The sequence below is a fragment of the Marinospirillum sp. genome (genome assembly GCF_035271045.1).
Classification (GTDB): Bacteria; Pseudomonadota; Gammaproteobacteria; order Pseudomonadales; family Halomonadaceae; genus Marinospirillum.
Map to the genome: position 1 here is coordinate 115,344 of NZ_DATESC010000001.1, position 57,671 is coordinate 173,014.

Annotated in this window: 52 protein-coding genes and 2 riboswitches (2 of these 54 cut by a window edge); of the genes, 33 read left to right on the forward strand and 19 right to left on the reverse strand. The window is 41.3% G+C overall.

All coding sequences use genetic code 11. The features are described 5' to 3' along the window. The 15 genes from VJY63_RS00515 to VJY63_RS00585 form a co-directional block, all read left to right on the forward strand. A protein-coding gene (locus VJY63_RS00515; RefSeq protein WP_324047578.1) for a YEATS-associated helix-containing protein crosses the window boundary here: on the forward strand, positions 1 to 516 show its 3' portion. It extends 147 nt beyond the left edge of the window; 516 of the gene's 663 nt are visible here — the last part of the coding sequence; its start codon lies beyond the left edge, outside the window; it ends in the stop codon at positions 514 to 516. Between the two features lie 54 nt (positions 517 to 570). Further along, positions 571 to 2,565: a vWA domain-containing protein gene (locus VJY63_RS00520; protein ID WP_324047580.1), complete on the forward strand. Its 1,995-nt coding sequence runs from the start codon at positions 571 to 573 to the stop codon at positions 2,563 to 2,565. A gap of 41 nt (positions 2,566 to 2,606) precedes the next feature. Further along, the gene (locus tag VJY63_RS00525) at positions 2,607 to 3,407 is read left to right on the forward strand and encodes a class II glutamine amidotransferase (protein WP_324047582.1); all 801 of its coding nucleotides are present in this window, start codon (positions 2,607 to 2,609) and stop codon (positions 3,405 to 3,407) included. A 41-nt stretch (positions 3,408 to 3,448) separates the two neighbouring features. Next, positions 3,449 to 4,294, forward strand: coding sequence for a MoxR family ATPase (locus VJY63_RS00530; protein WP_324047584.1), 846 nt, complete (start codon positions 3,449 to 3,451; stop codon positions 4,292 to 4,294). 14 nt (positions 4,295 to 4,308) lie between these two features. Beyond that, on the forward strand, positions 4,309 to 5,484 hold the full coding sequence (locus VJY63_RS00535; RefSeq protein ID WP_324047585.1) for a vWA domain-containing protein: 1,176 nt from the start codon (positions 4,309 to 4,311) through the stop codon (positions 5,482 to 5,484). Continuing rightward, entirely contained in the window at positions 5,484 to 6,176 is a 693-nt protein-coding gene (locus VJY63_RS00540) for a metallophosphoesterase (protein ID WP_324047587.1), read from the forward strand. The genes VJY63_RS00535 and VJY63_RS00540 overlap by 1 nt, the downstream gene beginning before the upstream one ends. Positions 6,177 to 6,209: 33 nt before the next feature. Next, a complete protein-coding gene (gene rfbD, locus VJY63_RS00545; protein ID WP_324047589.1) occupies positions 6,210 to 7,088 on the forward strand; it encodes a dTDP-4-dehydrorhamnose reductase in 879 nt (292 codons plus the stop codon). 83 nt (positions 7,089 to 7,171) lie between these two features. Next, on the forward strand, positions 7,172 to 8,338 hold the full coding sequence (locus VJY63_RS00550) for a nucleotide sugar dehydrogenase (RefSeq protein WP_324047591.1): 1,167 nt from the start codon (positions 7,172 to 7,174) through the stop codon (positions 8,336 to 8,338). Positions 8,339 to 8,371: 33 nt separating this feature from the next. Further along, complete coding sequence (locus tag VJY63_RS00555) at positions 8,372 to 9,649, forward strand: O-antigen ligase family protein (protein WP_324047593.1); 1,278 nt, start codon at positions 8,372 to 8,374, stop codon at positions 9,647 to 9,649. Next, complete coding sequence (locus VJY63_RS00560) at positions 9,650 to 10,663, forward strand: glycosyltransferase family 9 protein (protein WP_324047594.1); 1,014 nt, start codon at positions 9,650 to 9,652, stop codon at positions 10,661 to 10,663. A gap of 15 nt (positions 10,664 to 10,678) precedes the next feature. After that, positions 10,679 to 11,734, forward strand: coding sequence for a glycosyltransferase family 4 protein (locus VJY63_RS00565; protein WP_324047596.1), 1,056 nt, complete (start codon positions 10,679 to 10,681; stop codon positions 11,732 to 11,734). Positions 11,735 to 11,766: 32 nt separating this feature from the next. Beyond that, positions 11,767 to 12,765, forward strand: a complete 999-nt coding sequence (gene waaF, locus VJY63_RS00570; protein WP_324047598.1) for a lipopolysaccharide heptosyltransferase II — start codon at positions 11,767 to 11,769, stop codon at positions 12,763 to 12,765. Positions 12,766 to 12,813: 48 nt separating this feature from the next. Next, positions 12,814 to 14,664: a DUF3413 domain-containing protein gene (locus VJY63_RS00575; RefSeq protein WP_324047599.1), complete on the forward strand. Its 1,851-nt coding sequence runs from the start codon at positions 12,814 to 12,816 to the stop codon at positions 14,662 to 14,664. A 44-nt stretch (positions 14,665 to 14,708) separates the two neighbouring features. Continuing rightward, positions 14,709 to 16,658 (forward strand): LTA synthase family protein, encoded by a 1,950-nt coding sequence (locus VJY63_RS00580; RefSeq protein WP_324047601.1) that lies wholly within the window; start codon positions 14,709 to 14,711, stop codon positions 16,656 to 16,658. Between the two features lie 60 nt (positions 16,659 to 16,718). Next, positions 16,719 to 19,661 carry an insulinase family protein gene (locus tag VJY63_RS00585; RefSeq protein WP_324047603.1) on the forward strand — a complete coding sequence of 981 codons (2,943 nt, stop codon included), beginning with the start codon at positions 16,719 to 16,721 and terminating at the stop codon, positions 19,659 to 19,661. A gap of 110 nt (positions 19,662 to 19,771) precedes the next feature. Here VJY63_RS00585 and VJY63_RS00590 read toward each other — a convergent pair whose 3' ends face one another. Together VJY63_RS00590 and VJY63_RS00595 are read right to left on the reverse strand one after the other, a co-directional pair. After that, positions 19,772 to 20,392, reverse strand: a complete 621-nt coding sequence (locus VJY63_RS00590) for a trimeric intracellular cation channel family protein (RefSeq protein ID WP_324047605.1) — start codon at positions 20,390 to 20,392, stop codon at positions 19,772 to 19,774. A 23-nt stretch (positions 20,393 to 20,415) separates the two neighbouring features. Next, positions 20,416 to 20,515: riboswitch (glycine riboswitch) on the reverse strand. A 2-nt stretch (positions 20,516 to 20,517) separates the two neighbouring features. After that, a riboswitch (glycine riboswitch) is annotated at positions 20,518 to 20,611 on the reverse strand. 74 nt (positions 20,612 to 20,685) lie between these two features. Continuing rightward, positions 20,686 to 21,567: a substrate-binding domain-containing protein gene (locus VJY63_RS00595; RefSeq protein WP_324047606.1), complete on the reverse strand. Its 882-nt coding sequence runs from the start codon at positions 21,565 to 21,567 to the stop codon at positions 20,686 to 20,688. 154 nt (positions 21,568 to 21,721) lie between these two features. Here VJY63_RS00595 and VJY63_RS00600 point away from each other — a divergent pair, with 154 nt between their 5' ends. Then, entirely contained in the window at positions 21,722 to 24,163 is a 2,442-nt protein-coding gene (locus VJY63_RS00600) for an ATP-binding protein (protein ID WP_324047607.1), read from the forward strand. Continuing rightward, the gene (gene serS, locus VJY63_RS00605; RefSeq protein WP_324047609.1) at positions 24,156 to 25,427 is read left to right on the forward strand and encodes a serine--tRNA ligase; all 1,272 of its coding nucleotides are present in this window, start codon (positions 24,156 to 24,158) and stop codon (positions 25,425 to 25,427) included. Before VJY63_RS00600 ends, serS begins: the two co-directional genes overlap by 8 nt. A 98-nt stretch (positions 25,428 to 25,525) precedes the next feature. Here the strand turns inward: serS and rfbC are convergent, their stop codons facing one another. The 4 genes from rfbC to VJY63_RS00625 form a co-directional block, all read right to left on the reverse strand. Next, on the reverse strand, positions 25,526 to 26,047 hold the full coding sequence (rfbC, locus tag VJY63_RS00610; RefSeq protein ID WP_324047611.1) for a dTDP-4-dehydrorhamnose 3,5-epimerase: 522 nt from the start codon (positions 26,045 to 26,047) through the stop codon (positions 25,526 to 25,528). Between the two features lie 32 nt (positions 26,048 to 26,079). Then, a complete protein-coding gene (gene rfbA, locus VJY63_RS00615) occupies positions 26,080 to 26,997 on the reverse strand; it encodes a glucose-1-phosphate thymidylyltransferase RfbA (protein WP_324047613.1) in 918 nt (305 codons plus the stop codon). Next, the gene (gene rfbB, locus VJY63_RS00620) at positions 26,997 to 28,070 is read right to left on the reverse strand and encodes a dTDP-glucose 4,6-dehydratase (protein WP_324047615.1); all 1,074 of its coding nucleotides are present in this window, start codon (positions 28,068 to 28,070) and stop codon (positions 26,997 to 26,999) included. The genes rfbA and rfbB overlap by 1 nt, the downstream gene beginning before the upstream one ends. Before the next feature lie 89 nt (positions 28,071 to 28,159). Then, complete coding sequence (locus VJY63_RS00625) at positions 28,160 to 29,071, reverse strand: 1,4-dihydroxy-2-naphthoate polyprenyltransferase (protein ID WP_324047617.1); 912 nt, start codon at positions 29,069 to 29,071, stop codon at positions 28,160 to 28,162. A gap of 139 nt (positions 29,072 to 29,210) precedes the next feature. Between VJY63_RS00625 and VJY63_RS00630 the strand changes: the two genes are divergently transcribed. Further along, a complete protein-coding gene (locus VJY63_RS00630; RefSeq protein ID WP_324047619.1) occupies positions 29,211 to 29,879 on the forward strand; it encodes a TetR/AcrR family transcriptional regulator in 669 nt (222 codons plus the stop codon). After that, entirely contained in the window at positions 29,879 to 30,358 is a 480-nt protein-coding gene (locus VJY63_RS00635; RefSeq protein ID WP_324047621.1) for a L,D-transpeptidase, read from the forward strand. Before VJY63_RS00630 ends, VJY63_RS00635 begins: the two co-directional genes overlap by 1 nt. Before the next feature lie 6 nt (positions 30,359 to 30,364). Here the strand turns inward: VJY63_RS00635 and VJY63_RS00640 are convergent, their stop codons facing one another. From VJY63_RS00640 to rsxA, 10 genes are all read right to left on the reverse strand, one after another. Further along, complete coding sequence (locus VJY63_RS00640) at positions 30,365 to 32,320, reverse strand: methyl-accepting chemotaxis protein (RefSeq protein ID WP_324047623.1); 1,956 nt, start codon at positions 32,318 to 32,320, stop codon at positions 30,365 to 30,367. Positions 32,321 to 32,427: 107 nt separating this feature from the next. After that, complete coding sequence (locus VJY63_RS00645) at positions 32,428 to 33,426, reverse strand: branched-chain amino acid aminotransferase (RefSeq protein ID WP_324047625.1); 999 nt, start codon at positions 33,424 to 33,426, stop codon at positions 32,428 to 32,430. A 41-nt stretch (positions 33,427 to 33,467) separates the two neighbouring features. After that, positions 33,468 to 34,163: a DUF3334 family protein gene (locus VJY63_RS00650; protein ID WP_324047627.1), complete on the reverse strand. Its 696-nt coding sequence runs from the start codon at positions 34,161 to 34,163 to the stop codon at positions 33,468 to 33,470. A 37-nt stretch (positions 34,164 to 34,200) separates the two neighbouring features. Beyond that, positions 34,201 to 34,833 carry an endonuclease III gene (gene nth, locus VJY63_RS00655; protein ID WP_324047629.1) on the reverse strand — a complete coding sequence of 211 codons (633 nt, stop codon included), beginning with the start codon at positions 34,831 to 34,833 and terminating at the stop codon, positions 34,201 to 34,203. 19 nt (positions 34,834 to 34,852) lie between these two features. Next, on the reverse strand, positions 34,853 to 35,590 hold the full coding sequence (locus tag VJY63_RS00660) for an electron transport complex subunit E (RefSeq protein ID WP_324047631.1): 738 nt from the start codon (positions 35,588 to 35,590) through the stop codon (positions 34,853 to 34,855). After that, the gene (gene rsxG / locus VJY63_RS00665) at positions 35,565 to 36,200 is read right to left on the reverse strand and encodes an electron transport complex subunit RsxG (protein WP_324047633.1); all 636 of its coding nucleotides are present in this window, start codon (positions 36,198 to 36,200) and stop codon (positions 35,565 to 35,567) included. Before rsxG ends, VJY63_RS00660 begins: the two co-directional genes overlap by 26 nt. Beyond that, positions 36,197 to 37,198 carry an RnfABCDGE type electron transport complex subunit D gene (locus VJY63_RS00670; RefSeq protein WP_324047635.1) on the reverse strand — a complete coding sequence of 334 codons (1,002 nt, stop codon included), beginning with the start codon at positions 37,196 to 37,198 and terminating at the stop codon, positions 36,197 to 36,199. Before VJY63_RS00670 ends, rsxG begins: the two co-directional genes overlap by 4 nt. Further along, entirely contained in the window at positions 37,195 to 38,871 is a 1,677-nt protein-coding gene (gene rsxC / locus VJY63_RS00675; protein ID WP_324047637.1) for an electron transport complex subunit RsxC, read from the reverse strand. The genes VJY63_RS00670 and rsxC overlap by 4 nt, the downstream gene beginning before the upstream one ends. 2 nt (positions 38,872 to 38,873) lie before the next feature. After that, on the reverse strand, positions 38,874 to 39,404 hold the full coding sequence (rsxB, locus tag VJY63_RS00680) for an electron transport complex subunit RsxB (protein ID WP_324047639.1): 531 nt from the start codon (positions 39,402 to 39,404) through the stop codon (positions 38,874 to 38,876). A gap of 10 nt (positions 39,405 to 39,414) precedes the next feature. Continuing rightward, positions 39,415 to 39,996 carry an electron transport complex subunit RsxA gene (gene rsxA / locus VJY63_RS00685; protein WP_324047641.1) on the reverse strand — a complete coding sequence of 194 codons (582 nt, stop codon included), beginning with the start codon at positions 39,994 to 39,996 and terminating at the stop codon, positions 39,415 to 39,417. Positions 39,997 to 40,239: 243 nt separating this feature from the next. Here rsxA and VJY63_RS00690 point away from each other — a divergent pair, with 243 nt between their 5' ends. The 12 genes from VJY63_RS00690 (at position 40,240) to cheD (VJY63_RS00745) (ending at position 53,145) form a co-directional block, all read left to right on the forward strand. Beyond that, positions 40,240 to 41,973, forward strand: a complete 1,734-nt coding sequence (locus VJY63_RS00690) for a methyl-accepting chemotaxis protein (protein WP_324047643.1) — start codon at positions 40,240 to 40,242, stop codon at positions 41,971 to 41,973. A 48-nt stretch (positions 41,974 to 42,021) separates the two neighbouring features. Beyond that, complete coding sequence (locus VJY63_RS00695; RefSeq protein WP_324047645.1) at positions 42,022 to 42,387, forward strand: response regulator; 366 nt, start codon at positions 42,022 to 42,024, stop codon at positions 42,385 to 42,387. 36 nt (positions 42,388 to 42,423) lie between these two features. Beyond that, entirely contained in the window at positions 42,424 to 44,538 is a 2,115-nt protein-coding gene (locus VJY63_RS00700) for a chemotaxis protein CheW (RefSeq protein WP_324047647.1), read from the forward strand. A gap of 15 nt (positions 44,539 to 44,553) precedes the next feature. Then, positions 44,554 to 45,051 (forward strand): chemotaxis protein CheW, encoded by a 498-nt coding sequence (locus VJY63_RS00705; RefSeq protein ID WP_324047649.1) that lies wholly within the window; start codon positions 44,554 to 44,556, stop codon positions 45,049 to 45,051. A gap of 15 nt (positions 45,052 to 45,066) precedes the next feature. Continuing rightward, positions 45,067 to 46,797, forward strand: coding sequence for a methyl-accepting chemotaxis protein (locus tag VJY63_RS00710; RefSeq protein WP_324047651.1), 1,731 nt, complete (start codon positions 45,067 to 45,069; stop codon positions 46,795 to 46,797). Between the two features lie 3 nt (positions 46,798 to 46,800). Beyond that, positions 46,801 to 47,649: a CheR family methyltransferase gene (locus VJY63_RS00715; RefSeq protein ID WP_324047653.1), complete on the forward strand. Its 849-nt coding sequence runs from the start codon at positions 46,801 to 46,803 to the stop codon at positions 47,647 to 47,649. Between the two features lie 3 nt (positions 47,650 to 47,652). Beyond that, on the forward strand, positions 47,653 to 48,252 hold the full coding sequence (gene cheD, locus VJY63_RS00720) for a chemoreceptor glutamine deamidase CheD (RefSeq protein ID WP_324047655.1): 600 nt from the start codon (positions 47,653 to 47,655) through the stop codon (positions 48,250 to 48,252). A gap of 3 nt (positions 48,253 to 48,255) precedes the next feature. Continuing rightward, the gene (locus VJY63_RS00725; RefSeq protein WP_324047657.1) at positions 48,256 to 49,338 is read left to right on the forward strand and encodes a chemotaxis response regulator protein-glutamate methylesterase; all 1,083 of its coding nucleotides are present in this window, start codon (positions 48,256 to 48,258) and stop codon (positions 49,336 to 49,338) included. Between the two features lie 534 nt (positions 49,339 to 49,872). Beyond that, positions 49,873 to 50,532, forward strand: a complete 660-nt coding sequence (locus tag VJY63_RS11830) for a methyl-accepting chemotaxis protein (RefSeq protein ID WP_414674795.1) — start codon at positions 49,873 to 49,875, stop codon at positions 50,530 to 50,532. Positions 50,533 to 50,568: 36 nt separating this feature from the next. After that, complete coding sequence (locus tag VJY63_RS00735) at positions 50,569 to 50,853, forward strand: STAS domain-containing protein (RefSeq protein WP_324047661.1); 285 nt, start codon at positions 50,569 to 50,571, stop codon at positions 50,851 to 50,853. Continuing rightward, positions 50,850 to 52,529, forward strand: coding sequence for a SpoIIE family protein phosphatase (locus VJY63_RS00740; RefSeq protein WP_324047662.1), 1,680 nt, complete (start codon positions 50,850 to 50,852; stop codon positions 52,527 to 52,529). Before VJY63_RS00735 ends, VJY63_RS00740 begins: the two co-directional genes overlap by 4 nt. A 4-nt stretch (positions 52,530 to 52,533) precedes the next feature. Further along, positions 52,534 to 53,145, forward strand: coding sequence for a chemoreceptor glutamine deamidase CheD (cheD, locus tag VJY63_RS00745; protein ID WP_324047664.1), 612 nt, complete (start codon positions 52,534 to 52,536; stop codon positions 53,143 to 53,145). Here the strand turns inward: cheD (VJY63_RS00745) and VJY63_RS00750 are convergent. Together VJY63_RS00750 and VJY63_RS00755 are read right to left on the reverse strand one after the other, a co-directional pair. After that, positions 53,142 to 55,382, reverse strand: a complete 2,241-nt coding sequence (locus tag VJY63_RS00750; protein WP_324047666.1) for a PP2C family protein-serine/threonine phosphatase — start codon at positions 55,380 to 55,382, stop codon at positions 53,142 to 53,144. The two genes, cheD (VJY63_RS00745) and VJY63_RS00750, sit on opposite strands and share 4 nt — an antisense overlap. A gap of 165 nt (positions 55,383 to 55,547) precedes the next feature. Next, complete coding sequence (locus VJY63_RS00755; protein ID WP_324047668.1) at positions 55,548 to 55,862, reverse strand: SCP2 sterol-binding domain-containing protein; 315 nt, start codon at positions 55,860 to 55,862, stop codon at positions 55,548 to 55,550. An 87-nt stretch (positions 55,863 to 55,949) separates the two neighbouring features. Here VJY63_RS00755 and sohB point away from each other — a divergent pair, with 87 nt between their 5' ends. Next, positions 55,950 to 56,972, forward strand: a complete 1,023-nt coding sequence (sohB, locus tag VJY63_RS00760) for a protease SohB (RefSeq protein ID WP_324047670.1) — start codon at positions 55,950 to 55,952, stop codon at positions 56,970 to 56,972. Between the two features lie 14 nt (positions 56,973 to 56,986). Here sohB and VJY63_RS00765 read toward each other — a convergent pair whose 3' ends face one another. Then, positions 56,987 to 57,319 carry a metalloregulator ArsR/SmtB family transcription factor gene (locus tag VJY63_RS00765; protein WP_324047672.1) on the reverse strand — a complete coding sequence of 111 codons (333 nt, stop codon included), beginning with the start codon at positions 57,317 to 57,319 and terminating at the stop codon, positions 56,987 to 56,989. 286 nt (positions 57,320 to 57,605) lie between these two features. Between VJY63_RS00765 and VJY63_RS00770 the strand changes: the two genes are divergently transcribed. Then, a protein-coding gene (locus tag VJY63_RS00770; RefSeq protein ID WP_324047674.1) for a propionyl-CoA synthetase crosses the window boundary here: on the forward strand, positions 57,606 to 57,671 show its beginning. 1,824 nt of this gene lie beyond the right edge of the window; the window shows 66 of its 1,890 coding nt (coding positions 1-66); it begins with the start codon at positions 57,606 to 57,608; its stop codon lies beyond the right edge, outside the window.

The following is a 57,671-nucleotide window of genomic DNA, read 5'->3' on the forward strand; positions in this document are numbered from 1 at the left end:
TTAGTACCTGTGCTACTTGATTTAGTAGGTAGTAGCATTGTCGTACAAAGCCAAAATGATCCTAGCCAGCTACTTATTTACACTGGCTTGTGTTTAATTGCTGCGATTGCTTCGCGCGTAGTGGTTACTAATAAGCTAGACCGTACCTTACAAGCCGCCGACATTGCCAAGCTTGAAGTTGAAGATTTACGTATACAAGTTAAGCAGCTACAAATTACTTTATTGCCACTGATTGAAACAGAAACAGAAATGGATGTGGTGCGTGAAGAAGATAATGATTCGCTGGATAGCCTTGACGTAGCTGCAACGCAAGTATTAAAAGCTTTAGGTTCGGGCCGTTATATTTTTCGTACACAAGACAGTTTATTAAAAGACCTAGAATTAGCCGATAATGATGTGATTAAGTCATTAAGTGTCTTGATGAGCAAAGGCTTAACCGGCAAGGTCAATTCAAGTTGGGGTTTGCGTTGGCACCTAACGGAGCGGGGCCGCCGCCTTGCAGAGTCTAGTGTATAGCACCATTCACTAGAACTTTTTAGCAGGGATAAACAATGCGTTGTGGAGAAGATCATGTTTGGACGCAAAACGATACAAAAACTAATGCTGTTAGTGCTAATAACTGGATTGTTGTCTGTTACTAAGGTTTTTGCAGCGCAACCTGACGTACGCCTAGTGGCTGATGTGTCTGGCAGCATGAAAAGGACTGACCCTAACAATTTACGCATTCCTGCCACTAATCTATTGATTGATTTACTACCAGCCGATAGTAAAGCAGGTATTTGGACTTTTGGTGCTTATAGCAACTCACTGGTTCCACACGGAAATGTGAATGAATCTTGGCGCAGCAATGCACGTAATCAAGCCAAAAAAATTAACTCGGTAGGGCTATTTACAGACATTGAAAATGCCATAGAGCGGGCCACTTCAGATGTTAACCAAAGTGATAAAAGCCCCCAAAAACACCTAGTGTTAATTTCTGATGGTTTAATTGATGTTTCTGAAGCGGCTACGGCTACAGAGCGCGAAGCTGAAAATCAACAGTCACGCGACCATCTGCTGCGTGTGCTTGTTCCGAAATTAGCCAAAGCTGGCTACACCATTCATACACTGGCTTTATCAGACGAGGCCGACCATGACTTAATGGCAACCATGGCGCAGCGTACGGGCGGTTTACACGCCATTGCTTATAAAGCCACCGATTTAATGCCTTTATTATTGCAAATTATTAATCGTTTAGCGCCTAGCGAAGAAGTACCTTTACAGGATAACCGCTTTTTAATTGACCCGACGATTGATGAGTTTACGCTGCTCGTTTTTCATGGTCCAGGTGCTGCAGCAATCTTGCATGATCCTAACGGAAAAACATATACGCACACCTCGAATGATCCTCATTTACGCTGGCATAGCAATGACCGCTATACGATGGTAACGGTTGAGTCGCCTTTGGCGGGTAAATGGTACATAGAAACACCGGAGCACCCAGACAACCGTGTGACGGTTATTTCTGATATTCGTCTTCATTCTACCAATTTGCCCCCGACTATTTTTCGTGGTTATCCACAAACGCTTGAAGCTTGGTTTACTGAAGAAGGCAGACCCATTGATCGCCGTGAATTTCTAAACTTATTAGAAACCAAAGCAACGCATCAAAAAGGCGCACAGCAGTTGGGTACTTTTGCCATGCCTTTAATGGCGAATAAACCGCGTTATCAACTGACTTTAAATAGCTTTCCTCAGATTGGTGAGCAAACGCTTAAAGTTGAAGTGGATGGTCGTACTTTTGTACGCCAAGTAACCCACAGTTTTAATGTGCAAGATGTTGTTGCAGCCAGTTTACAACTGCCTGACGATGGCAGTAGCCCAAGGGTTATTTTACGAGCGCAGCACCCCGACCTTCAGCCAGCAGATATTTATTACATTATTAGTGCCAATGACCAGCCTTTAACCGCTGAATACCGTGGTGATGGCGAATGGAAAGTAGACCTAGCAAATTTAGATCGCAGTGTTGCTCAAACCATTCAAGTGTTGGTGCAAATTAATCAAACCAGTCAGCAAGTTAGTATCGAGTTACCCGAATTAATTCTTACCGCTAAAGGTGAAGCCAACCCACCACCAGCACCTGTGTTAATTCCTAATCCTGTGCCACAAGTAATGCCTTTGCCCGTATTGCCTATTGGTATGCCTGTGGCAACGCCTGAATCTGAACCAATGCTTGAAGAAACCTTGCTAGCGTCAGCCGCCCTTGATGAAGATGAAATAGGCTTGTTTGACCCGATTGAAAGTTGGGACGATCCAAGAATGCCTTGGGTCTATGTTTCGGTAGGCTTGGCTAATATCGCATTATTTTTGGTCGCGTTTTTCATGTACCGTGCTTTTATTAATAAGCGTAAAGCGCGTCAAGATTTAGGGGATGACGAAGGTGCTGAGCCACTTTTAGACTTAGATGGTTCGTTAGGTGCTGATTTAGACGGCTTTGAAGAGAATGAAGACGACTTGGATGACTTGGATGATTTTGACGAGTTGAATGATGATGAACTAGACGATGATGATGATGTTAAACGTTAAACTTACGATAAAAAATAGCCACAATGAAGGACTGTTTCTGAATGTGTGAGTTGTTAGGCATGAGTGCTAATGTACCAACGGATATTACTTTCAGTATGGCAGGCTTTTTACAGCGTGGGGGCAGCACGGGCCCTCACCGTGATGGTTGGGGGGTCGCTTTTTATGAACAAGAAGGCTACCGTGAATTTAAAGACCCCTTTCCGTCTATCAACTCCCCCGTAGCAAAAATGCTGCTGAACTACCCTATTAAAAGCCGCATTGTGATTAGCCACATTCGTCAAGCCAATGTGGGTGCAGTAAACCTAGGCAACACCCATCCTTTTTCACGTGAGTTATGGGGACGGCATTGGTGTTATGCCCACAATGGTCAGCTTGCCGGTTTTAAAGACCATTTACCACTAAGCTATTATAAACCAACGGGACAAACAGACAGTGAGTGGGCTTTTTGTTGGCTAATGGGTGAAATTCGTCAAGCGTTTCCACAGCCGCCAGAAGACAAAGAAGCTTTGCAGTATTTGATCCATGATCGCTGTGAAAAACTGCGTGAATTGGGCGTTTTTAATCTGCTTATTTCAGATAGTCAATACCTTTACGCTTACTGCTCGACTAAGCTTGTACACATTACTCGCCGTGCGCCTTTTGGCCCTGCACAATTAAAAGACACTGAACTAAAAATAGACTTTGCCGCCTGCACTACGCCCAAAGATGTGGTGAGCGTTATTGCAACCGCGCCGTTGACCCTAGACGAAACTTGGCGTGTTATGCAGCCAGGCGAGTTAATTATTTTTGAAAGTGGTGAGCTGGTGACAACACGCCTTAGTCACGCCCTGCCTAGCATTTAATTAAAAATCACCCTTATTTATTGGTAAAGAAAGAGAGCGCCATGAAATTTACTGGAACTAAAAACTACGTTGCTACCGCAGAACTTCAGCTAGCGGTCAATGCGGCCATTGCCTTAGAACGTCCCTTATTGATTAAAGGTGAGCCGGGTACGGGTAAAACGCTGTTAGCCGAAGAAGTTGCCGCAGCGTTGGCTATGCCGTTAATTACTTGGCACGTTAAATCCACGACCAAAGCACAGCAAGGCTTGTATGAATACGATGCAGTTTCACGTTTGCGTGATTCGCAGCTAGGTACTGACCGTGTACACGACATAGGTAATTACATAGTGCCGGGTAAGCTGTGGGAAGCCTTTACCAGTGAGCGCCCTTCAGTGCTGCTGATTGATGAAGTGGATAAAGCCGACATTGAATTTCCAAATGATTTGTTGTTAGAGCTTGACCGTATGGAGTTTTATGTTTACGAAACGCAAGAAACTATTAAGGCCCAGCAACGCCCGCTGGTGATTATTACGTCTAACAACGAAAAAGAATTGCCCGATGCTTTTTTGCGTCGCTGTTTCTTTCACTATATTCGCTTCCCTGACCGCGACACCATGCAGCAGATAGTGGATGTGCATTTTCCTAACATTCAGCAAGAACTGGTTCAAAAAGCGTTAGAGGTTTTTTATGATTTACGAAATGTTGCTGGTTTAAAGAAAAAGCCCAGCACTTCAGAATTGGTGGATTGGATTAAGTTATTAATGTCTGATGAACTAGCGCGTGCTGAGCTATTAAATAAAGATGCGACTAACAGTGTACCGCCTTTTAGTGGCGCTTTGGTTAAAAATGAGCAGGATGCTGGTTTGTTAGAGCGCCTAAGTTTTATGCTGCGCCGCCAAAACCGATAAGCGATTGATAACCCATGCTGATTGATTTTTTTGAAGAAGTGAGAGCTGCCGGTGTGCCAGCAACGCCACGTGAGCTATTAGATTTGATTAAGGGGTTACAGGCTGGCTTAGCTTTTGCAGACCTTGATGATTTTTACCTTTTAGCGCGTACTTGTTTGGTAAAAGACGAAAAATACTATGACCGTTTTGACCTTGCCTTTTCAAGCTATTTTAAAGGCATTGGTAGCCTAGATGAGCTACTAGAAAAAGTCATTCCTGATGACTGGTTAAGGCAAACCTTTGAAAAGTTTTTAAGCGAAGAAGACCGCAAAAAAATCACAAGTTTAGGTAGCCTTGAAGCCTTGATGGAACAGTTTAAGCAGCGCCTAGAAGAACAGCAAAAACGCCATGCCGGTGGTAGCAAGTGGATTGGTACGGGCGGCACATCACCTTTTGGTCATGGTGGTTATCACCCAGAAGGCATTCGTGTTGGCGGGCAATCTAAAAACCGCAGCGCTGTTAAGGTTTGGGAAAAGCGCGAATTTAAAAATTTTGATGATTCTTTAAGCCTTGGCAACCGCAATATTCAAGTGGCATTAAAACGCTTACGCCAATTTGCCCGAACGGGTGCGGCTGAAGAACTAGATTTAGACGGCACAATTCGTGCAACGGCACGCAATGCTGGTTATTTAGATTTAAAAATGGTGCGCGAAAAACATAACTCAGTCAAAGTGTTGCTGTTGCTGGATGTGGGCGGTTCGATGGACGATCACATTGAAATGCTGGAAGAGTTATTTACCGCTTGTCGCACGGAATTTAAGCATTTAGAGCATTTTTACTTTCATAATTGTTTGTATGAATCGGTTTGGAAAGACAACAACCGCCGCTTTAACGAGCGCATTCCTACAATGGAGCTGCTGCATAAATACGGTACCGATTATAAAGTCATTTTTGTGGGTGATGCTGCTATGTCGCCCTATGAAATTGCTGTCGCAGGAGGCAGCGTTGAACACATGAATCAAGAAGCGGGGCAAGTGTGGTTAAAGCGCGTGCTGGATAACTGGAATAAAACCGTGTGGCTTAACCCAACGCCTGAAAAATACTGGGGCTATACGCATTCTATTGGCATGATTCATAAGCTGGTTGAGGGGAAAATGTTTCCGTTAACCCTTGAGGGCTTAGATGCAGCCATGAAAGAACTGGTTAAGTAATGCAGGTTTTAAAGCAATTACCCAAGAACCTTTTAGGGCGGGATTTTGTGGTGGGTGATGTGCATGGTTATTATGCCGAGCTAATGCAGGCTTTAGATAAGGTGAAGTTTGATTTTTGCCGTGATCGTTTGGTGGCGGTGGGTGATTTAATTGACCGTGGGCCTGATTCTTACCCGTGTTTACAGCTGGTTAACGAAAGCTGGTTTTTTTCTGTGCAGGGTAATCACGAGCGCTTAATGCAACTGAGTTTAGCGGGCGATGATTCTGCTACCCAAGTTTGGCAAAAGCACGGTGGCGGTTGGGCTTTGCTTTATAGCGAAGCTGAGTTGCACGATATGACCGCGTTGATGGAGGCTAAAATGCCTTTAGCCATTGAGTTAAGCTATGCTGAACAGCGCCTAGGTATTGTTCATGCTGAAGTGCCTGATGATGATTGGGCAGTTTTAAAAAATTGGCAAGGTGACATAACGCAAGCATTATTAGATGCAACTACGCTGATACGCAATCGCCTGCATAAAAAATTAGAGCACCCAGTTGCTAATATTAATGCTGTTGTTTGCGGTCATACCCTTGTTAAATACCCCACCCGTTTAGGCAATGTTCACTATTTAGAAACTGGCATCTGTGCGCCACAAATTCAAGGTTATTTAAGCCTAATGCAAGTAGAACAGTTGCTAAACACTGAAATTTAATTGGTTTACCATACTTGGGAAGTTAAAAATACTATGGTTAAAGTCCTTATTACCGGCGCAAAAGGGCAGGTAGGCACAGAATTAGTTAAGCTTGCACCAGCAGGTTTTACGGTGATTGGGTTGGGTTCAGATCAGCTTAATATTACCAATCAGCAGCAGGTTGCTGCTGCTGTTGCAGAATACCGCCCTAGTTTAATCATTAATGCTGCAGCTTATACAGCAGTGGATAAAGCGGAAAGTAATGCTGCACAAGCTTTTGCTGTGAATGAGCAGGGTGTGGCTTGGTTAGCAGAAGCAGCACAAGCCGCAGATATTCCACTCTTTCATATTTCAACCGATTATGTGTTTGACGGTAACGCAACGATTGCTTATCAAGAAACCGCTGCTGTTAATCCGCAGGGTGTTTATGGTGTCAGTAAGTTAGCAGGTGAACAGGTGTTGGCTAAAACACACAGTAAACACATTATTTTGCGTACTAGTTGGGTGTTTGGTGCTGAGGGTAGTAACTTTGTTAAAACAATGTTGCGATTAGGTAAAGAACGCGATGAATTAACGGTAGTTGCTGACCAGTACGGCTGTCCAACCAGTGCGGCTAGCATTGCCCAAGTGCTTTGGCAGCTAGCCAAAAACTACCAGCAGCAAGGTGATTTACCTTGGGGTATTTATAACTTTAGCAATTCGCCTAGGGGTACTTGGCATGATTTTGCTGTAGAAATTTTTAAGCAGGGCCTTGCGTTAAACCTAATCAGTAAACTTCCTGAAGTAAAAAGCATTACCACAGCCGACTACCCAACACCGGCTAAAAGGCCTGCTTGGTCGGTGCTGGATTGTACTAAAATTGAAACCCTGCTGGGTTATGGCGTACCTTGCTGGAAAAGTGAATTAGTTCAAGTTCTAAAAGACCAACAATAAATAGCGACATTAATAACACACCCATCAAACGTTTCGCTTGTGATAAAGTTGCCGCCTATTCTTATCAGTGTTTGGATGTTTTCATGAAAATAGCTGTTGCCGGTACAGGTTATGTAGGGCTTTCTAACGCGCTGCTGTTGGCTCAGAATAATGCAGTCATTGCGGTAGATATCTTGCCAGAAAAGGTAGCGTTGCTAAATGCTGGGCAATCACCGATTGAAGATGTTGAAATTCAAGCCTTTTTAAGGGGTGGCACATTAAACTTTACAGCCACTTTAGACGCGGCAACGGCCTACACCCATGCGGATTTTGTGATTATTGCTACGCCGACTGATTATGATCCACAAACGAATTTTTTTAATACCCAAAGTGTTGAAACCGTTATTCAGTCGGTAATGGCGGTTAATCCTAATGCAGTGATGGTGATTAAATCGACCGTGCCGGTAGGTTATACAAAAGAAGCAAAACAGCGTTTTAATACCCAAAACCTAATTTTCTCACCTGAATTTTTACGTGAAGGGAAGGCACTTTACGACAACTTATACCCGTCGCGCATTATTGTGGGTGAACGTTCTGCCAGAGCCGAACAGTTTGCCCAATTACTGTTGCAAGGTGCGATTAAAAAAGATGTGCCGCTGCTGTTTACAGAAAGCACCGAAGCCGAAGCGGTTAAGTTGTTTTCTAATACCTATTTAGCGATGCGCGTTGCTTATTTTAATGAATTAGACAGCTATGCCGAAGCCAGTGGTTTAGACAGTCGCCAAATTATTGAGGGCGTAGGGTTAGATCCGCGTATTGGCAATCATTATAACAACCCATCTTTTGGTTACGGTGGTTATTGCCTGCCTAAAGACACCAAACAGTTATTAGCTAATTATCAACAAGTACCTAATAACATTATTGCCGCCATTGTTGATGCTAATCGTACGCGTAAAGATTTTATTGCTAATGCGGTGTTAGAGCGTAACCCCAAGGTGGTAGGTGTTTATCGCTTAATTATGAAAGCAGGTTCAGATAACTTTAGAGCCAGTGCTATGCAGGGGGTAATGAAACGCATTAAAGCCAAAGGCATTGAAGTGATTGTTTATGAACCAGTGCTTGAAGTAACCGAGTTTTTTGGGTCGCGGGTTATTAGTGATTTAGCATTGTTTAAGAAAGAATCAGAAATCATACTGACTAACCGCCTTACTTCAGAATTAGACGATGTTATTGACAAAATTTATACTAGAGATTTATTTGGCGGCGATTAAAAGGTAAGTATTTTAAATTAGGGCAGTATAAAAATGATAATGATTGATTCTAACATTAAAAAACATTTTTTTAGTTTTTTATTTTATTTTATTTTTTTTATTTTTGTATCATTTTTCTTTGTTGGGAGAATTTATAGTTACGCAGGTAGTATTATTTTAGCTTTTTCACTTTTTCACTTTGCCTATTTATTATTATGCAATACTAAACGTAGGGTCATTAAAAACAATATTTTTGATCCGTTTTTTGTTTTTTTGTTTGGTTATGGATTAATAGCTGTATTTTCTGAGTTATATGCTGGTTCAGAACTGTCAGATTTTGAGTTGCATTTCAAGGTTCTATTGGCTTGCTTTATTCCATTAGCCTGTATAAATTTACCAATAAGATTTAATAATGTTTTTTTTATTGCTTCAAGCATAATGATTTTAACTTCCTTATCAATTGCTCTTTGGCAGCATGAAGTAAAAGATATTGATCGTGTCTCAGTTAAAGGTGCTAATGCTTTTGCAGATATAGTTTCCTTTTTTGGAGTAATGTCTTTAGCAGCTATCTGGCTTGTTTTTAATAAAAAATCTAAAATTATTTACAGTAAATCAGTTAAATATTTAATTTTTATTATACCGATAGTGCTTTTTATTTCTTCTATGTATGTTACCGTTCTTGCTGCAAATAGAGGAAGTTGGATATCAATTCCACTTATACTGATAGTTCTTTCTTTAGTGTTTTTTGGTTTTAATATAAAAAAATCTATTTTGTCTTTATTTGCTTTATTTGCCTTGATTTTTTTATCTTATAGTGTTTCCGACACAATAAATTTAAGGGTGAGTCAAGCATTAAATGAAATTAAGTTGTATTCTGTAGGTGAAGGTTCTGGGACTAGTACTGGTCTTCGGTTTGAAATGTGGAAGTTTGGTATTGATTCTGTTGCAGATGATTTAGTATTAGGTTTGGGTGTGAAGGGTGAAAGAGAAGCAAAAAACAATGTATCAGATGAATATAATCCTAATATAAAAACATTTTCACATTTACATAATGAGTTCATAAATATTTTAGTTTTTAATGGTATTTTTGCTCTTTTGTTTTATTTGTTGTGGCTGGGTTATCTTGCTCATTTTTTCATACGATCTTTCTATTTGATTAAAAGCCCACTGGCGCTTGCTGGTTTTTTAGGTGTTATCCATTACTTTTTTGTTTCATTAGTTAATGTTAAGTTGTCCTATAATGTTGGAGTTTATGCTTTTATTATTGTTTTTTCTTTTATTTATGGGATGGTTCGTAATGAGTTGAATGCTTATATTGATAGGAGTTGTTAAATGTCGATAAACAGAAAGAAAACTATTTGTATTTTAAGGAATCGCTGGCATTTTGGTGCGCAGATTTTAACTATACCAGCACTGTTTTATATAAAAAAAAATAGTGCTATCAAAAATCCTATAGAAATTAGCATTATTTCAAAGCAAGATACTAATTGGTTTTATAGTCAATTTAATTGGATTGATAATTTTTTTATCCAAGGTGGCTTTTTTTCTGATTTAAAACTGATTTATAAATCAGAAAAATTAGTTTCTTTTCAACCGTCAAGCTATCGCTACTTATTTTTAAGTTTGCTAGCAAGAATAGATGAAAATTTTGGTTTTTCAAAAAAACGCTTTTTAAACCGTTTGTGGAAGAAATCAATAGAATTCAATCCATCTGTTTATCGTGGGTTACACTATCTACAATTAGCATCAGTTGAGGATGGTATTGATAATACTGAGTTAATGAATCATTTAAGATTACCCTTTATTGAAGTTGCATCAACTTCTGATTTAATAATAAATTTTTGTAATCAAGACGATACATTGAATGTTTGTATAATGCCAGGTGGTGGTGCGGGTGAATTTAAAAAATGGGGTGTAAAAAACTTTTTTGAATCAGCAAAGCTATTAGCCTTTAGTAAGAATAAGTCTGTCGTTTTACATTGGCTTGTTGGACCTGATGAAATTGAAGAGAAAAAAGCCATTGACTTGCTTGTTAATAATTCAACTTTAATTAATGAAAAACTGTCAGTTACTTCATTTCTGTATACTGATTTAAAGATTAAAGACATTGCTGCTTTAGTATCACAGGTTGATATTACAATTGCTAATGACTGTGGCCCTGCTCATATTGCACAATGTATGCAACAGGGTTTTATTGGTATATTCGATCAAACAAAACCAGAATGGTTCTTGGTACATACGGCTTCTAAATGTGTAGTGCCTAATAAAGAAAATTCAGATGAGAAATACCCAATTCTTAGTATTTCACCTACAGAAGTGAATAAAGCTATTTTAAGTATTATTTAATTTAAAAGGTCATTTATGCGTATTGGTCATGTGAATTTAGCTTCTGGTTACAGAGGTGGTGAGCGACAAACGGAACTGCTTATAAAATTACTTGCAGAACAGAATACAAATACTTTAGAGCAATGGGTTTTTTGTCGTAGTGAAAAGCTTAAAAAAAAATTAGCAGGTATTCCGAATATTTATTTAATTCATACGCCTAACCAACTTTTGTGTCATTTCAAAGCACCTAAACTTGATATTGTTCATGCTCATGATGCCAAAGGTGTTCATTGGGCTTTTATACATAAGCTATTACTGTCAACGCCTTACCTTTTGACGCGTCGAGTTCCACAAACCATAAATGCAACGGGTATGAAAAAGCTTTTTTACGGACAGGCCAGTCAAATTGCTTGTATCTCTAATGCTATTAAAAATGGTATTGATAGCGCAGGATTCAAAAATACACAACTTATTCCTAGTTCACGGGCTAACTTTATTGTAAATAAAAAAATAGTAGAGAGTTTAAAGACTAGCCAGCAAGGTAAAATTATTATTGGGCAGGTAGGTGCGCTGGTTGATAAACATAAAGGGCAATCTGTTTTAATTGAGGCTGCTCGTATTATAAACAAAAAATACTCTAATATTGAGTTTCATTTTTTTGGTTCGGGTAGCGATGAACAATATTTAAAAGATTTAGCAAAAGGCATTGATAGTATTAAATTTCAAGGTTTTAAAGAGGATATAGCTAATTATATTGCAAGCTTTGATATTTTTGCTTTTCCTTCATTTAATGAGGGCTTAGGCTCTGTTTTACTTGATGTGATGGATCTTGAGATTCCCATCGTTGCGAGTAACGTTGATGGTATTCCAGACCTTATAAAGCACAAAGAAACAGGTTTGCTTGTAGACGCTGGAAAACCAGACCAGTTAGCTAATGCATTAGAACAGATTATTGATGCCATAGAAGGTGATACAAGGAATATTGACTTACCTAAATTAATTGCTAATGCAAAAGTATTTTCAGATTCTTATGATCCGGCACTCATGGCAAAAGCTTATTTCTCTCTTTATAATAAAATTTTGAACGATTAGTTTTTTATAGACTTTAGTTTAGGTAGTGAATTTTGCAAAAAATCTTAGTGGTAGGCCCTTCTTGGGTGGGCGATATGGTGATGGCACAAAGCTTATTTAAGCTACTGCGCTCTCGTTTTCCTGCCTGTGAAATTCATGTGTTAGCTTCAGGTTGGTCTGAGCCTATCTTGGCACGTATGCCAGAGGTGACTAAAACATTGGTTTTACCTTTTGGTCATGGACAATTTGGTTTGGCGGGGCGCTGGAAGTTAGGCCGCAGTTTGATGAATGAAGGCTTCACCCAAGCCATTATTTTACCGCGTTCGTGGAAGTCTGCCTTAGTCCCTTTTGCTGCAAAAATTCCTTTGCGAACAGGTTTTTTAGGTGAGCAGCGCTACGGCTTATTAAATGATCGGCGCATTTTAGATAAAAAACTGCTAGACCAAACAGTCAAGCGTTATACCGTTTTAGGTTTGGCTACCAATACAGACTTTACACCAGAAACGATTAGCTTTCCTAAGTTAGAGGTTGATCTGGTACACCAAAAAGTATTGTTTAAAAGCTTAGGATTAAGTGATAAACCTGCGATTGCTTTAATGCCCGGTGCAGAATATGGCCCTGCTAAACAATGGCCGTTGGCTTATTTTCGTGAATTGGCAGAAAAATTGGTTGCTGCGGGTAAACAAGTTTGGATTTTGGGTGGGGCAAAAGATGCAGCAGCGGGCGCTGAAATCTCAGCAGCCGGTTTAGCTGAACTGCATAACCTGTGTGGTAAAACTCAGTTAGCAGATGTGGTCGATTTATTAGCCGCAGCAGAAGCTGCTGTTACCAATGATTCCGGTTTAATGCACGTTGCAGCAGCGGTTGGTACAAAAGTTCATGCTATTTATGGCTCTTCTTCACCGGCTTATACCCCACCCTTAACAGCTAATAATAAAATTCATTATTTGCAATTAGACTGCTCACCTTGTTTTAAGCGTACCTGTCCACTAGGTCATACAAACTGTTTACAAAAAATTTCACCGGCTCAGGTTTTAAATTTTTTGCATTGATGCTTAAATTTTAAGGGAAGTTTTTATCTTATTAGGGTTTTTTAATTCATGAAAAGTTTTAGTAATCGTTTCAGTTTTTTAGCTTGGTTGATTTTAATCAATGTTGTGATTTTTAGCCTTATTGGGTTAAGGTACTTTCATTGGATGCCTTGGCCAGAAAGCACTTTAGGTTGGAGCTATTTTTTTACTACTCTGCCATCACATTATTGGCTATTGTCGTTGTTAATTTTTTTACCTTTATTGGTTATTGCTTTATTACCGCTACCTCGGTTGCTTTTAATTGTTTCTGCCATTGTTTTGTCATTATCGTCTACTTTGCTACTTGTTGATACTTTTGTCTTCGATCAATACAGATTTCATATTAGTTATTTTGTTATTGATTTAATGTTAAGTGATACCGATGGCCAAGTTATTTCTTTTTCATGGGATATGTGGGCTTTATTATTAGCTGGTTTACTGATCTGTTTTTTTGTTGCTGTTCTTGTTTGTTTAGCGATTATTCGTTTTCTTGTGGGTCGCAAAAGTAGGTATTTACATCTAGTGTTTCTAACCCTTTTACTGGCAAGTCATTTTTTACATGCCTTGTCGGATGCTAACAGTATTCATGATGTTACAAGCCAAGCACGCTTTTATCCCTTAATGCATGCAACAACGGCTCAGCGTTTTATGCTTAAGTATGATTTGGTCGACAAAGAAAAACTTAAAAACTCTAGGGTTAATTTAACAACTAATACGGGTGATTTAATTTATCCAAAATCCATGTTGCAGTGTGAAAAATTAGAGCAACCTAAAAACATACTGGTTGTTGTGATTGATTCTTGGCGAGCAGATGCAATCTCTAAAGAAATAACACCGAATATTTTTAATCTGGCACAAAAAAATGCTATTACTTTTAATAAACATTTTAGTGGTAGCAATAGTACGCGCGGCGGTATCTTTTCACTTTTTTATGGTGTGCCACCAACCTACTGGCATTCTTTCTTAAATAATGGCATCCCAAGTCCGCTTATTACTGAGTTGCAAAACCAACGTTATGATATGGGTGTATTTGCTAGCGCCCAACTTAGAAAACCAGAATTTGATCGTACTGTTTTTGCAAGTATCAATAATTTAAGGGCTGAATCACAAGGGGGTTCTCCTTCTGAGCGAGATATTAATTTAACCGATGATTGGTTAGCTTGGTTGGCAGAACAGCAAACGAATAATGTTGCAGATCCTTTTTTTGGATTCTTATTTTATGATGCACCGCATGGCTATGATTATCCAGCTAACTACCCAGAGGTTTTTCAACCGGTATGGGAAAAGGTTAATTACTTTCAGTTAAACTCAGATTTTGAACCAACGCCTTTTGTTAATCGCTACCTAAACTCTGTACATTTTGTTGATTCTCAAATTGAGCGGGTGATTAAAGATTTAAAACTAAAAGGGTTGCTGGATAATACTTTGGTGGTTATCACGGGTGATCATGGTCAAGAGTTTAATGATTTGAATATGAATTACTGGGGGCATAATAGTAATTTTTCTACTTGGCAGCTAGGTGTTCCTTTTATCTTGTACGATTCAAATTTTAGTAAAGAAAGTGTGGATGCTACAACAACCCATTATGATGTTATTCCAACGCTTTTTGAAAATTATTTGGGCTGTACTAATTCATTAAGTGATTATAGTGTTGGTAGGGATATTTTGAATTTTGATAAAGAAAGTGAAAAGCCCTGGTTTATTGCTGCTAGTTATTCAGATTATGCCTTTATAAGTGATAATCGTATTGTAACGGTTGATGATTTTGGCCGCTCTATCGTTCGTGATAATAATTATCAACCTTTGGCTAAAGAGGGCTTTCCTTCTTGGGTTTTGCAAGCGATGAAAGCGCTTTCTTTTTATTTTAAAGATGAAGAATAGTGCTAAAAAATGAACTGAAACTAATGATTGTTTCAAGGGGGGATATGGGTAATCTAATACGAATACCTTTACGGATACTGATTTTTTCGATAAGTGTATTTACAGTGCTGCGTTTGATTTTCTGGTGTATTTATCCAGACTATTTTGTTTCGCTTTCTTTGGCTGATGTTGTTACTGCCTTTTTAGTTGGGTTGCGTTTTGATTCAGCCATTACAGTTGTTGCTGTTGGATTATTTTCTTTGTTATTAATTTTGCCTTTTAACTTTAAAATGCGGGCGATTAGTGTACAAGTGCTCTTATGGTTGAGCTTTGCTTTTTTGGTCGTTTTGTGGGCTATTAATTTAGGCGATATGCTTTATTTTGGTGAGGTTTATCGCCATGCCGGTCGAGAGCTATTATTGCTAACCCAAGATTTGGGTATGCTGGTTGATTTAGCATTAACTTCTCGCTTACTGGTTTTTTTGCTGGCATTGCCGAGTATTTTATTGCTGGCTTGGTTGTGGCAAAAGTGGGTGGTTGTGCCCTCTATGACTAAATTAAATGGTGGTTTCCCAATTCGTGCGCTGGGTAGTGTGCTGGCTTTAGTCTTGTTGGTTTTTTCTGCAAGAGGCGGCTTACTTAGCGGTAAACCATTAAGCCTTGTTGATGCTCATGCAGCAGGCAATGAACAGCAGGCGGCACTGGCATTAAATGGTGCTTTTGCGGTGATTCATGGTTTGCGTCGTGCTTTGAATGATGAGCATACATCCTTAGATTTTTTTTCGCCCAATGCATTGGCAGAAAACACCCTAAAATATGCAGCGGCTCAAGATCCTTTTTTGCAGCGCTTTGGTGCTTTGGCTACACCTAGGATAAAAACGGATAAAAATGTTGTGGTTATTTTGTTAGAAAGCTGGAGCACTGAGTATATTGATGGGCTTTCTGGTGGTGATTATGGTGTAACACCGAATATGGATAAGCTGATAAATCAGTCGCGTGTTTGGGAAAATGCTTATGCAGCGGGTCAAAGAAGCATTGAAGGTATTCAAGCCGTGTTAACGTCTGTGCCATTATTAGAAAGTCAGCCTGTTGTAGGTTGGGGTTTAGAGCAGAATCGAATGACTCGCCTTGCGTCGTTATTGGGAGAACGAGGCTACGAGAGTGTAATGATGCAGTCTTCTAACCGACGCTCTTTTCATATGGATGGCATTGCTGCGGCGATGGGGTTTGATGAATATTTTGGTAAAGAAGATCTACCACTTAGGCTTGAGTACCCTGTAAAAGTACCTGCGTTTGGGTGGGATTATGAAGTGTTAATGCATTTAGCTGATTACCTTGACAACACCCCTGAACAAAAACCTTTTTTTGCGTTTCTTTTTACGGGGACAACGCACGAGCCTTTTCCTGATCCGGGTGCAAAATTTCACCGTTATGAGCACGGTAAAGACACTAAGTCAGCCTATTTAAACACTTTATTTTATAGTGACTGGGCTTTAGGCGAATTTATGAATCATGCGTCTAAGCAAGATTGGTATGAAAATACCGTTTTTGTTTTTGTAGCTGACCATGTGCTGCGTGCTTCTGCAACTGAATTAGACACGTCATTTCGTATACCTTTGCTGATTTACACACCCGATCAGTCGTTACCACCTAGCCGAGAGGTGGCTTATGCTTCTCAGTATGATGTGCTGCCAACCTTGGTTGATTTATTAGGTATCACTCAGCCGGTGGCTAGTTTTGGTCGGTCACTACTTAAACCTGATAGCGATAGCAGGGATGGCGTGGTTGTTCAACGTGGTAATATGACCGGTTGGCTATCGCCAAAGGGTTGGTTTAGTTTTAATCGTGATTCTGAGCAAAGCGCGGGTGGTGATTATTTACAAGCCGAGTTACGACAATCAATGACTAACTGGCTAAAGTGGCGTTTACAATTGGCAGATCAACGTTTATTGAAAAATGAATGGCTTCCTAATGCATTGGAAAAGCCATTAGATTTAGTTAATCAGAACAAGTAAGTTAGGTCATTATTTTTTCCTAGGAAGTCTCTAGGTCATTTAGTTTTTTTGAGGTTTTTTATGTCTTTGATACCTAAGTTAGGGTCTGGTTTTCGTTTTTTGCGTAGCGAAAGGGTTGCATCGTTAAATTTAGAAGTGCAAGAGTACGAACACATTCAAACCGGCGCTAAGCATTTTCATTTGGCAGCAGAGCAGGAAGAGAAGGTGTTTTTGGTAGCGTTTCGTACCATGCCGCAAGACTCTAGCGGTGTGGCGCATATTTTAGAGCACACGGCTTTATGTGGTAGCGAGCATTTTCCGGTACGTGACCCGTTTTTTATGATGACGCGTCGTTCGTTAAATACCTTTATGAATGCTTTTACTAGCAGCGATTGGACGGCTTACCCCTTTGCCAGTTTGAACCAAAAAGATTTTGATAACCTGTTGGATGTGTATTTAGATGCAGCGTTTTTCTCACGTTTAGACCCGATGGATTTTGCCCAAGAAGGTCATAGGGTTGAATTTTCTGAGCCGAATAACCCTGAATCTGATTTGGTTTATAAGGGTGTGGTATTTAATGAAATGAAAGGGGCGATGAGTTCGCCTACTTCGACTTTATGGCAAACTTTTACCAAGTATTTATTTCCTGAAACCACTTATCACCATAATTCAGGTGGTGAGCCAGCTTCAATTCCTGACTTAACCTACGAGCAGTTGCGTGAATTTTATGCCAGTCATTATCACCCCAGCAATGCGGTGTTTATGACCTTTGGTGATTTAGACGTTGCCGATTTGCAAACTAAAATCCATGAACAGGCATTAAAGGGTTTTGAGCGCAGCGATCTTGAGTTGAGTGTGCCGGATGAAAAGCGTTATTTTTCGCCCGTGCGTGTGGAAGAAGCTTATGCGTTAGACCAAGAAGACTTGTCTAAACAAACTCATCATGTGGTGGGTTGGTTATTGCCGCGTTCGATAGATATTGATGCGTTAATGAAGGCGCATTTGTTAGAGCGGGTGTTGTTGGATAATTCTAGCTCGCCCTTAATGGCGGCTTTGGAATCCAGCAGTTTAGGCAGTGGCCCGTCGCCCTTGTGTGGTTTAGAAGATTCTAACCGTGAAATGAGTTTTGTGTGTGGTTTGGAAGGCAGTGAGCCAGAAGATGCCGAAGCAGTTGAGCAGTTGATTTTAGATACTTTGCAGAAAGTTGTTGATGAAGGCGTTGACCCGCGTAGCGTAGCGGCGCAGTTGCACCAGTTGGAATTAAACCAGCGTGAAATTACTGGCGATGGTATGCCGTTTGGTTTGCAGTTAATTTTGGCCGGTATGTCAGCAGCGATTCACCGTGGCGACCCAGTTTCGGTATTAAATATAGACCCTGCCTTAGCAAAGTTGCGTGAAGCGGTGAAAGATGCGGACTTTATTCCTAATTTAATTCGTGAATGGTTGTTAGATAACCCACACCGTGTACGACTAACTTTGCGCCCCGATAATACTTTAACGGCTAAAAAAGATGCAGCAGAAGCAGCACGTTTAGCGGTAATGAAAGCCGAGCTAACAGCGGAACAAAAGCAGGCAATTGTTGAGCAGGCCAAAGCTTTAGAAGCCCGTCAGCAGCAGGTCGATGACGATAGTTTGTTACCTAAAGTAACCCTGCAAGATGTGCCGTTAGAAATGAATTTACCTACGGCTGAAACGGTGGCGGTGGGTGATTTAACCGGCCAGTGGTTTACGGCGGGTACTAATGGCTTGGTGTATTTGCAGGCGGTGTTAGATTTACCGCAATTAACTGAAGCGGAACAGCAATTAATGCCTTTGTTTACCCATTGTATGACGGAACTGGGTTGTGCTGAGCGGGATTACCGTGAAAATCAGGCGTTACAAAGTGAAGTGTCGGGTGGTTTAAGTGCGTCTTTTACAGTGCGTGGTGCTAAAGAAGATGAACAGCAGGTTAGCGGCTACTTGGTGTTATCGGGTAAAGCTTTGGCGGTTAATCAGCAAGCGCTGCAAGCTTTAATGGCGGAAACCCTTGAAAAAGCCCGTTTTGATGAATTACCTAGAATTGCAGAAATTGTTGCCCAGCGTAGTGCGCGTTTAGCTAATTCCATTACGGGGCGTGGCCATGCTTTAGCCATGCAAGCTGCTGCTGCAAAATTTAGCCCTGTGGCTAATTTTACTCAGCAAACTTCGGGCTTGGTGGCGATTCAATCCGCTAAAGCGCTTGCTCAGCAGGTTAAAGCTGAAGGCGATAAAACCGAAGCCAGTAAACTGTTAGAAGCGTTATCGGCAAGTTTAGTGGCTTTGCATAACAAAATTAAGCAAGCGCCTAGGCAGTTTTTGTTAGTGGCAGAAGCTGACCATCAGCAAGCTATGTTGGATGCTTTACAAAATAATTGGGCAAGTTTGCCAGTAGCAGCAGAGTGGCAAGGTTTGCAGTTACCTAAAACCCGTGAGCCAGTAAAACAGTTATGGCTAACCAGTACTCAGGTTAACTTTTGTGCCTTAGCTTTCCCCACGGTTCCAGGCGGCCATGCTGATGCAGCAGCTTTAACCGTGTTGGGTGATTATTTGCGTAATGGCTTTTTACACCGTGCGATTCGTGAACAGGGCGGTGCTTATGGCGCAGGTGCTGGGCAGGATAATGGCGATGCAGTGTTTCGTTTCTTTTCTTACCGTGATCCTAGAGTAGAAGGCACGCTTGCTGATTTTTATGCTTCTTTAACTTGGTTGCAAGAACAGCCGGTTGACCAGCAAAAGTTGGAGGAAGCAGTTTTAGGTGTGGTGGCTTCAATCGATAAACCTGGTTCACCGGCAGGTGAGGCAAGGTCTACCTTCTTCTCTAGCTTGTTTGGCCGCACACCCGAAAGCCGCAAAGCCTTCCGAGCCAGTATTTTAGCCGTAACAGGGGAAGATTTACTACGAGTTGCCGCTGCTTACCTAAAGCCAGAGCTAGCCAGTGTGGCCGTGGTAACCAACGCCAAAACAGCAGAAAGCTTAGATGCAAGTTATGAACGGATAGCGGTGTAGTTAGGCGAATATTCTTAGGTAGCATGAGTTTTTCAGATCGCTGCAAGCACCTCTGACCGCCAAGGATGGCGGAATGGTGGAGCCGCTGGATCTACTTTAATTTTTTAGTCTTAGTCGCCCCAGCGACCAGGGGAATAGGAAAACACCGGCAAAGAAAGCTTCCAACGAATAGCCGCAAGACGTAAAGCAAGACCAAAGCTAAAAGAAGCCAAAGTATTAATATCATCCGATATACCGATTGATTTTAAGTACAAATACAAACAAGCCACAACCAAAGACACGCTGGCGTAAAGCTCATGGCGCAGCACTTGCGGTGTACGATTACACATAATATCGCGTAAAATACCACCAAAAATTCCCGTAGTAATTCCAGCCATAATAATCACCGGCGTTTCGTAACCAAGCCTTAAAGCAACATTACAACCAATAATTGTAAACGCCACTAAACCCATCGCATCTAAAATTAAAAAAACCTGATGGAGCTTTTGCATAAAACGCGCAACCAGCATGGTCGCAAGGCCTGAGCCAATGGTTAGGTAAATATAAGGTGGGTGTTGTGTCCAAGTAACAGGGTAATTGCCCAACAACATATCACGCACAGTACCGCCACCTAAGGCAGTAATAAACGCAATTAAGGCAACACCAAAAAGATCCATATTACGTCGCCCAGCGGCTAGCGCACCAGACATGGCTTCGGCAGTAATGGCAATAAGATAGATATAGGTAAGCACGCAGGACTCCTGCTGACAGTAATGCCTCTCCCTCTGTCCTGTGTACCTGAGAGTTTACGCAGCAATTTGCTGCTTGCCCCTTCGGTGGATTGCCTAAAGCAATCGCTCTCCAGTTGGCTAATTTAAGTGAGTTCGCAGTACATGTGCCTGAGCGTTTCTGGGAGTTTGCGCCTTCGGCGGAGCAGAGTGAAACTTTGCCCTCTCTCCTGCGAGCAAGCATTATACGGCGTTAAGTATGGAAGTGACAACTGGATTAAGCATTTTACCTTAATGCATTAAAGTATGTAGTTACGCTAATCAAACCCTGCCGCTTTGAAGATTGCTTTGCCTTTAGAGCCATTAATGTAGCGCCATAAGTCTTTTACGTCGTTTCTATTGCCACCTTGCTTAGTTAAAGCAATGCCGTGAACGATAACGCCGTGGTGGTCGCTGTTAATTTTTAGCACGTCACGGCGTTGTTCGATGCCTGCTTGTACTAGACGATTCCAAGGCAAAAAGCCTAGTGGAATTTCGTTAGTATCAATTAATGCATAAAGGTCTTGAAACACGGTTATGCTTTTTAAACGTTTTTGTACTTGCGTTTTTATATTATTACGCTCTAAGACTTCTAAAGCCGCGCGGTGATAAACGCTATCCTCTGGCATTAAGCCAATTGCGCCAGTTTGAAGTGTTACAACGCTGGTACTACGTACTGTTTCTCTGGGCGCCCATAAGCCTAAACGCCCTAAAGCCAGCACTTGTATTTCGCTAATAGTATTTTTGCGTTGCAGACTTTGTAGGTAATCCATTTCGTTACTAACGATTAAATCAAAGACATAACCATCACTAATTAGGTTGGTGTGGTCTGTGTCCTTACCTTGATGAATTCGAAACGTACTTGCTTGCTGTAATTGATAGCTATCAAGTATTTGCCCCAACACCCAATAAAGGTCTGGGGCAACGTGAATTCGAATGAGGTTAGGGTCGTCCTCTTTTCTACGGCTTTGTTTACTGTCGGGTACATAACCTTGAAAGTTAAACTGACTCATCGGCAAATCTGATTCGTTAGACGCATTTGCCCAAACTAAGGGGGGTAGCAGCAGCGTTACAAATAAAAAGATAACCCAACTATTAATAAACAAACTATTAATAAAAGAGTGGCTCATTTTTTGTGAAGTGATAAATCCATTAATCATTGTATTATTCTAAGGTCTGTTGTGGGTATTGGGTAGGCTAATGCTAGTAATCTTACCGATTGAAGTACGCTTTGCCTATCGCTCTTTTGTTGCTTGGCTGTTAATCTGCTTACCTTTTAACGCACAAATGTAAAACGGATTGTTAAGACACGCGATGATAACTCCTAAGCCACTGCCACTCAGTAAATTGTATAAAGCTTGCCGCGTTAGCGATTTTAGTTTTGAAGACACCCAAGTTATCCCACCCTTAGACACGTTTATCGGCCAAGCGCGTGCAGAAGAAGCATTACGTTTTGGTACAGCAATTAACCATAAAGGTTACAGTATTTTTGCGGTGGGGCATGACGGGTTAGGTAAACGCACGATGGTGCGGCGCTTTTTAGAGCAACGGTCGGCAAAAATGCCAGCACCTTCTGATTGGCTGTATTTACATGATTTTGTAAACCCACGTAAGCCTTGGGCTGTTCGCTTGCCTTGTGGTTTAGGGCAGGTTTTTAAGACCGATTTACAAGCTTTTATTTTAGATTTAAAACAAGCCATTCCAGCGGCTTTTGATAACGAAGGTTTTTTTGAACGCGCTGAAAAAATTAAAGATACGTCAGCTGAATTGCAATCACAGGCATTAAAAGCTTTAGCCGTAGAAGCTGAACCGCTGCATTTAAAACTCGTTTTGCAATCACCAGGCGGTTATATGTTTGTGCCTGCCGATGAAAACGGCCAGCCTATGGATGCCGATGTTTTTGCTAATTTAGATGAGGCGCTGCGCCGTATTTTTCGTGAAGCCATTGAAACGATGGAAAAAAAGCTGCGCTTGGTGTTGCGCCAGTTAGGTCAGCTAGAAAAGCAAAGCCGTTTAGAGCAACAGGCATTAAATGAAGAAGTGACTAATGATGCGATGGGTGATGGCTTAGAAGCATTGCAAGAGAAATACGCTGAGTTCCCTAGAATTGCTGGCTACTTAACCGCTTTACACAAAGATTTATTAGACAACTTAGCCATTTTTTTAGACTTGGATGAAGATGAAGAAGATGCGGTTGCCAGTGTGTCGCCAGATAAACGCATTCCTACCCGTTATCAGGTGAATTTGGTGATTAGCCATACGGCCAGTGACCATGCGCCGGTGATTGAAGAAGCTTTGCCAACGCACAATAATCTGGTTGGACACATTGAAAATGTGACTTATCAAGGTACGGTAGCAACCGATTTTTCGTTAATTCGCCCCGGTGCTTTACACCGTGCTAATGGTGGTTTTTTATTATTAAATGCCGAGCGTATTTTAAGCCAACCCTATGCTTGGGATGGTTTAAAGCTGGCGCTGCGTACTGGTTGTTTACGCATTGATACGCTAGAACGCCAATTGTCGGTGTCGGGTAGTGTTTCCTTAGAACCAGAACCGATCCCGTTAAATTGTACCGTTGCTTTATTGGGCGATTATAATGTTTTAAACGCGCTGCAAGACCAAGATCCTGAATTTATGGAGCTGTTTAAAGTTGTGGCCGAGTTTGAAACAGAAATGCCGCGCAGTGTTCCCAATCAGCGTTTATACACACGCCTTATTGCCAGCATGGTAGCAAGTGAAAACTTATTGCCGGTGAGTAAGCAAGGCGTGATGCGAATCATTGAAGAAGCCTCGCGGATGGCGGAGCATCAAGGCAAAATTTCTTTAAATGCGGCTGAGTTAAGCCATTTATTGCGTGAAGCCGATTACCTTGCCACTTGTGAAATGAAGCAGCGCATTGAAGTAGAAGACGTGCGTAAAGCGTTACAAGCACGCCGCCGCCGTGGGGGTAGTTACCCTGAGCAGATGCTAGAGTCGATTACCCAAGACTTTATTATGATTAGCAGCAGCGGTGAGCGCATTGGTCAGGTGAATGGTTTAACCGTTGTAGGCGGGCATGATTTTTATCACGGTCAGCCATCGCGGATTACTGCCCGTGTACATTATGGCAATGGTGATGTGCTGGACATTGAACGCAGCGTGCATTTAGGCGGTTCACTGCATTCTAAAGGCGTGATGATTTTAACCGGCTTTTTATGCGGCTTATTTGGTGCTGAAGACACTTTACCTTTAGATGCTAGTTTGGTATTTGAGCAATCTTATGCCGGTGTGGACGGTGATTCGGCTTCTTTGGCTGAGTTGGTGTGCTTGCTGTCGGCAATGGCTGAATTGCCAGTTAAGCAAAGCCTTGCCATGACTGGTTCGATTAACCAGTTGGGCGAAGTGCAACCGATTGGCGGCGTTAATGAAAAAATTGAAGGCTTTTTTGAAGTCTGCCAAGCGCGTGGTTTAACCGGCAAGCAAGGTGTGATTATTCCGCAGCAGAATGTGATGCAACTAATGCTGCGCGAAGAAGTCTTGGAAGCCGTTAAGCAAAAGCAGTTTCACATTTGGGCGGTGAGCCAAGTGGAAGAAGCCGTGCAACTGTTGCTGGGTTTGCCGGCTAAAAAAGTTTATGAAAAAATAGCCGAACGCTTAGACCGTCTACGTGATAAAGACGATGACGACGATGATGAAGACGAAGACGATGATTCTAAAGAGCGCCCTAAAAAAAGCCTGAAAAAAGCCATTAAAAGTGAGCCAGTAAAAAATGATTGATACCAAGTTATTACGCACCGAATTAGATAGCGTTGCAGCCAGTCTAGCCAAACGTGGTTTTGTATTAGATAAAGCGGTCTTTATTGCCTTAGAAGAGCAACGTAAAACGTTACAAATACAAACCGAAGCCTTGCAAGCTCAGCGCAACGCCAGCGCCAAAAGCATTGGTAAAGCTAAAGCATCGGGTGCAGATATTCAGCCCTTGTTAGATGAAGTAGCCAGCTTAGGCGATCAATTAGATACTGCTAAAAATCAGCTCAACGAAGTACAAACGCGTTATCAAGACTTGTTGGCTACGTTGCCTAATTTGCCGCATGAATCGGTACCTGTGGGTAAAAGTGAAGAAGACAACCAAGAAGTGCGCCGTTGGAGTGAGCCGCCAAGTTTTGATTTTTCTATAAAAGACCATGTGGATTTAGGTGATAGCAGTGGTTTGTTAGATTTTGAAACCGCAGCGAAATTGACGGGTACAAGGTTTAACCTGATGCGTGGTGGCTTGGCACGTTTACACCGTGCATTGGCGCAATTTATGTTAAATACCCAAGTTGATGACCACGGTTATGAAGAATGCAATGTGCCGTTGATTGTTAATGCCGATAGTTTATACGGCACAGGTCAGTTACCTAAGTTTTCTGAAGACTTGTTTAAGCTAAATGTTGAGCAAGATTATTATTTGATTCCGACGGCTGAAGTGCCGCTAACTAACATTGCACGTGATGATATTCTTGCTGCTGAACAATTGCCGGTAAAACTGACCGCATTAAGCGCGTGTTTCCGTTCTGAAGCGGGCGCGTATGGTAAAGACACGCGTGGCATGATTCGTCAACACCAGTTTGAAAAAGTAGAAATGGTGCAGCTGGTTCATCCTGACACTTCTTACGCTGCGTTAGAAGAAATGGTAGGTCATGCTGAAGCTATTTTACAAAAGCTTGAATTACCTTACCGTGTGCTTACGCTGTGTACGGGCGATATGGGCTTTGGCGCAACCAAAACCTATGACTTAGAAGTTTGGATACCTAGCCAAGACACTTACCGTGAAATCTCTTCCATCTCTAACTGTGAAGATTTTCAAGCCCGTCGTATGCAAGCCCGCTTTCGTAACTCAGAAACAGGCAAGCCAGAATTAGTGCATACCTTAAATGGTTCAGGCTTAGCGGTAGGTCGTTGTTTAGTCGCCGTGATGGAAAACTACCAACAAGTCGATGGCAAAATTAAAGTGCCTGAAGTGCTGAAAGCGTATATGGGTGGTTTGGAATTTGTTTAATCGTTATTGATTTGCTGCTAAAAACTTCGCCGTTGTATTTGCAACTGGCGAAGTTTCAATTTAGGTGTGCTTGATGGCGTTTTAGGCGGGTTTTTTTACTATAGCCCAGAATACTGCTGATCTTTTTCAGACAGTTGCACGTCTTGCAACGGCCATTGAATGTTTAGTAAAGGGCAATCCCAAGCCACGCCGCCTTCATCTGAAGGGTCGTAATAGTCGGTACACTTGTACACAAAATCAACTTCATCACTAATCACACAAAAACCATGTGCATAACCGGGTGGAACCCATAGTTGGCGATGGTTGTCTTCATTTAATTCAACGCCAACGTATTGCCCATAGGTTGGTGATTCTGGGTTGATGTCTGCTACTACATCATAAACAGCACCACGAATAACGCTAACTAATTTGCCCTGTGGCTTGGTTTTTTGAAAGTGTAAACCGCGCAACACACCCTTGCGTGAGCGTGAATGGTTGTCTTGAATAAATGCCAATTCAATACCGACTAATGCTTGGTAGCGTTGGGCGCTGTAAGTTTCTTTAAAAAAGCCACGGTGATCGCCAAAAACTTTTGGCTCAATAATTTTTACACCGGCTAAAATCGTCTCGATTACTTTCATTTTATTTCATTACCTTTATTCTTAACCTTTAATTACTTTTGCTCTTTTGCTAGGCTAAGTAGGTACTGGCCATAACCTGTTTTAGCCAAAAATTCGCCCTGTATTTGCAGTTGTTCGCGGGTTAGCCAGCCGTTGCGATAAGCAATTTCTTCTAAGCAAGCAATTTTAAGCCCTTGACGGTGTTCAACCGTTTGTACAAACATACCTGCATCCAAAAGGCTTTCGTGTGTGCCTGTGTCCAGCCAAGCAAAGCCACGCCCTAATAGTTCGACATTTAAGTCGCCACGGTCTAAATAGGCTTGGTTAACGCTGGTGATTTCTAGTTCGCCACGGTGTGAAGGTTTCACTTGTTTAGCAATGGCTACCACGTCGTTATCGTAAAAATATAAGCCGGTAACAGCATAGTTGGATTTTGGATTGGCTGGTTTCTCTTCAATGCTTAATGCATTACCTTGGGCATCAAACTCAACCACACCAAAGCGTTCTGGGTCACTAACAAGGTAGCCGAACACTGTTGCACCCGTTGCGCGGCTAACGGCCGATTTCAGTTGTTTACCAAAGCTTTGGCCATAAAAAATATTGTCGCCTAGCACTAAGCAAACATTGCTATCACCAATAAATTCTTTACCGATGATAAAGGCTTGGGCTAAGCCATCTGGCGAGGGTTGTTCGGCATAGCTAAGCTCAATACCATAATCTGAGCCATCACCGAGTAATTTTTGAAAATTAGGCAAGTCTTCAGGCGTAGATATAATTAAAATTTCACGAATACCCGCCAACATTAATACCGATAAGGGGTAAAAAATCATTGGCTTGTCGTAAATAGGCAATAACTGTTTAGAAACACCTTTAGTGATGGGGTATAAACGTGTGCCGCTACCACCGGCAAGTACAATGCCTTTAGTGTTATTAGGGTTTTTGCTGGTATCTGTATTGATATGAGGATTCATTAGTATGCGACTCCTAAGCGTTCGCGCTGATAGCTGCCATCTTGTACGCGCTGGCACCATTGTTGGTTGTCTAAATACCACTGGACTGTTTTACCCAGACCGGATTCAAACGTTTCTTGTGGCTTCCAGCCAAGTTCTTGCTCAATTTTGCTGGCATCTATAGCGTAACGGCGGTCGTGGCCAGGACGATCAGCAACGTAGGTTATTTGTTCGGCATAGCTGGTTTTGGTGGGCACTCGTTTATCTAAAATATTGCAGATGGTTTGTACGACTTCTAAGTTTTGCTTTTCGTTATGGCCGCCAATGTTGTAGGTTTCACCAACTTTGCCTTGAGTTGCTACTAGGTAAAGTGCGCGAGCATGGTCTTCAACATATAACCAGTCACGAATCTGGTCGCCTTTACCATAAATAGGCAGCGGTTTGCCTTCCAGCGCATTTAAAATCACTAATGGGATTAATTTTTCTGGAAAATGATAAGGGCCGTAGTTATTAGAACAGTTAGTAATTAGCGTTGGAAAGCCATAGGTGCGTAACCAAGCCCTAACTAAATGGTCGGAGCTAGCTTTGCTAGCCGAATAAGGGCTGCTGGGCTGGTAAGCGGTGGTTTCTGTAAACAGGTGTTCAGTGGCATTGGCTTGGTCGCTAGGGTGGGGTAAGTCGCCATACACTTCATCGGTAGAAATGTGATGAAAGCGAAACGCTGATTTGCGCTCAACATCAAGTGCATTCCAATAAGTCCGTGCGGCTTCTAAGAGGGTATAAGTACCCACTATATTAGTTTGAATGAACTCAGCAGGGCCATCAATTGAGCGGTCGACGTGACTTTCAGCAGCTAGGTGCATTATTGCATCGGGCTGATACTGCTTAAATACGCGATCTAACTCTGTACGATTACAGATATCAACCTGTTCAAAAGCATAACGTGGGTCTTCACCGACGGCTAACAGGTTTTCTAAATTACCTGCGTAAGTGAGTTTATCGAGGTTAATAACGCTATCTTGGGTATTAGTAATAATATGACGGATAACGGCAGAACCGATAAAACCCGCACCACCGGTAACAAGAATTTTCATGAGGTCACTTTAAAGGTAAATTAAATGTAAAAAATAAGTTGTTTGAAAAGGCTAATTAGGTACAAAACGGTGCATAGAATAACATTTCTTTAAATATTTTGTGCTATGACTACACCAACAAACAGTAGGTTGGTAATAAGCGAGCATTTCACAATTACGGGTAACATGGGTGCAATTTGTGCGGGTTGTGAGGTTTGCCAAACCGCACGGCCATGTTGAATAACGACGATCAAGCTAAGTAAAAAAGGCAAGCTGATCCACAAGGGTTTATCTTGACTGAGTAGGTAACTGGTAAATGCAACAATAGCGCCTGCTAGCAATATAAAATGGTATTTTTTAGCTTTTTCTTGCCCTAAACGCACGGCTACCGTGTGCTTTCCACACTCAGCATCGTTTTCTATATCGCGCATATTATTAACATTTAATACAGCAACGGCCATTAAACCACAGCCAATACTGGGTAAGATTAGGCTGAAATCTAAAGTGCCAGTTTGTAAAAAGCTACTACCTAATACGCCCAACAAGCCAAAAAAGATAAAAACAGATAAATCACCTAAACCAACATAACCATAAGGGCGGTTGCCCACGGTGTAAGCAATGGCAGCGGTGATTGCAAATAGACCCAGCAGCATAAAAACGAGCATATTTTCTAGCGAATCTAAGGCGTAGAAAATAAGTGCTAGACCGGCTAGCAAAGTAAGTATGATGTTAATAATAATGGCATTACGCATGGCGGCTAGATTAACCGCACCAGATTGTAGCGCTCGCATTGGTCCTAAACGCTTAGCGTTGTCAGTACCTTTAACGGCATCGCCATAGTCGTTAGCAAGGTTAGACAGTATTTGTAAAAAGGTGGCGGTCAGCAGCGCTAAAAGCGCGATAGACCAAGAAAAATAGCCACTTGAAAAAGCCAATGCGCTGCCCGTTAAAATAGAAACTAGGGCAAGAGGGAGTGTTTTTGGGCGGCTAGCACTAAGCCAAATAGCCAAAGATTTTTTCATACTAAGTCCTTTAAATAGAGGGCGTATTATACACTAGCTTAGATTTGTTTTACCCATCTCTAATCCTTGACTAAGGCGATTGACCTTGAGTGCTAGTCTACGGATAATGTTTGAAACATCCGTTTAACTTGGAGCTAGCATGGCACAGTCTGATACCGTTGTTCGTATTCTTGATACCGCTGAAGCACTTTTTGCTGAAAAAGGGTTTGCTGAAACATCACTGCGTACCATTACCAGTCGCGCTAAGGTGAATTTAGCCGCTGTCAATTACCATTTTGGTTCTAAAAAAGCACTGATTCAGGCGGTTTTTGCACGCTATTTAGACCCTTTTTGTGAAGCCTTTAATACAGAACTGGCCGTGTTAGAAAATAAACAGCAAACCATACCTTTAGAAGAACTCTTGGCAGTGATGGCGCGTACTACGCTAAATGTGCCTGCCACTAAGGGCAGTTTGTCGGTATTTATGCGTTTGTTGGGTTTAGCTTATACCCAAGCGCAAGGGCATATGCGGCGTTATTTGCAAGAAAATTATGGGCAAACTTTTTTACGTTTTACGCATTTACTAAAATTAAGCTCTGCTGATTTACCTGATGCTGAACGCTTTTGGCGGTTGCACTTTATATTAGGTGCGGTAGTTTTTACCATGTCTTCCTTAGATGCGCTGCGTGACATTGCTTTGAATGATTACGATGAAAAAACCCGCATTGCTGATTTAGTAGCACGTTTACTGCCCGTAGTTACCGCTGCTATGCAAGCGCCGGTGCCGGTTCAACCTGAAAAAATTAAATCGTTGGTGGTCAGTTGCTAATGAATTGGTTATTAGTGGATGTGGTTAAACAGCAGCTATTTCTTATGTCGCCTACTCAGCAAGTGTTGCAAGCTTGGCCAATTGCGACGGGTTTGGCAGGTGTTGGTGAGTATGAAGGCAGCGGTTGTACGCCACGTGGTTGGCACAGAGTTCGTGCCGCGATAGGTGGCGATGAAAATGCACGCGCTGTGTTTAGAGGCCGTCGCCCAACGGGTGAAATTTGGTCACCTGAATTAAGTGCAAAGTTTCCTGAGCGTGATTGGATCTTAGGTCGAATTTTGTGGTTGTGTGGTGAGGAATTGGGTTTTAATCGCGGTGGTAAGGTGGACACCCAAAGGCGGTATATTTATTTGCACGGTGTACCAGATACCAAGCCAATGGGTGTACCTGCTTCACACGGTTGCATCAACTTACAGCCAGCGGCGATGCTGGCTGTGTTTGATCGAGTGCCGGTGGGTACTAAGGTTTTTATTGTTTAACCCTTGTTAACATTTGAATAAATTAACATGGTGACGCATTCTGTCTATTTGCTGATTCAGTTCGTGGGTAGCAGAAGTCGCTTGGTCGGCCATAACATTTACTTTTAAACCCTGTTGAGCTAAACCTTGCAGCTTGTGGTGTACATCTTCAACTGCGGTTAACTGTGCTTGTGTGCTTTGGGCAATCGTTGAATTCATGTCAAAGATGAGGGTTAGGCGTTCAGCCATCACACCCAGTTCTTGCTGGGTTTCTTGTAAGCTGTGTAAGCCTTGTTGACTGCTTTTGGAGCTAACTTTCATCTGTTCTGAAACTTGACCGCTAGCGGTGCGTAAATTGTCGATCATGCTTTGGATCTCTGCTGTCGAGCTTTGAGTACGTTGGGCTAGTTGACGCACCTCATCGGCAACCACTGCAAAACCACGACCATGTTCACCGGCTCTGGCTGCTTCTATGGCAGCGTTAAGCGCAAGCAAATTAGTTTGTTCAGAAATACCACGAATGACATCCAATACGTGCAAAATATCATCACTGTGTTTAAGCAAGCCGTCCATCCGTGAACGCGCGGTAGTCATTTGTTCTTCTAACTTGGCAATGGCTTGATAACTCGCGTCTAAACGGTTTTCTGCTTCAACCAAAACGGTACGCCCTTGGTCAGAATGTTGCCCTGCTTCCATCGCTTTATCAGAAATTTGTGACACGCTTTGAGTAATGTTTTGCATGACGTGCTCGATGTCTTCGACTGAGCATTGCTGTTGATGGAATGATTCAGTGGCTAGTTGTGCGCCACCTTCAAGCTGTGCTGCCAGTTGATCGGCTTGTTGTGTGGCCTGTAAAACCTCACGTAACGTATTGCTAATGCGTTCTAAAAACTGATTAAGTTGTGCTGCTAAATCACCAATTTCAGCTTGATCTTTAGTCACAAATTGGGTGGTTAGGTCTAGCGTGCTAGCTGTACTGCGAATTTGGCGGCGTAAATCAGCTAAAGGTGCAATCATTATGCGAGTCATAGGGTAAAGTGTTGCAAGCCCTATCAATACCAAAAGACCACCTAAGCCTAGAGCTACCCACTGATTTTGGCGAATTTGGGCTTGTGTTTCTGTCACAGGTACTTCAGCAATTAAAAAGCGTTGTAGGCTAGGAATCCATAGCGAACCCACAAACTGCTCTTGGCCATTCCAGTTACCACGTAAAATAAGGGTTTTACCACTGGTATTATTCAGTAGTGCTTGAGCGTGTTCGTATTGGTTGATATTAAGCTTGCCAACTTGCTTTGGGTCAGGGTGAATGTCAGTGATACCGCTGGGCAGCACTAGCATAACGTGACCTTGTTCACCAATGCGGTATTGGCTAATGGTATTGGCCATTGTCGTCATATCCATTGCACCACCAGCAACAATAAGGGGCTGGTCTTGATTGTTTTTTACTTTACTGCTGTAGTTAATAAAAATACGCAGTTCGCTGCCACCAAAATCATTGGTATCTAAATTCAGTTCGTAAGGTGAGTGTTTTTTTAAGTAATTAAAAAACCAGCGATCATCGCTATTACTGCTGCTTATTTGTCGCCAATGCAGTTGGTTGTTTTCGTAATGATGGTAACGAATATCTTGATTATTATTACTGACCATAAACACGGCTGAGGCACCAATTGAAGCTTGGACTTGTGCCATTAATGCAGCAATTTGGTCAAGTTCATTAAGGGGTGAACCACGTTTAACCCAGTCTTGCATAGTCGGATTTTGAGCCAGTGCTTCTGAACCGGCTAATGCGGTGTTAAGTTCGGCTTGAATGCCGTTAACCACAGAGTGCAGTGCGGTAGGTAATTCATGCTTTTGCAGGCGTTCGAGTTGATCTTTTTCAGCGAGATAAGATTGTAGGAAGGTAATTAATATGAGCGCAATTAAGAAAATAATGGCTGACCCACTGAAAAGGCGAGTTGGCAGTGAGAGGCGGTTCCAGAGCATATTAACTTTGTCCTTTAAAAAGTAGTTACCCCACCAATAAGCAGGCTAACTACCATTTTAGAACATATAAGGTATTAGTTAAATAACATAAACATGGATTTGGTCAATTAAATACGCTCTAGCCAGCCATGTTTATCTTCTGCTTTACCCCATTGAATTGCATTTAATGCACTGCGTAGTTTTAGCACCGTTTTACCAATGCCGCCATTGCCTACCGGGTAATCTTTGCCGTTATGAATCAGTGTGCCAACGGGTGTTAGAACAGCGGCTGTACCTGACAAAGCCGCTTCACAACCTGGTTTAGCAGCACGTTCTAGTAGCTCTGTTACAGTCAGTTCACGCTCTGAAACGGTCATGCCCAAGTCTTTGGCTAGAGTTAGAATGGAATCACGCGTAACGCCGTGTAAAAAGCTGGTATCTAGGGCTTTAGTAATAATTTCATTGCCATCTATCAGCAAGAAGTTAGCTGCACCGGTTTCTTGTACATCACCATTAGGGCAAAAAAGCACTTGGTCGGCTTTCACTTCTTGTTTGGCTTTTAAAATAGGTTGTAAAGCACTGGCGTAGTTACCGCCACTTTTAATCATGCCCATGTGTGGAGCGCAACGCATTCCGTTTTCTTCTAATAATAAACGCAACGCTTGGTCGCCACCGGCAAAATAGTCACCCACTGGACTAACCAGTACATAAAAACAGGATGTCGTCGAAGGTGCTGCTGCTTTACCCACCGCTGCTTCAGTACCGATATGTGTTGGGCGTATGTACAAAGAACCTGGTGGTGCGGGTACTTCATCAGCAAAACGCGCTACGGTTTGCTTAATCATGGCCGCTGCTGTGGCTAAATCTAATTCTGGCAGGGCAAGTAAACGGCTGCTTTGTGCTAGGCGTGCTAAGTTTTTATCCATACGAAAAATATTGATAGAACCATCTTCATGACGAAAAGCTTTTAGGCCTTCAAAACAGGTGCTTGAATAGTGAAGTACATGAGCGCCCGGGTGAAGTGTAAGGCGATCACTTTGCACCATCTCTACTTGACTCCAGTTTTTACCATCGAACCAAGTAATTGCCATTTCTGGCATAAAAACTGTACCGAATGCACTGGCCATGCTGTGTGTTCCTCAAATTTGGGGGGATAGGTGTTTGCTTATTATATGCCTAGATCATTCATTAGGTCATCGTGTTGATTGCTTGATGGCGCATTTTGGCTAGGTGTATTTTCGTAGCGTGAATTTTCTGCCAAAATATCATCAGGATTTTCCAGTTCGCTTTCATCAAAGTCGTGCAATTTAATGAATTCAGTTTTATCCATCGACAATTCTAAATAAAAAATATTGTTATCATTGGTATTGAAAGTAACACGGCGTGATTGAGGCTGATCGAGTGTGGTATTGACTGAAATTTGCACTTGCTTATTAATTGCCATCATTTTTGGCTGACTTTGGGTGATAGACGTTTTTAGTTGTTGACGAATTTTATTCGTAAAGTCGCCCACGATTTGGTTCATTACTTCACCCATGACATTACCGACTTCGTCGGCAGTGTGAAACTGTGCCAGTTCGTTTTCTGGCATTCCCATGCTCAATAGGTAATTGCGGTAAAGCTCCATAGCGGATTCGGCAGTAAAGTTGATAATGACCAGACCAGAAAAACCACCATCAAACAGCACAAAGCAACCAATATCGGGGCGCAAGCACGTTTTATTGATTTTTTGTACCATTGGTGAGTATTCAACGCCACCATTACCTGCGTTACCCAATACTTGAGTCACTGAATGGCAAAGAATAATTAAAACTTCTTCGGTGGTAATGGTACGAGAGCGTTTGGCAGTAGCAAGTTGGGTCACGGTAAACCTCTATTGTTTAAGTGGATATTGGGGTATCTTACTCAGTTTTTTGTTTGAATTCACACAAGTCTTCGATTATACAGCTAAGGCATCGCGGTTTGCGTGCAATGCAAGTGTAACGTCCGTGTAAAATAAGCCAATGGTGAATGTCTTGTTTGAACTCAGCGGGAACGTGACGTAAAAGCTTTTGTTCAACTTCGTCCACGTTTTTGCCCGTTGCAATGCCTGTGCGGTTGCTGACGCGAAAAATATGCGTATCCACAGCAATCGTCGGTTGCCCAAAAGCGGTATTTAACACTACATTGGCGGTTTTGCGTCCTACACTTGGCAGCGCTTCCAGTGCTTGGCGGGTTTGCGGTACTTGACTGTTGTGTTGTTCGACTAAAATATGGCAAGTTTTTAAAAGGTTGGTGGCTTTGGTATTGAACAGACCAATGGTTTTTATATAACTTTTTAAGCCTTCTAACCCTAAATCTATCATCGCTTGCGGCGTGTTAGCTACTTTATATAATTGGTCGGTTGCCTTATTAACACTAACATCGGTCGCCTGTGCTGAAAGCAGTACCGCTGCTAGCAGTTCAAAGTTAGTGCTCCAGTTTAGCTCGGTCGTAGGATTGGGATTGGCTGCTTTTAGGCGACTAAAAATTTGATAACGTTTGTCTTTATTCATAGCGAGTGGTTCTGCTTTATTAGCTGGTAATACGCACGCGGCGGCTATTTTTTTCGGCGTTGTTTGTAGGCGCTTGGTCGCTGGCAATGATTTGCGGTTGAGCGCCTTCTTTTAGGTAATTATCAATTAAATTTTTACCGGCAATAATCAACCCCATGCCAAAAAAAGCCCCGGGTGGCAGCATTAAAATAAGTACTTGAAAATCAGTAAAAAAAGTAATTTGCCAGTTAGCTGCAATAGGACCAAACAGTAAATCCATACCACTAAACAGCGTACCTTGACCAAGCAGTTCACGCAGCGCCCCCAGCAGTAGCAATACCAGCGTAAAGCCTAGCCCCATCATAAACGCATCAACCAAAGCGGGTAGCGGCGGATGTTTAGCAGCAAAGGCATCGGCACGGCCTAAAATGGCGCAGTTGGTGACGATGAGCGGAATAAAAATGCCTAAAATCTGATACAGCTCATAGGTGAAAGCTTGCATCAGTAGCTCAGCACAGGTAACAAAAGAAGCAATAATCATCACAAAAGCCGGTAAACGTACGCTGCTAGGAATATGGTTACGAATCAAGGATACCGAAAAGCTAGACCCCAGCAGCACTAGCAAAGTGACTAAACCTAATCCTAGTGCATTGACGACAGTACCTGTAACCGCCAGCAGCGGACAAAGCCCCAACAGTTGCACCAAAGCAGGATTATTATGCCACAAGCCATCCAGTGTAATGTTGCGGTAATTAATTGAGGTTGTTGAATTGTTCATTAGTCGTCTTTTGCCAAATCAAGCTGCGTTTAATCACATTAATAACGGCTCTGGGCGTAATGGTTGCGCCGGTAAATTGGTCGAAGTCGCCGCCGTCTTTTTTAACCGCCCAGCCGCGTTTGTCAGGATTGCTTAAACTGCGGTTAATAAACTGTTGCAGCCAGTCAGATTTACGCGCTTCAATGCGGTCGCCTAAACCAGGGGTTTCACGGTGGCTTACTATTCTAACTCCTTTAATTTCACCTTGCAGGCTTAGGGCGATTAATAAGTTAATAGCACCGCTGTAACCGTCTTTTGTTGTTAAGGGCAAAATAATTAGTGCCGGTTGGCCGTTTTTGGTAGCTAGATGCGCTGTAAACGGTTGTAGATGCCCCAGTTGTGGCGCAGCTGCGAGTTGCAGCGGCTGGTTTAAATCTAGGTCGTATTCATTTTTAGGTGCAAGTTGATACAGCAGTTTAGCTTCAGCCTGGGCTAAATTTTTGCTAATGCGTTCGGCGGTTATTAGGCGTGTAAAACTCACGACTCCAGCAGTAATCACCGCAAAAATAACCAGCCCTACCACGCTTTGTTTAATGCTAGCTTTATAGCTAGGCGTATTGTTAGGCGTCATTTTTTATGTCCATACACTCTGGGGCGAGTAACGTAGTCTAAGGCTGGCGCGGCAAAGTTCATCAGCAGCACCGCAAAAGCGATGCCGTCGGGGTAACTGCCCCAAGTGCGAATACTAATAACCAATAAACCAGCGCCTATCGCAAAGTAAATGCGCCCTTTAATGCTGGTCGCACCGCTAGCTGGGTCAGTTAGAATAAAAAATGCGGCAAAAACCGCCGAACCTGCTGCGAAATGTAACCAAGGCGCGGCATAGTGGCTGGTGTCGATGCCCCATAAAAAGGTACTAAAAACCAGCATTGTAGCGAAAAAAGCCAAAGGCAGTTGCCAGTTAATTAAACGTTTTACCACTAGGTAACTGCCGCCTAACAACCAAGCCAGCGCAAGGTGGCTAGCAGTTTGCAGCACAGCAGGGTTAAGGGTCGCTGGGTTAATTACACGGGTCGATTGCCAGAATTCTTGTGCCATAAGCGTACCTTTATTGCGCCAAGCATCTAAAGCCGTTGCGCCGGTGATGGTATCAGCGCCTTGCAAGCTATTAAACCAGCTTAAATCGTCAGCGTTAAAAGGCATTGGCCATAAAGTCATCGGTAGTGGGAAGCTAATCAGTAAAAAAGCATAAGCAGTCATGGCAGGGTTAAAAGGGTTTTGCCCCAAACCACCAAATAAATGCTTACCGATGAGTAAAGCAAATAACGCACCACTAACTGGAATCCACCAAGGGGCGCTGGCAGGCAAACACACGGCTAATAATAAACCTGTTAATAATGCTGAATAATCATGCAAAGCTGCAAAGCTGCGTTTTCTTAATTTAAGCACTAAAGCTTCTGCAACCAGTGCTGTGCTACACGCCAGTAAAATGTTGAACAGCACGCCTAAACCAAAAAAATAGCTAAGTGTTAACACCCCAGGAATACACGCCAGCATAACCTGTTGCATAACCCAACGCGTGCTGCTGTTGCCATGTGCGTGAGAGGCATTGAATTGCATTGAGGTCATTGACTGATTGCCTGTACGTTTTCTGTTGTAATTGCTGCAATGGCTTCTGCTGCTAATCGAGCTTCAGCTTTGGTCAATTGTTCTCTGGCTTTATCAATTTTTACTAATTGCTCGTAAATTTGTTCAGGGGTGGCATCAATATTTACTTCTAAATTACTCAAGGTTTTTTCAGCTTTTTTAACTGAAACACTTGCTGCAGCGATGGCGGTTTTTAGTTGTTTAAGCTTGGTGTTATCTGCGCCTGTGGTTATTGGCGCTTTTCTGACCGCTGCTAGCCGTGCCGTGGCTTCTGCTCTGGCTTGACGTTTGGCTTCTTTTTCTAAGGCTTCTTTTGCTAAACGGGCATTACGCGCTTCAAAGCGTTGTTTAGCGTGCTCGGCTTGTTTCGTTGTCGCTTGTATTTGGCGCAGTTCGGCTTTGGCATGGCGATAATACTGCACCAGCGGAATGGCGCTAGGGCAAACCCACGCGCAAGCACCGCATTCAATGCAGTCAAATAACTGTTGGTAAGCGGCTTGTTGGTAAGCTTGGTGTGCTGAATAAAAATACAGTTGCTGAGGCAATAATTGGGCTGGGCAAACGGTTTCACATTGCCCGCAGCGAATGCAAGGCTGTTCTGCAGCAGGTAACGGTAGTTCTGTTGCTGTGGGTATTAACAAGCAGTTAGTGGTTTTATTAATGGCGTAATCGTTTGAATCTAAAGTGAAGCCCATCATTGGGCCACCAACAATAACACGGCTAGCCTGTCCAGCATTAACGCCTGCTTCGTTTAATAATTGGCTAAGAGGTGTGCCGATTCTTACCCAGTAATTGGCCGGCTTACCAACGGCTAGACCAGTTACGGTAACTAGGCGCTTAATTAATGGTTGCCCTAAAACGATGGCTGAATAAAGGGCGTAAAGTGTGCCAACGTTATGACACAAAATGCCAATAGTTAAAGGTAATTCACCGCTGGGTACTTCGTCGCCAGTTAGCAGTTGAATCAGCTGTTTTTCACCGCCAGAAGGGTAGCGGGTGGGCACAATGCAAATGCTTAGTTGGTCTTGTAAAGGGTGTTCTTTAAGGGCAATTTCTAAGGCTTGAATGGCTTCGGGTTTGTTGTCTTCGATGCCTAGTAAAATTTGTTCAGGTTTAAGTAACTGCTGCAAAATAGCGATGCCTTCCAAAATTTCATGGGCATGGGTTTGCAGCAGTAAATCATCGGCGGTGATGTAAGGTTCGCATTCAGCAGCGTTAATAATTAAGGTGCTGACCTTGTTGTAAGCAGCCTGAATTTTAACGGCGCTAGGAAAGCCAGCGCCGCCTAAGCCCACTAAACCTGCTTGTTGAATAATCGCTAACAACTGTTCATCGCTGGCTTTGCGCCAGTTAGCTAATTTTAGGTGGTTAAAAGGCGTGTCTTGTCCGTCGCTGTTGATAATAATTGACGGCATAAGCGCCACCACTTCGCCACTAATACTGGTATGCAGTTGTGTAAAAGTGCTGCTGGCAATTAATTGCCCAGTTTTTACCTTGTCACCGATAGCAACGATTGCCTCTAAGTCTGCTGTTAGCGGTAAAACCACTTGCTTAGGCAGGTCAGCGGTTTGTATGGGTGATTTGGAAGACAGGTGTTTATGTTCAGGGGGTTGAATACCACCGTGAAAACGGCGCGTAATTTGAATGCGCGTCATGGCTAAGTTTGCTCTCGATTAATGTTGGTGATATTCAAGGTTACAGGTAGCATATCAATGCAATCCACGGGGCAGGGTTCGACGCATAAATCACAGCCAGTACACTCATCAACAATCACAGTGTGCATTAGTTTAGCCGCGCCCAAAATAGCATCGACTGGGCAAGCTTGAATGCATTTGGTGCAACCGATGCACTCGTCTTCTCTTATATAGGCAACACGCTTAACACTGCTGCTGGTGTCTTCGGCATCCAATGGCAGCGGTTCACGGCCTAATAAATCGGCTAAAGCCTGAATGGTACTTTCGCCACCGGGTGGGCAGCGGTTAATGGCTTCGCCTTTCGCTATGGCGGCAGCATAGGGTTTACAGCCAGGGTGTCCGCATTGCCCGCACTGGGTTTGGGGCAGCAGCGCATCAATTTGTTCTACTAAAGGATCGCCTTCAACGTGAAAGCGCACTTGGGCATAGCCTAGCAGTAAGCCGATAACTAATGCCAAGAGGCTTAGTGCAAAAATAGCGGTGATTAAACTCATAAGCTAAAACTCACAACTGCACCATGCCAGTAAAACCCATAAAAGCCAGCGACATTAAGCCAGCAGTAATCATGGCAACGGCAGCACCTTGGAAGGGTTTAGGAATGTCGGCAAAAACTAAGCGTTCACGCATGGCAGCAAAACAAACCAGCACTAAAGCAAAACCCAGCCCCGCACCCAGCCCATAAAGAATGGCTTGTACAAAAGTTTGCTCTTGCTTAATGGATAACAGTGCTACACCCAATACCGCGCAGTTAGTGGTAATCAGCGGCAAAAAAATACCCAACACTTGGTACAGCAGAGGCGAAGTTTTATGCACGACCATTTCGGTAAACTGCACCACGGCTGCAATCATAATAATAAAGCTGATGGTGCGAAGGTATTCTAATTCTAGCGGGGCTAATAGACCGTAATACACTAGATGACTAAGCCCTGAAGAAAGCGTTAGTACAAAAGTGGTTGCCAGTGACATTCCTAATGCAGAATCAAGTTTGTTGGAAACGCCCATAAAGGGGCAAAGCCCAAGAAACTGCACTAGCACAAAGTTATTTACCAGTAGGCTACTGATTAAAATGAGTAAGTATTCGGTCATTTATTCCGCTTTAAATGGCTAAATGGACGAGATTATAACTTGATTGCTACTACCAAGAGTAGGTGTCAGACTGCCGCAGAGCAGTTAGGATGGATTTTACTGGTCATACGCTAGTATTTAAAGCGCATTTTCAATGCAGTATCTTGATAAAAAAGGCATAATTTCAAAATTAGGCTGATTGGACTAAAAATGCTAAGAATTTTACAGGCAAGTAAACACCTTTAATTTGAGGTTATTAGGGTCATGTTATTAAGAAAGCTAAAGATAAATCACCGTATTCGGATCATTAACCTGCTGGCGGTATTGGGAATGCTGGCTATTTTGGTATTAGCGCTTAATCGTCAATACCAAGACATGGAGAATGAAAAGCTACAACAAGTTTCTAACATGATAGATTCTGCAGGCAGTATTATTGCTGGCTATCAAAAATTAGTGCGTGAAGGGCAGCTAAGTGAGGCGGTTGCTAAGCAAGAAGCACTCAAGCGTATCTCAGACATTCTTTATGGACCTGATAAAGATTATGTTTTTGTATTTGACCGTGAAGGCACAACGTTGGCGCACCCAACGGTTGAGTTACGCGGTAAAAATTTAATAAACCTTCAAGATGTGAATGGTGTGCAGTTGGTGCGTGAAATGATTCAAGGCTCGCTGCAAAATGGTTCTGTTGTGGTGCGTTATCATTGGCCGCGAGTAGGTAACGATCAACAGATACCCAAAATTTCTTATGCACGTTTAAATGCTGACTGGCAATGGATTTTAGCAACAGGCATTTACGTTGATGACTTAAATGCCATGTTTATGGAAAGCTTAATCGCTTTGGGTAGCATTGCTTTGGTTCTTTTGGCATTTATGTTAACCATAGGTGTCATGATTGGTCGTTCTATTATTAGTCCCATTAAAGAAACGGCTAATGCGTTGCGTGAAATTAGTAGTGGTGATGGTGATTTAACGGTGCGTTTAGATGCCCAAGGTAACGATGAAATTACGGCACTAACTTCACACTTCAACGTGTTTGTTAGCAAAATCGAATCCTTAGTCTCTGATATTAAATTATCGGTTGGGGCTATTAATATTGCTGCACAAGAAATTGCAGCGGGTAATTCAGATTTGTCGCAGCGTACCGAAGAGCAAGCTGCAAGCCTAGAAGAAACGGCTTCAAGCTTAGAGGAATTGACGTCTACTGTGCGTCAAAATGCAGATAATGCACATCAAGCAAATCAATTGTCACAAGAAGCCAGTAGTATTGCTGCTGAAGGTGGAGAACGCGCCCAGCAAGTTGTTTTAACTATGGGAAGAATCAGTGCTAGCTCGAATAAAATTGCAGAGATTACCAATTTAATTGACAGCATTGCTTTTCAGACCAATATTTTAGCTTTAAATGCGGCTGTAGAAGCGGCGCGTGCGGGTGAACAGGGTCGAGGCTTTGCCGTTGTTGCTGGTGAAGTGCGTACTTTAGCGCAGCGTTCAGCCGCAGCCGCCAAAGAAATTAACGAACTGATTACTGAATCAGTCGAAACGGTTGGTTTGGGCAGTAAATTAGTGCATCAAACGGGTGAAACCATTGAAAAGATTGTTGTTTCTGTACGCCGTGTAACAGACTTGATGGGTGAGATTTCTGCCGCTTCTGACGAGCAAAGTCAAGGCATTGAGCAGGTAAATCAAGCTGTTATTCAAATGGATGATGTGACTCAGCAAAATGCTGCGCTCGTTGAAGAAGCGGCTGCGGCTGCTGAATCATTAGAAGAGCAGTCTGAAGCATTGAGTGATGCCGTTTCTTTATTTAAGGTGAGTGGGCAAAGTCAAGTTTCATCTAAATCGGTGCCACATATAGCTGCTGTTCCCACGAATACACGTAAAACAGCACCTGTTAATCGTGGTTCTGCTAAAAAAATGGCGACCAAGCCTACACCCACCCGTCGTTTAACGCCGCCTATTCCTAAGCGTGCGGATGATGATGATGAATGGGAAGCATTTTAATTTTTTATAAATAATTTTGTTATAAATAAGTTTGGAGATTAAGGTTTTATGGCTAAAACAATTCTGGCTGTTGATGATTCGGCTTCTATTCGTCAAATGGTATCTTTCACGTTGAAAGGTGCAGGTTATACGGTGGTCGAAGCCAATGATGGTGTTCAAGGTTTACAAAAAGCTAAGACGGGTCGTTTTGATTTGGTATTAACCGATCAAAATATGCCTAATATGGATGGTTTAACACTCATTAAAAGTTTGCGTGCTTTACCTGCGTACAGTCGTACACCGATTTTAGTATTAACCACTGAAGCAGGTGATGCTATGAAGCAACAAGGCCGTGCAGCAGGTGCTACAGGTTGGCTGGTTAAGCCTTTTGATCCTCAAAAACTGATTGATGTTGTTAAAAAAGTTATTGGTTAATTTGCTACTTATCAGTTTAAAGAAGAGGTCCGATTTATGAGTGTTGATCTCAGCCAGTTTCACCAAGTTTTTATTGATGAAGCCTATGAACACCTGTCGACAATGGAAAGTCTGTTATTGGCAGTAGACTTGGCTAACCCCAGTTTAGATGATTTAAATGCCATTTTTCGGGCCGCTCACTCTATTAAAGGGGGTGCAGGGACATTTGGTTTTACTGACATTGCTCAATTAACCCATGCGTTAGAAACTTTATTGGATTTATTGCGTAAAGAAGAGTTGTCACCCACCTACGCCATGATTGATGCTTTTTTACGCTGTTGCGATGTGCTTGGTAATATGTTGGATGTGCATCAGCATGGTGGTGAAGTTGATCCTACCTTGATTGCTGATTTGCGTACCGAACTTTTGCAGTTAGCTGAAACGGATGATGCTGTTAATGTGAGCACTTTCAGTAGTGGCAACAATGACTTAACTGCTAATCAGCTTGGTTGGGTTATTCATTTACACCCTAGGGACGATGTTTTTGCTAAGGGTGCTTCTTGGGAAGCCATTAATACTGACCTTAAAGCCTTGGGTACATTGGAGGTGCTGCAACCTGCTACGGATGGACAGGCATCTTGGCGTTTAATGAGTGATGTTGAACTGCCAGAATTGCAAGAAATTTTTGCTTATGTGTGTGCTGTTGATGAAGTGACCTTTACAGCTGAAAATGCGCTTGAAAGCGACGAGGGTTTTGGTTTTTTTGTCGATGAATCTGAATTAGCAGCAGGTAGGGATGAAATTGAAGGCTTTGGCTTTTTTGTCGATGAGTCTGAATTAGCTGCAGGTAAAGAAGATAAAGAGAGCACTGACGGTTTTGGCTTTTTTGTGGATGAACAAAGCCTACCCATTGTTGCTGAAGTTGAAGTGAAAAGCATCAATAAGCCCATTGCTACAGCTCCCACCGCTAAAGCGGTCAGACCAGCAACTGCTGCGGAAGCATCGATTCGTGTAGGTGTCGAGAAAGTTGACCAGTTAATTAACTTGGTGGGTGAATTGGTGATTACCCGTTCAATGCTGGCGCAATCCTTATCGACTTTAGATCCGATGGAGCACGAAGAAATCTACTCGGGCCTAAGCAGCTTAGAGCGTAATTCCCGTGATTTACAAGAAGCGGTTATGTCAATTCGCATGATGCCGATTAACTTTGTCTTCGGGCGTTTTCCGCGTGTGGTACGGGATTTGTCAGCCGCAATGAACAAGAAAGTTGCTTTGAAATTATTGGGTGAAGACACTGAGCTGGATAAAGGCTTAATTGAGAAGCTAGCAGACCCTCTAACGCATTTAGTCAGAAATTCCATCGATCATGGTATTGAAACACCTGAAGAACGCTTGGCGGCAGGTAAGTCAGAACAGGGCACCATTACGTTAAGTGCTGGGCATCAAGGTGGCAGTATTTTGGTTGAAGTGGTTGACGATGGGGCTGGTTTAAACCGTGAAAGGCTAATCGCAGGGGCTTTGAAAAAAGGTATTTTATTGAGTGAAAACCCGTCTGATAAAGAAGTTTGGCAGCTAATTTTTGCTGCTGGTTTTTCTACTGCAGCTAAGGTTACTGATGTTTCTGGCCGTGGTGTGGGTATGGATGTGGTGATGCGTAATATTACTGAAATGAAGGGTCAGATAGATGTGGATTCTGAATCAGGTAAAGGTACACGCATTAGTTTGCGCCTACCATTAACCTTAGCCATTCTTGATGGTATGTCGCTACGGGTGGGAGACGAAGTTTTTATTTTACCTTTGACGCGCATTATTGAATCAATGCAGCCAGATCCAGCACAGCTTAAAACCTTGTCAGGTAAAGGCCGTGTTGTACACATTCGTGGCGAATATTTACCATTATTACCGCTATACAAGATTTTTAACCTTGAGCCACGCTTTAAAAAACCTGAAGAAGGTATTTTAGTAGTGGTAGAAAGTGCTGAAGGTAAGTTGGCCTTATTTGTTGACGAGCTTATTTCTCAAAATCAAGTGGTCATTAAAAGCCTAGAAACCCATTATCGGCGTGTGGAAGGTGTGTCGGGCGCAACCATTATGGGCGATGGTCGTGTGGCGTTAATTATTGACATAGAACAGCTAGCTAAAATGACGCAATTGAGTGCAGCCAACAGTTGATCTGGAGAAAAAATTATGAGTGAGTTAGTGGCAGAGAATGCTCAAGTTCTAAGTGGTAATCAAGAATTTTTGACTTTTACTTTGGGTGATGAAGAATACGCCATTGATATTTTAAAAGTACAAGAAATTCGTGGTTATGATGGTGTAACGCGTATTGCTAATACTCCTGATTACATTAAAGGGGTTATTAATATGCGCGGTGTGATTGTGCCAGTGGTTGATATGCGCTTAAAGCTTCATGTGGGTGAAGCCGTTTACGATCAGTTTACGGTTATGATTATCTTAAATTTAGGTGAGCGTGTTGTGGGTATGGTGGTTGATGGTGTTTCTGATGTTGTTGCTTTAAATGAAGAACAGATACGTCCAGCACCTGAGTTTGGTGCGGCTATGGATACCCAATATATTCAGGGATTGGTGAGCATTGAAAAGCGTATGGCAATTGTTGTTGATATTGAAAAACTGATGTCGAGTAGTGAAATGGGGCTGATGGATAGTGTTGCTGAAGCACTTTAATAAGAGGTTGCAACTATGCTAAAACGCTTAAAAGTTAAATCTAAACTTTTTATAGTTATTAGCTTTATGGCTCTACTGTTGCTCATCATCGGTATGATGGGTTTGGGTGGCATGAAAGACTCCAACACTGCTTTAGGTGATGTTTACCACGACCGTTTAAGACCAACTTTACAGCTAGCCAAAATTCAATATTTGATGCAACAAAATATTATTCAGCTAAACCTAGCCACAATGCACGACACTCGTTTAGATGAACATATTTTACATGATCATCCAATAAAAATGCATACCGACATTATTAGAGAGAATATTAAACAAATCACCCAGCTATGGGCTGAGTTTATGGCTAGCAGCTTAACTGATAGAGAAGCATTACTAGCAGCTGACTATACAAAATTAAGGACAGATTTTGTACAACAAGGCTTGCTGGCAACAATAAAATTGCTTGAGTCGGGTTATTTTGAGCTAGCCAATGTGCACATGATTGAAAAAACCAACCCACTGTTTCTTAGCAGTGTAGCGGTTGCAGAACAACTTCTGGAATTACAAAGGCAGATTTCTTCCGATCTTTTTGAAAGCCAGCAAGAATCTTATGCATCTACACGTTTGCTAGCAGTCATTATGATAGTGGCTGGTATTATAATTGCCGCTTTTTCAGGCTGGTTGCTGATTAGCGTTATTGTTAACCCCTTAAATAGAGCAGTGGGCTACTTTAATGAAATTTCTAAAGGGAATTTAAATAACACCATTGTTATTGAGCACCAAGATGAAATTGGTGAAGTGCTAACGGCTTTACAGGCAATGCAAGACCATCTGCGTGGTTTAGTGACCGATATTAAAGCTTCGGTTGATTCCATTAATACCGCTTCGCAAGAAATAGCTTCGGGTAATATTGACTTATCACAGCGTACAGAAGAACAAGCCTCTAGCCTAGAAGAAACAGCAGCTAGCCTAGAAGAATTAACGTCAACGGTTAAGCAAAATGCTGATAATGCACGTCAAGCTAATCAGTTGGCACAAAATGCTAGCAGCACAGCCGTTGAAGGTGGTGAAAAATCACGCCAAGTGGTTGAGACTATGGAAGCCATTAGTGACAGTTCTAATAAGATTGCTAATATTATTAAGCTGATTGATGACATAGCTTTTCAAACCAATATTTTAGCTTTGAATGCAGCTGTAGAAGCAGCTAGAGCCGGTGACCAAGGTCGAGGTTTTGCTGTAGTTGCTGAAGAAGTGCGCTCTTTGGCACAGCGTTCAGCTGCTGCGGCTAAAGAAATTAGCGGCTTAATTACCAGTTCTGCAGTTACTGTTAGTAAAGGCGCTGAGCTAGTAAAAGAAACAGGCCTTACTATTGAAGCCATTGTTGATTCAGTACAAAAAGTAACCGATATTATTGGTGAAATATCAGCCGCTTCAGATGAACAAAGTCAAGGCATTGAGCAAGTTAATCAAGCTGTTACTCAAATGGATGATGTTACTCAGCAAAATGCGGCTTTGGTTGAAGAAGCTGCGGCTGCCGCTGAGTCTTTGCAAGAACAAGCACAGTCTTTAAGTAGTTCAGTCGCTATTTTTCAGGTTGATACTGGAAATAAAAAACCGGCTCAAGTAAGAGCTGCAGCTAAGGCGCTAGTTAAACCTATTGCCAAGCGTGCTACCAAGCCTTTAATTAAACCTACTAAAAAGTTAACGGCTAAGCCTTTGTCTAAGGCTAAACAGTCGAATAATGATGAGTGGGAGGAGTTTTAATCTGTGAGCGACAAAGCGCGCGAATTTGAATTTATGGATAAAGATTTTCAGAAGATTCGTAATCTGGCGCATGCCCGTGCAGGAATCTTTTTAAGTCCAAAAAAGCGAGATATGGTTTATAGCCGCATTGCGCGGCGTTTGCGTACGTTAGGGTTGTCAACTTTTGAGCAGTATTTAGAGCATTTAGAAGAGCACGAAGATGAAGCTCAAGATTTTATTAATGCGCTAACAACCAATCTGACGTCATTCTTTCGTGAAGCGCATCACTTTGATTTATTATCAGAGCAAATGTTGCGGTTGGCGGATAGTCGCCGAGGGCCGATTAAAATTTGGTCGAGCGCCTGCTCTACGGGTGAAGAAGCGTATTCTTTGGCGATTACCGCGATCGAAACGTTTGGTACCTGGACACCACCAGTCCGGATTTTGGCAACGGATGTTGATACTAATGTATTAAGTCAGGCAAAGCGTGGTGTTTATGCATCTGAGCGAGTAAGTAAGTTAGATGAAGAGCGTGTGAAAAACTTTTTTGTTAAAGGTAAAGGTAGCCATGTCGGTATGGTGAAAGTTCGTTCTCAGCTAAAAGACTTAATTCATTTTAATTCATTGAATCTTTTAGCCCCCAGTTGGCCTGTTAAAGGGCCTTTTGATGCGATTTTCTGCCGTAATGTCATGATCTATTTTGATAAGCCCACACAATACAAAGTGTTATCACGCTTTAATCCTATGTTGCTAGACGACGGATTGTTATATGCAGGGCATTCAGAAAGCTTTCAGCACGCTGCTGATTTATTTCGATTAAAAGGTAAAACAGTGTTTGCTCCAGTGAGTAAAAAATCCACTGATAAGGTTTAATTTGTGCAAACCGACGGACCGCTTTCTAAAGTTTATTTTGATCCTTATTTTGAAATGGAAGCCGTGAAAATTTTGCCAGGTGAGTTTTATGTTACCCAGCAAAATTTGTTATTGGTTACAGTCTTAGGTAGCTGTGTTGCTGCTTGTATTCGTGATAAATCGCTAGGCTTAGGTGGGATTACTCATTTTATGCTGCCATTTGAGCAAAATAATATTGAGTTAATTGACAGCTCCATTCGTTACGGCAGCCATGCTTTAGAAGTGCTGATTAACGAGTTGCTTAAATTGGGTGCTAGTCGTGAAAATTTAGAAGCTAAGGTGTTTGGTGGTGGTGATGTGTTGTCTGCTGAAGGCAGTCATATTATTGGTGAGCGTAATGCGGCGTTTTTATTAAATTACCTTGAAGCAGAGAATATAACGCTTGTCAGCCAAAGTTTGTTAGGGTCGTATCCTCAAAAAGTGTATTTTTTTCCTTCTTCAGGTCGTGTACTGGTAAAAAAGCTTAAAAGACTGAATAATAATACGATATTCGACCGTGAAGCCTTGTATTTTGAAAAGCTTTTAGATGTTCAGGTGGCTGGCAACATAGAGTTATTTGGTTAATTTATGACTAAAAAAATTTCGGTATTAGTAGTTGATGATTCAGCGCTTATTCGTAAGTTGTTAACTGAAATCATTAACAGTCAAAATGATATGCAGGTGGTTGCTGTTGCGCCTGATCCTTTGGTGGCAAGAGAGCTGATTAAGCAACACAACCCCGATGTGTTAACGTTGGATGTAGAAATGCCACGTATGGATGGTTTAGATTTTTTAGAGCGTTTAATGCGCCTAAGACCTATGCCGGTGTTAATGGTGTCTTCACTAACTGAAAAAGGCTCTGAAGTTACTTTGCGTGCTTTAGAGTTGGGTGCGGTTGATTACATTGCTAAGCCTAAAGTGGATATTGCCACTGGTTTACAAAGTTATGCTGAATTAATTGCTGAAAAAATTAGGGCTTGTGCTCAAGCTAAAGTGCATTCTCGTGGGCGGCAGCAAGATGTAAGTGCAGCAGGTTTGCGTGCTAAGTCAGTTGCTGCAACACGTAAAAGAGTGGGCTACAGCTCCACAGAAAAGATTATTTTTGTGGGTGCGTCAACGGGTGGAACAGAAGCCATTAAAGATTTTTTAATCGATCTACCTGCTGATATGCCCGCCATTATGATTACGCAGCATATGCCAGAAAACTTTACCCGTACTTTTGCTGAGCGATTAGACAAATTGTGTGCCTTACGCGTAAAAGAAGCCGTCGATAATGAACGAGTGTTGCCAGGTTATGTTTATATTGCGCCAGGCAGTCAACACTTAGAAGTTAAACGCAGTGGTGCTAATTATATGACACGCTTGCATTCTGGTCCGCCAATTAATCGCCATCGACCTTCGGTTGATGTGCTATTTAATTCAGCAGCGCAATTGGTTGGTAGTAATGCCGTGGGTATTATTTTAACAGGTATGGGTAAAGATGGTGCTTTGGGAATGTTAGAAATGCAGCGTGCAGGTGCTTATACTTTTGCACAAAATGAAGCCAGTTGTGTCATTTTTGGAATGCCTAAAGAGGCGATTGCCTTAGGTGGTGTGAATGAGGTTTTACCTTTGATGCAGCTACCAGCTAGGGTTATTGAGCGTTTAGGACAAAGAACTAACCGTGTGTAAGGATATTGAAAGTTGATGAAACGCTATTTTGTATGGATTGCACTACTACTAGTTTTGCTAGTTGGCGTAGGCATTAGTTATTTTATTCCCGCTTGGTTAACCGGTTTGTTGTTAGGTTTGGTGGGTTTTAGTTTGGGTTTTATTGTGGCTAAAAATCAAGCTGTAAATACCGTCAAACTAATGGAGAAATCTTCTAATCGTGGTTGTGATGAAGGCATTTCATTGCTTAACTTGCAGCGTGATTATCGCCAAGTGGGTGAAAGTATTGCTGAGGTAGTTAGTGAATCAATGAGTGATTTAGACTCACTTAGTAGTATGCAGCGTGATGCTTTAGCTACTTTGGGTGATGCTTTCTCACGGTTTAAGTATTCTTTAGATGAGCAGCAAAGCTTGGTTTCAGAGCTTCTTTATGGTGGCGAAAAAAATACTAATTCAGACACATATCAAGGGATGAGTAATTTTGCTGAAGAAACCTTAAAAACTCTAAATAGTTTTGTTAGCACTTCTGTACAAACCAGTGCTGATTTAATGGAAATGCTAGAAAGGGTTTCTGAGCTTTCTGAAGGAATGCCTGAATTAATGCGGGTTTTGGCTGATATTGACAGCATTGCTGAACAAACAAACTTATTGGCATTGAATGCGGCAATAGAAGCAGCGCGTGCCGGTGAGCATGGTCGTGGTTTTGCCGTTGTTGCTGATGAAGTTAGGGCATTGTCTTCGCGTTCAGCTGAGTTTAGTCGTACTATTCAAATTAACCTAAATACCATGAATAAGCGTATTGAAAAGCTAGTTTATGATGTTAGTAAAATTGCTTCACAAGACATGAGCTTTATTTTAACCGCTAAAAAAGAAGTCGAAACAGCGATTAAGTTATTGATGGATAAATCCGACAGTGATAAATCAGTAACGCAGCAGTTAGAAGTTTTATCAACTGATTTAGGTATGGCTTTAAATGATGCAATGCGCTCTATGCAGTTTGAAGATATGAGTAGTCAAACCATTCAGCATACTGCATCTGAACAAAGCCACCTTTTGTTATTGGTTGAAGCATTAAAAACAGGTGCTGATGACCCAAGAGATTTTCATCAAGCTTTACATTCTCAAATGGAAGAGTTTCGCACAGCACGTATGCAACGCAAATCTAATCCAGTTTCAAGTAATTCAATGTCTAGTGGTGATATTGATCTTTTTTAATTTAATTGTATTTGATCGAGTTGTAAGGAGTTTTATATGGCTAATATTTCCACCATTCGCATTCCTGAGCGTTTTGATTTTTCTTTTCATCGAAAATTTACTGAAACTACAGAGATTGCGCTAAAAGATGATGATGTTAGTTTAATTAGCTTAGATTTCTCAAGGGTTAGCTATTTAGACAGCGCTGCTTTAGGTATGATTGTTTATCTACATAAGAAATCGGTATCAGCAGGTAAAATGATTAATATAGTCAGTGCTGGTGGCACTGCTGCTGAGATATTGGGTGTTGCTAATATAAATAAGTTGATTGAAGTTAAATGATTAAATGGGATAGGTTAAATAATTTATTTAGGGTTTTGTTAATAACAAATGACCCTAATGTTAGCTCTTTTCCTGATATGTTTGGTTATCGAAAGCTAGACATTACTTTAGTGTCGACACTTGATGAAATAAAGAAACAGCTAGTTAAGTATCCACCGTATGATTTAATTATTATTGACCTTGATTTAATCTCAGATGTTAGTTTTTTAGTTTGGTCAGCACCCATTATTTTGTTGGGTAGCCATGTTTCTACTGAACAGCAGCAGCAGTTATTTGAATTGGATGCAGATGATTATATTGCTAAACCCCTAGATTTTTTTTCGCTATCTTTAAAAGTAAGAACGCTATTAAAACGTAGTTTACTAAAAAAGCAACTACAAAAAATTAATGCAACTTTACAAAGTTACTTACATGCTAATCGTGCTGAAGCAGAAATGGCTTCACACATTTTTTATAATAATCTACTTGATAAATCGTCTGAAGATTTGCGCGGTTTTGATCGTTATTTACTTTCAAAATCTGACTTTTGTGGTGATTTAACCTTAGCCCGCTACTCACCTTCTGGCAGTATATTTGTATTGCACGTTGATGCAATGGGGTTTGGTTTGTCGGCTACAGTAACTTTATTGCCGGTTGTTGATGTGTTTCATGGCATGGTTGATAAAGGTTATGCTTTACCAATGATTGTCCGAGAAATGAACCGTAAACTAAACTATAAGTTGCCAGCAGACCGTTTTGTAGCTGCCTCATTGGTTGAAGTTGATTTATTACATGAGCAAATTAGCATTTGGAATGGCGGTATGCCACCTATCTATTTGTTAAGTGCTGAAGGTGAGATGGTTAATAGTTTTCATTCTAGCCATATGGCTTTAGGTATTTTAGAAGATAAGCGTTTTGATGCCAGTGTTGAGCGTATTGCTTTACCGAAAGAAGGTGGTATTTTTGCTTGCAGTGACGGTTTAATAGAACAGATTAATTTGCAAGGTGAATCTTATGGTAATCAGCGCTTATTATCAGATTTAGCAATTGGTTCACAGTCTTTTATGACCAGTCACATAGTCGCATCTTTAAAAGATTTTGCTGGTTTACCTGGTTTTGATGATGATGTTTCTATGTATTTCTTGCATTTTAAAGAGCTGACCTTCTTTTTAGATCAACAGCAGTTATCGGCTAAATCCTTGCGTGGTTTACAAGATATTCATCCTTTTCGTTGGGAGTTAACTTTAAAAGGGCAGCAAATAGCGGAACAAGAAGTGGCTAGTCAATGTAATAACTTATTGCAGCAAATGGGTATGTCGCAGCCATTTTGTCAAAGAGTGTTTACCGTTATTAGTGAGCTAAGTACCAATGCAATCGATCATGGTATTTTAGGTTTGTCTTCTAATCTTAAAAATTTTAATGATGGCTTTGCTGAATATTATACGCAGCGTGATAAATTAATTTTAAACTTATCTAATGAAAATGCATTGCGCGTTACATTGGATTGGAATCACGAAAATAACAAACCCAGTTTACTCATTGAAATTCAGCAAACGGGTAAAGGGTTTGATGCTGATAAAGTGCTTGCTAAATCGCCCGAAGATTTGTCTGGGAGAGGTTTATTATTAGTAAAGCGTTTAGCATCTAGCTTAGTTTTTAGTGATTATGGTCGTTTAGTACAAGTGACTCTTGAGTAGTTTGATGAATAACTTTGAAATAGATCCGCATTTTTCAACGTCGTATTATTATGATCCTAAGTTTGAAACGCAAGCCGTTAAGGTGTTGCCGGGTGAATACTATGCGACTGATAGTGAGGAAATGATTGTCACTGTACTTGGCTCTTGTGTATCTGTTTGTTTACGAGATAGCTATTCAGGTATTGGTGGTTTAAATCATTTTTTATTACCACATGATCGTTCTAGTAGAGATACACCTTTAGCTGAGTCAGCACGTTATGGTGTTTATGCGATGGAGTTATTGATTAACCACTTGTTAAAGTTAGGTGCAATGCGGCATAGGTTTGAAGCTAAAGTATTTGGTGGTGGTAAAGTTATTAAAGATTTTACGTTTGCGAATGTTGGCGAGCGTAATGTTGAGTTTGTATTAGCACATTTAAAAAATGAAGGTATTCCTATTGTAGCACGCGATTTACTTAATATTTATCCACGCAAAGTACACTTTTTTCCACAAACCGGTCGGGTAATGCTCAAGAAAATTCATAGCCTACATAATGCGACTTTAATCGAGAGAGAGAAAGGTTATCTACGTCAAATTGAACGTAAACCCATTTCTGGTGCAATTGATTTATTTTAACCTATACTTACTTTAATATGATGCCCTTGCTGAGAAATAACCATTTTATCAGCAAGGGTCTGAATATTTTTCAAGCAGTTTTTTTGCATTAAGCAGCTATCATCTTCAGAATTATCACTTACTTCAATAATTAAACAAGGTTTTTCTACGCTTGTAGAAAGCTTGCAGGTATCTTTTAAATTACCTTGAACGCTAATTTTTAAATAGTGGTCATTGCTTAGATTTTTGAGTGCTAGACTTTTTTTATGATTGTAATCCCAATCAGTAGCTATAGAGTTAATTTTTAGTAAGTTGGTATCTATAATTATTTGTACTAACTCATGGATAACACTAAATGCCCAACGTTTTATTGGCATACTTAACCCTTGTGTTTGCATAAATTCATTGCAAAGAGCGGATAATGATTGTTGTGCTATTTGCTGCCCATAAATCTTTATTTGCCATTCAAAAGGTGCGTTAAAGTTATCAAAAAGAAGCGTTATGTTAGTTGCTTTCTTTTCAATTTCTATATTAGAAAACTCAATTTGGCACAGTGAAATATCATCATCTGGCTGCTCTAGCTGTGCATAGTCAAGCACTGTTTGAATAATAGTATTAACTGGATCGTTATTTATTTTTTCTTGTAAGTTACTTATAAGTTGTTCATGACCAAATGCTTGATTATTGAGACTTTCTTGTTCTGTTAAACCATCGCTATAAACTATTAAATGCCCATCATCAGGAAGTTTTATATATTGCGGATTACTGTCAAACATGGCTTCATCTAAAATACCTAACGCCATATGCTTAGATTTGAAAGAAGCAATGACTTCCCCTTGTGAGTTTAATTGAAGTACAGGTGGCATAGCACCATTCCAAATACTAACTTCATTATATATTGGATCTATTTCTACTAAAACAGCCGCTACAAAACGGTCATCGGGTAAGTCTTTTACAAGGTGTTTATTCATTTCATTTAAAATAAAAGGTAGCTGGTAACCTTTTTGTACCATCGCATTAAAAACAGAAATAACCGGCATAATAGTAATGGTTGCGCTAAGTCCATGCCCTGTTGCATCAGCAACCAGTATAAAAGTACTACCTGAAGGCGAGCGTTTAATTTGAATAATATCACCACTGAAGCGACTAGATGAACATATTTTATAGTTTATTCCGGTAAGATCATCAGTATTTTTAACTAATAAGTGACCATAAAGTACTTCAGCTGCCATTGCATTTTCTTGTTCAGAAAGGTGGATGGATTTTTCTAATTGCTGAGTATAGCCACTGATTGCTCTTGATGATCCTAGTAGGTTAAGTAATAATACTAAAAGACTATTGATTCTTAGACGTAAACTAAGATCATTCATGGCCATTGAGTGAATAAATACCCCTTGAATACAACCAATTTGAGGTTCTTTTTCTAGGTATTTAACTAAAAAATTTGATTGGATTTTATGGTCTTTAACAAGTTGATCAGTTAAGTATTGATGAGAAATATCTGATTTTTTTATGGATCTGTTTTTATTTTCGTTTTTATTGAATTCATTTTTAAATAGGTTTTCTGCTTCAGTTTTTGTTGCTTGGTTTATTTTGCCAAACCAGTATATTTTTAATTTCTTTTGCTTATTTTCTGTTAAATAAACACTGATAAAATCAAAAGGAAGTGTTTTATTGATGTCAATAAAAATAGCTTTTATGTATTCATCCCAGTTGTCCAATCGTGTATTCTTAATAACTAAGTTGCTAAGTAGGCTGGCTTCAATTTCTAAATGATGTTTGTCATTGAGAACTTCACCTAAGTAGCGAGCTAAGGTGCTAATATTGTTAAAAGATTGATTTAGTTCATTAAAAACAAAGTCCAAATTATTAGGGTTAAAGTTTTTTAAATCACTCCCCGTTTGAATTTGATTGATTTGCTGGCTAAAATCTTCGATGGATTGATTAATTCGGCGTATTGCAAAATGAGAAAAAATAAAAGCGATAGTAAGAAAAATAAAGGAATACAGAAAAAAAGCACCAAGGTAAGTTAAACGAACTTCGTTGGTGATATTAGGAATTTGAATTTTTGGGCGGCTTTCTATCGGTAAAGCTTTAAGCTGTTTTAAAATATCATTAGCTTGCTCGGCCATTAGGTTTTCATAAAGAAACGAAGAAATACCTGAAACACCAATAAAAACAATTGAAGTACTAAAAAATACAGCTAAAAAGATAAACCAACGTAAAGTACGAATTTTTTTAAAAAAAAATTTAATCAACCTAAGCTCCGATTTGGCAAGCTATTAAAATAAAGCGTGCATTATCCGTCGCTGGAGCTGACTTGTCCAATAATCTAATCTTGTGTTTGCTGAGTCAATTAGTCGCAACAAAAATGGCAGCCTTATTGGGCTGCCTAAAATAACACTGTGAAATCATTTAAAAATTTAAACTGGAAATAAAGTACTAAGCTTGGTGGCTAGCATCATGTCACCTTCAGCACGAAGTTTGCCTGCCATAAAGGCTTGCATACCATCTTCTTCGCCGGTTAGCACATCTTTCAATGTTGCCTTGTTCATAATTAGAGTAACTGAAGGGTCGTCGTGGTCGCCTTCGGCAATTTCACACTGGTTATTTTTAATAACAACGTAGTAATTAGTGCCATCTTCAACGTTAAACTGGAACACGTCATCCATGCCGGCAGCAGCAGTGGCGTTAAATTTGTCCTTCAGTCCTTCAATAATTGCGTTAATATCAGCCATGGTGTTGTCCTCTTTGTAAGCTGGTTAGTCTGTTCAGCTTATTTCAAACGTACGTTTAATTCAAGCTTTAAAATGGAGAAATGCTCAGTGTGGGAAATTTTTTCTGAATACGCAGTTTTTTTATTAAAGATCGCAACCTTTTTAGTCGCAGCTATCGTTTTAGTTGTGTTGGTCGTTTCATTAAAGCGTGAGCGTGAAGGCGAGGAGCAGTTGCAGGTTGTCGAGTTAAATGCGCGGCAACAGGCATTACAAGATGCTTTGCAAGAAGCGTGGTTAGAAGATAAATCAGTTAAGCAGCTACATAAAGAAAGGGATAAAAAAGCCAAAGTACAAACAGCAAGCCATGCTGCTAAACCACGCGTTTTTGTACTTGACTTTAAAGGTGATTTAAATGCTAGCCAAGCCGCTGTTTTGGGTCGTGAAATCAGTTTACTGCTGGGTGTGTTACGTGCTGAAGATGAGGTGGTGGTGCGTTTAGAAAGTGCCGGTGGTTATGTACACAGTTATGGCCATGCTACGGCGCAGTTACAGCGATTAAGGGATAGAAACGTTAGCTTAACTGTGTGTGTTGACCGAGTCGCTGCTTCGGGTGGTTATATGATGGCTTGTACTGCAAGTAAGCTATTGGTCGCACCTTTTGCCGTATTAGGTTCGATTGGTGTCGTTGCAGAAGTACCGAATGTGAATCGGCTTTTAAAAAAGCATGATGTGGATTATGAAGTGTTAACTGCTGGCGATTATAAGCGCACTTTAACGGTATTTGGCGAAAATACGCCAGAGGGTAAACAAAAGTTTATTGATGATTTAGAGAAAACCCATGCGTTGTTTAAGTCTTTTGTACAGCGCTGTCGCCCACAGTTAGATATAGAAAAAGTAACTAAGGGTGAAGTTTGGTATGGTGAACAGGCATTAGCGTTGTTGTTGGTCGACGCTTTACAAACCAGTGAAGCTTATTTGTTAGAGCGTCAAGAAACCGCGCGAGTATTCAACGTAAAGTTAAAGAGGCCTTTAAACTTGACAGAGAAAATAGCAGGTCAAACCATTGGTGTTTTTGAAAGCCGCTTGTTAAGTTGGTTGCCCAAGTTGCAAGCGACTTTTTTGCATCGTTAATTTTTAAAAGCAAATTAAATGTTGCAATACATCTTGTGTAGCGTGCGAATAATCTGCTTGGCTTCTTCACCATTCAGTGAATAATAAATGGTCTGAGATTCGCGCCGTGTTTTAACCAAATGGTCACGTCGCAGCACTGCTAGGTGCTGCGATAGTGCTGATTGGCTAAGATCTAAGCAGGCATTTAGTTCGCTGACTGAGAGTTCACGATCATCTAAATAGCATAAAATTAGCAGACGATTTTCATTTGCCAGTGCTTTTAATAGGTTAGTTGCCTGTTTGGCATTGTTGCGTAAATCTTCAATCAATGCATTTTGGGGTGTTGCTGGATTTGCTGCAGTAACCATAGTTTTTTACTCAAGTTTTACTTAACTTAATCAGTTTTTCTTTATGTTACCTTTTTTTTAATCATTTGTTGATATCCATTGATGAAAATTTAAAGGCTATTGCTAATGTTTGCGCCTTTTGTAGTAGTTGCAAAATGTTGATCTTGCATTAGAGTAGCAAGAGATTTTGGTGAAGTGTTGACACTTATCCATAAAATAACGCAGATTTCAGGCGTTAACTTGCAGGTCTTCTGGATAAAAAGAAAGTAAGTGTTGACAAATAATAATACTCACAGAGGCGTTGTTGATGAGCTATAAAGCAGAATTTGAGCGTTCCATTAATCAGCCAGAAGCATTTTGGCGTGAACAGGCT

Excerpts from the sequence above, each read along its gene's own strand:
- VJY63_RS00520 (WP_324047580.1), top strand. The coding sequence starts at position 571 with ATGTTTGGACGCAAAACGATACAAAAACTAATGCTGTTAGTGCTAATA.
- VJY63_RS00525 (WP_324047582.1), top strand. The coding sequence starts at position 2,607 with ATGTGTGAGTTGTTAGGCATGAGTGCTAATGTACCAACGGATATTACT.
- VJY63_RS00530 (WP_324047584.1), top strand. The coding sequence starts at position 3,449 with ATGAAATTTACTGGAACTAAAAACTACGTTGCTACCGCAGAACTTCAG.
- VJY63_RS00535 (WP_324047585.1), top strand. The coding sequence starts at position 4,309 with ATGCTGATTGATTTTTTTGAAGAAGTGAGAGCTGCCGGTGTGCCAGCA.
- VJY63_RS00540 (WP_324047587.1), top strand. The coding sequence starts at position 5,484 with ATGCAGGTTTTAAAGCAATTACCCAAGAACCTTTTAGGGCGGGATTTT.
- rfbD (WP_324047589.1), top strand. The coding sequence starts at position 6,210 with ATGGTTAAAGTCCTTATTACCGGCGCAAAAGGGCAGGTAGGCACAGAA.
- VJY63_RS00550 (WP_324047591.1), top strand. The coding sequence starts at position 7,172 with ATGAAAATAGCTGTTGCCGGTACAGGTTATGTAGGGCTTTCTAACGCG.
- VJY63_RS00555 (WP_324047593.1), top strand. The coding sequence starts at position 8,372 with ATGATAATGATTGATTCTAACATTAAAAAACATTTTTTTAGTTTTTTA.
- VJY63_RS00560 (WP_324047594.1), top strand. The coding sequence starts at position 9,650 with ATGTCGATAAACAGAAAGAAAACTATTTGTATTTTAAGGAATCGCTGG.
- VJY63_RS00565 (WP_324047596.1), top strand. The coding sequence starts at position 10,679 with ATGCGTATTGGTCATGTGAATTTAGCTTCTGGTTACAGAGGTGGTGAG.
- VJY63_RS00575 (WP_324047599.1), top strand. The coding sequence starts at position 12,814 with ATGAAAAGTTTTAGTAATCGTTTCAGTTTTTTAGCTTGGTTGATTTTA.
- VJY63_RS00580 (WP_324047601.1), top strand. The coding sequence starts at position 14,709 with ATGGGTAATCTAATACGAATACCTTTACGGATACTGATTTTTTCGATA.
- VJY63_RS00585 (WP_324047603.1), top strand. The coding sequence starts at position 16,719 with ATGTCTTTGATACCTAAGTTAGGGTCTGGTTTTCGTTTTTTGCGTAGC.
- VJY63_RS00595 (WP_324047606.1), bottom strand. The coding sequence starts at position 21,567 with ATGATTAATGGATTTATCACTTCACAAAAAATGAGCCACTCTTTTATT.
- VJY63_RS00600 (WP_324047607.1), top strand. The coding sequence starts at position 21,722 with ATGATAACTCCTAAGCCACTGCCACTCAGTAAATTGTATAAAGCTTGC.
- serS (WP_324047609.1), top strand. The coding sequence starts at position 24,156 with ATGATTGATACCAAGTTATTACGCACCGAATTAGATAGCGTTGCAGCC.
- rfbC (WP_324047611.1), bottom strand. The coding sequence starts at position 26,047 with ATGAAAGTAATCGAGACGATTTTAGCCGGTGTAAAAATTATTGAGCCA.
- rfbA (WP_324047613.1), bottom strand. The coding sequence starts at position 26,997 with ATGAATCCTCATATCAATACAGATACCAGCAAAAACCCTAATAACACT.
- rfbB (WP_324047615.1), bottom strand. The coding sequence starts at position 28,070 with ATGAAAATTCTTGTTACCGGTGGTGCGGGTTTTATCGGTTCTGCCGTT.
- VJY63_RS00625 (WP_324047617.1), bottom strand. The coding sequence starts at position 29,071 with ATGAAAAAATCTTTGGCTATTTGGCTTAGTGCTAGCCGCCCAAAAACA.
- VJY63_RS00630 (WP_324047619.1), top strand. The coding sequence starts at position 29,211 with ATGGCACAGTCTGATACCGTTGTTCGTATTCTTGATACCGCTGAAGCA.
- VJY63_RS00635 (WP_324047621.1), top strand. The coding sequence starts at position 29,879 with ATGAATTGGTTATTAGTGGATGTGGTTAAACAGCAGCTATTTCTTATG.
- VJY63_RS00640 (WP_324047623.1), bottom strand. The coding sequence starts at position 32,320 with ATGCTCTGGAACCGCCTCTCACTGCCAACTCGCCTTTTCAGTGGGTCA.
- VJY63_RS00645 (WP_324047625.1), bottom strand. The coding sequence starts at position 33,426 with ATGGCCAGTGCATTCGGTACAGTTTTTATGCCAGAAATGGCAATTACT.
- nth (WP_324047629.1), bottom strand. The coding sequence starts at position 34,833 with ATGAATAAAGACAAACGTTATCAAATTTTTAGTCGCCTAAAAGCAGCC.
- VJY63_RS00660 (WP_324047631.1), bottom strand. The coding sequence starts at position 35,590 with ATGAACAATTCAACAACCTCAATTAATTACCGCAACATTACACTGGAT.
- rsxG (WP_324047633.1), bottom strand. The coding sequence starts at position 36,200 with ATGACGCCTAACAATACGCCTAGCTATAAAGCTAGCATTAAACAAAGC.
- VJY63_RS00670 (WP_324047635.1), bottom strand. The coding sequence starts at position 37,198 with ATGACCTCAATGCAATTCAATGCCTCTCACGCACATGGCAACAGCAGC.
- rsxC (WP_324047637.1), bottom strand. The coding sequence starts at position 38,871 with ATGACGCGCATTCAAATTACGCGCCGTTTTCACGGTGGTATTCAACCC.
- rsxB (WP_324047639.1), bottom strand. The coding sequence starts at position 39,404 with ATGAGTTTAATCACCGCTATTTTTGCACTAAGCCTCTTGGCATTAGTT.
- rsxA (WP_324047641.1), bottom strand. The coding sequence starts at position 39,996 with ATGACCGAATACTTACTCATTTTAATCAGTAGCCTACTGGTAAATAAC.
- VJY63_RS00690 (WP_324047643.1), top strand. The coding sequence starts at position 40,240 with ATGTTATTAAGAAAGCTAAAGATAAATCACCGTATTCGGATCATTAAC.
- VJY63_RS00695 (WP_324047645.1), top strand. The coding sequence starts at position 42,022 with ATGGCTAAAACAATTCTGGCTGTTGATGATTCGGCTTCTATTCGTCAA.
- VJY63_RS00700 (WP_324047647.1), top strand. The coding sequence starts at position 42,424 with ATGAGTGTTGATCTCAGCCAGTTTCACCAAGTTTTTATTGATGAAGCC.
- VJY63_RS00705 (WP_324047649.1), top strand. The coding sequence starts at position 44,554 with ATGAGTGAGTTAGTGGCAGAGAATGCTCAAGTTCTAAGTGGTAATCAA.
- VJY63_RS00710 (WP_324047651.1), top strand. The coding sequence starts at position 45,067 with ATGCTAAAACGCTTAAAAGTTAAATCTAAACTTTTTATAGTTATTAGC.
- VJY63_RS00725 (WP_324047657.1), top strand. The coding sequence starts at position 48,256 with ATGACTAAAAAAATTTCGGTATTAGTAGTTGATGATTCAGCGCTTATT.
- VJY63_RS11830 (WP_414674795.1), top strand. The coding sequence starts at position 49,873 with ATGCTAGAAAGGGTTTCTGAGCTTTCTGAAGGAATGCCTGAATTAATG.
- VJY63_RS00735 (WP_324047661.1), top strand. The coding sequence starts at position 50,569 with ATGGCTAATATTTCCACCATTCGCATTCCTGAGCGTTTTGATTTTTCT.
- VJY63_RS00740 (WP_324047662.1), top strand. The coding sequence starts at position 50,850 with ATGATTAAATGGGATAGGTTAAATAATTTATTTAGGGTTTTGTTAATA.
- cheD (WP_324047664.1), top strand. The coding sequence starts at position 52,534 with ATGAATAACTTTGAAATAGATCCGCATTTTTCAACGTCGTATTATTAT.
- VJY63_RS00755 (WP_324047668.1), bottom strand. The coding sequence starts at position 55,862 with ATGGCTGATATTAACGCAATTATTGAAGGACTGAAGGACAAATTTAAC.
- VJY63_RS00765 (WP_324047672.1), bottom strand. The coding sequence starts at position 57,319 with ATGGTTACTGCAGCAAATCCAGCAACACCCCAAAATGCATTGATTGAA.